Origin of the sequence: Streptomyces sp. NPDC002809, from assembly GCF_040295435.1 — a bacterium.
GTDB lineage: Bacteria > Actinomycetota > Actinomycetes > Streptomycetales > Streptomycetaceae > Streptomyces.
In genome coordinates this window covers 1-55,315 of the sequence record NZ_JBEOVJ010000054.1, presented here as the reverse complement: position 1 = coordinate 55,315, position 55,315 = coordinate 1, and the positions used below count along the sequence as shown (strand labels likewise).

Here is a 55,315-nt window from a genome sequence, read left to right as displayed (position 1 = left end):
ACAGGCAGCAGCGTGCCGGGGGCCGGCACTCAGCGCATCAAGAACCCTGCACGTTCATCCGTACGCGACTATGTGCGTTCACGTGTACGCCGACAACGAGGACCAGTTCACGTCGCTGGCGCTTGAACTCAGTCGGCAGGCGGCTGCGAACGTGACCGCGCTGAGGGAGAAGTTCGCGGGTCTGCCGGATGCCACTCGATACCTGACGTCCAGGCCGGTGCGGCAGGGGTTTCTCTGGGACAGCTTCGACGCTGGGATCGCAGCCGCCCTGGTTGGGGATCCGGACACGGCCCGCGATTACTTCGAACGAGTCCTTCGAGAGGACGCCCTGGTCCCGTGGGAGGTCGATGCCCAGGAGAAGGCGCGTGAACTTCACACGATCGCGGCAGATCGCGACGCCGTGACCGCCTGAGTCACGCGGGCCGTCGACTCATGCCGGCGAAGGCTGAGCCTGGATCCCGTGCCGTTTGCGATTAGCTGAGCGGACCCGCTCGTCGAGTGACAGAGCTGCAGTCAGGCAAGGAGGACTCGCTTCCGCAGCAGGCTGAAGCTGGCCCGGCCGTACATCTGGCGTTTGATCATTTTGATCCGGTTGACGTGGCCTTCGACGATGCCGGAGCTCCACGGCAGTGTCAGGCCGGCGGTGACAGCTGCGAGATCGCGTTCGACGCCGTTGACGAAGGTGTGGAGGGTGGGCAGGTCGTCGGCGCGAACCGCCTTGATCCATCGCGGGAGCTGGTCGCCCTGGAGTTGGGTGAGCATCTTCCCGAACGCGTGAACGTGCCCGGTGAGGGCATCGAGTTCGGGGCAGCCGGCGAGAACGGATTTGAGCTTCGTGTGCTCGCTCTCCGACAGGGTGTCGGGGTGAGTCAGGATCCAGACGGTGACCGTGCGTGGGGGACGGCGGACGGGCCGCAGGCGCGGTCGGGGATGTGCGGAACGGCTGGAGGTAGGCGCGGACGGCGCCGTTACGAGCGTCGGCTGGCTGACACTCCAGTCGGCGACCAGCCGGTGCTCATAAAGCTGACCGTGCGGCGTTTGTACTGCGACAACGCGCTATGCGGGCGTCGTACGTTCGTCGAGCAGGTCGCGGGGCTGACGTTCCGGTACGGAAGGCGGACGCCCGCTTCGCGCCGGGTCCTGGAGGCCGTGGCCGTCGCGCTCGCCGGCCGGGCGGGAGCCCGGCTGGCCGTGGTGCTGCACAGTGCGGTCAGTCGGACGACGCTGCTGCGGCTGCTGATGGCGCTTCCTGACCCCTCGTGGGAAGTGCCCAAGGTGCTCGGGGTCGATGATTTCGCCGCCCGCCGTGGGCAGCATTACGGGACCGTGCTCATCGACTGTGAGACCCGCAAACCGCTCGCTCTGCTGCCCGGGCGGGACGCCGGGACCCTGGCCACATGGCTGCGTGACCATCCTGGGATCGAGGTGATCTGCCGGTATCGTGCCGGCTCCTACGCTGAAGGTGCCCGCGTCGGGGCCCCACAGGCAGTCCAGGTCGCTGACCACTTTCACCTGTGGCAGAACCTCGGCACCGCGGTGGAGCAATGCGTGCGCCGGCACACAGGATGCCTGCGGTCACCCGGTTCCGACCCAGGTGACCAGCCGGACGTCGAACCGCCGCCGACAAAGGAGATGTCGCCGATCGAAGCCCGCATCCGGGAACGTCACGCCGTCGTCCACGCACTCCTCGACCAGGGCCATGGCATCCGGGAGATCGCCCGCGAGTTACACATGGGTGGGAATACGGTCCGCCGATGTGCCCGTGCGGCGCCCCCTGAGGAGTTGCTCGGCGGACGGCGGCAACCCCGGCCCAGCCAGCTGGACCCTTACAAGCCCTACCTGGACAGGCGCTGGGCAGAGGGCCACACCAATGCCGTTCACCTGCACGCAGAGCTCAAAGAGCTGGGCTACCGGGGCAACCACCAGATCATCAGTGACTATCTGCGGCCGCGGCGCCGACGCCGTATCCGCGTAGTCGGGCCCGCGCCGCCAGGACTCCGGCAAGTCACCGGGGGGATCATGCGTCACCCCGACCACCTCTCGGAAAGCGAGAGCAAACAGCTGACCGAAGTCCTCGCCCGTTACCCGGAACTCTCGGCGGCCCACCGTCTCGTCCGCAGCTTCGCCGCGATCCTCTCCACCCGCACCGGCCAGCATCTGAAGGACTGGGTTGTCAGCGCGCGAGCCGAGGACCTTCCCGGTGTTCACTCCTTTGCCGTCGGCCTGGAGAAGGACTGGGACGCCGTTGTCCAAGGCCTGACGAGCCACTGGAACTCGGGTCCCGTCGAAGGTCGCGTCAACCACATCAAGATGGACAAGCGCCAGATGTTCGGCCGCGCCAAGCTTCCGCTCCTGCGCAAACGGGTGCTTCTCACCGCCGCCCGCTGATGGCCTGCTCAGGCAGGACGAAGCCGTCGGAGTACGAACTCCGATGGCCAGCAGAGTGCTCGAACAACCACGTTGGTGACGACGAAGTACCCCGGACTCACCCATCCGTCCTCTTTGCTCACAAGCCCCGGACCGTCCTCGCGGTAGTAGCGACGCAACATACGGCGCAGCAACGGAGTCCCAGCTACCAACAGAACCGGTGCGGCAACGACTGCACTGACCGTCACGCCGAGCCGGATTGCATGGATCCTGGCGACGCTCTCTATCCGCATCTCTCCAGTCTGCCGATCAGGAGAGCCTCGTCCACCGCTCTCACGGAATGTGTGCCAGAACCGAGAACCGGTTCTGGTCCAACTTCTGTGGAGCTCTTACGCTCTGTAATCTGTCGGGACCGGATGGCCCTTCGTGGCTCGTTGACAGAGCCGTTTGGGATCATGCCCGTATGGACTTCGACCTCGCCCCACCGACCGGCGTTGGCCCGTTGCGAATCGGTATGACTCGACACGCGGCCAATACGGCGCTGGACTCGCTCCGCGATCTCTCTACGATTTCGGAGTCTGATCGGCCGGGGCAGCACATCTTCCGTCCCAGTGGGCTGATGATCAGCATCCACTGCGTGCGCGACATGCTTGAAGCCACCGAGCTGGGAAGGCCGTCGTCCCAGACGGACCGAGTCTTGTTCCAGGGTGTGGACATATTCGCGCTTCCGGCCCGAGAGGTTGTCCGGCGCGTCGCGGAGTTCACCTCGATCGAGGAAGATTCTGACGACGATGCTTCATTCATCGCCCCGGACTTGCTGTTGAGCTTCTGGCGTCCGTTCGCAGCCGACGAGGAGCCGGAGGAAGAGCAGGGCTATTACTTCAACTCGGTCCTGCTGGCTCGGCCTGGCTACTACGACACCCCTGCTCAGGCTGCGGAGCGGCTCCAGCAGAGCTCGTGACGGTTTCGTCAGGATGCCAGCAGGACTCGTTTCCGCAAGAGGCCGAAGCCGGCCCGGCCGTACATCTGGCGCTTGATCATTTTAATCCGGTTGACGTGTCCTTCGACGATGCCGGAGCTCCACGGCAGTGTCAGGCCGGCGGTGACAGCGGCGAGATCCCGTTCGAGGCCGTTCACGAAGGTGTGGAGGCTGGGCAGGTCGTCGGCGCGAACCTCCTTGATCCATTGCGGGAGCTGGTCGCCCTGGAGCTGGGTGAGCATATTCCCGAACGCGCGGACGTGCCCGGTGAGGGCATCGAGTTCAGGGCAGCCGGCGAGAACGGATGTGAGCTTCAGACGCTCGCTCTCCGGCAGGGTGTCGGGGTGAGTCAGGATCCAGCCGGTGACCGTGCGTGGGGACGGCGGACGGGCCGCAGGCGCGGTCGAGGATGTCCGGAACGGCTGGAGGTGGGCGCGGACGGCTCCGTAGCCGCCGGTGTAGCCGTGAGTCTTGATCTCTTCCCAGAGGGTCCAGGCGTTCGTGCAGCCCTCGGCCCATCGCCCGTGCAGGTAGGGCTTGAAGTCGTCGAGCTTGGTCCTGCGGTTCTGCCACTGTCCCTGGAACAGGTCTTCCGGCCTTGCGGCGTCGGCCAGCCGTTGGACGGTGCGGTAGGTCATGCCGAGCTGTCGCTGAATCGCGCGTCGGCTGTGGCCGGCGGCCAGCAGCGCGTGGACGGTGGCGTGCTTGGCGCGGGTGCGGTCGGCGAAACGGTGCCCGGTGGGCCATGGCGACCCACTCTCGGCCGGTTCCGGAGCCGGAGCCTTCTCCGGCGCCGGCTCGGAGAAGGTCGCACGGAGGCACGCGCGGTGATGGGAGACGCACCGCTCGGCCGCTTCGCCGAGGTTGCGCCAGAGGTGGAATCGGTCAGCGACCTGGACCGCGGTGGGTGCCCCGATCCTGGCACCCTCGGCAAAGTAAGGGGCGCGGTCGCGGCAGACGACCTCGATCCCCGGGTGATCGGCCAGCCAGGCCGCGACACTGCCTGCCTCGCGATCCGGCAGTAGGTCAACCGGCCTGCGGGTCTCGACGTCGACCAGCACGGTCCCGTAGACACGGCCCTTTCGCATCGCGTACTCGTCGACGCCGACCACACGCGGGTGCTGTGGCTGGGGTTCCGGGAGAGCACTGACCAGCCGCAGGACCGTGTTCCGGCTGACCCTCGCCCCGAAGACATCGGCCAGCCGGGCACCGGCGCGACCGGCCAAGGCGAGGCCGACCTCGGCCAGCACCGACCGCATCCGTTCGGTCCGCTGGCTGTACCGCCGGGTCAGGCCGGCAACCTGCTCGACGAACGTCCGCCGTCCGCAGGAGATGTCTTCGCACGTGAAGCGCCGGACACGAAGCCGCAGAACCACCCGCCGTCCTGCCACAGGGAGGTCAGCGGGAAACCGCAGGTAAGAGCCGTGCACCCGCCTCGACCAGCTTCCGCAGCCTGGGCACCGAGCCCCGGCCGTCCGGCATCTGGCACCAACTCGGATTACCTCGCCATCGTCCTCCACCGACTCCACCCTGATCCCCGGATCCGCCAGGAAGAGCAGCTCTTCCAGCCTGAGCAGTACCTCGCGCACAGTCAGAACCATCAGGCCGAACGCGATCGGCACCGGCAGTTTCTAGACGATCTCGCGAGACCTATCACCAAGGCCAACGATCACAGTGAGTAGGCAGACCACAGAAGTTGGACCAGAACCTGAGAAGCGACAGCACCCGCCTTCGCCGATGATCGGGGCGTCGAGCCGGGCGTGGGGTGCCGTCCGTGCTACTGGATGCTCCAGCGGTGCGGATGGTCGGGATTGGTCGGGCAGGCGAAGACGTTCAGCTCGCCGAATCGGCCCACGACGACTTCGGTGGGGGTGGCAGACCGATGGGCGGGCAGGTCTCGATCCTCAAGCGGTTTCCAGCTGCCGCTGCCTCCGTCCCATTCCGAGCTGTCGATGGTCAGCAGTAGGTGCATCGGCGTGCGGCAGGTCTGGCAGTCCATAGGGAACGGGTCGGTGGCGTGCCAGGAGGCGAAGCCGCCGATGCGCCAGCCGGGCGGGATGGACAGGTCGTACTGGTAGTAGACCGGATGGGCCTCGTTGGGCTGCTGCTCGGCCTGCTCTTCCTGGGCTTCCTCCCAGGCGTCGAGCCGGGCACACAGCTCCTCGGGCAGGAGGCCAGCGAACGGGTAGGAGATCACCTGCTCCGGGTGCAGGAGGCAGGGCTCGGGCACGAACCCAGCGGACCCGACGACCAAAGGCTGCGGGGTAACGGCCAACGCGTCCCCGACCTCCCACGACCGCCGCCAGCACAGATGCAGATTCAGGTCGTACCGGCTCGGGCCGTGCGCGTCGAAGGGGCACCAGAACACCTGGAGCAGGTCGCAGTCCTGCGGCCCCTGGGGCAGGTCCGGGACATCCCGCCGATACAACTGGGCCAGGCCGACCAGCGGCAGCGGATCCGTCTCCGACGCCTCGGGGAGCCGGTGCTCCAGGTGCAGCTCGGCCAGGAGTTCCCGTTCTTCCTCCGTAGGGCCCGGGTTCTGTTCCCGAGCCCACGCGGCAGCCAGGATCCGCCGGTAACGGTGGATGTCGGCCGGGCGCCGACCTCGCCCTCTGCCGTGGGCCTCATCGCACACCGGCCACGGCTCGTTCGCCGGCCACAGCATCGGGCCACCCACCGAGCTGTCAGAAATCTGCGGGCTGCCCAGTCGCGGGTGGAGCCGCGTCGTCGTACCCCGGTAAGCAGCCAGATCTGGGAAGAGCACCTCGACATCAAGCGGGCGCGGCGGCGTGGTCCTCGTCATGGAACGCGACCCTAGACACCCCGCGATCTTCGCGGTCGAGCACCCCGCCCGGCAGCAGTCTCTGCGGTGCTGAAGCTGCTGTCGAAACTCTTGGACTTTTCGATTCGCTCACCGGATCGACGGCCTCCCAAACCGGCGAACATTCGTTGTCCGTTCTCGCGGACAGAGTCAAGGATGCGAATCGCGCTGCTTTTCTCCAACGAGTTGACAGCCTTGACGCCCGGTCGGCCGGCCCGGCAGTTCGCCTCGTCCGGCATCCACTCTTTCTTTCCCTCTGGCGGGGTAGGAATCGTGGCGAACGCGCCTCCTCGTCCGGGATCCCCGCAAGGATCGTATGGGCGGTAAGGGACACCTTCACCGCCCGGCGGTTCTTCGGCCATGTCCATACGGTCCACCTGGCGCCCTTTACCTGCGCGTATGGATATCCGATGTCCTCGGCCAGGCGAACAGCGAGTACTCGGAGACAGCCGGAGACGGTCTCGCCATTCTCGTGCGCCTGACTCCCAACGGCGACGACGATGTGTGTCACCTGCAGATGGAGATCGGACCGATCGCCATGTGGGAGCCTCATGAGATGTTCAGTGCGCTGCACGCGGCTCTGGTTGCCTGACCGCACAAAACGTTTGGCCAGGCCACCGTCGCAAGCAGCTGTCCGCCCCAGCGGATTCCTTTCTCGCTTCGGATGCGGGCGGAGCTCCCCCCCAGCTCAGTCCTGCTGCTCCAAGGAATCGGCGAAGGCGCGGAGGGCATCGGCCAGCTCCTTCTTCGTGGGCAATTGGTCCACCTTCTTTTCCAGACCGTCGATGCGCTCCGCCAGTTCGTCGAGGCTTGCCGGAGTTGTGGGATTCGATGTGGGTCCGTCCGTGGGAGCAGGGGAATCGGACGGGTCCGGGATTCCGCCCGAGCCATCTGAGCTGCCACTGTCGGTGCCACCGGATCCGCTGACTGAACCGCTGTCAGCACCGCCGCTGTCGACACCCCCGCTGATGCCCCCGTTGTCGCTACCCCCTTCGTCGACGCCGCCCGAGACACCGACGCTTCCGGCATCGGACGACTCGGTGGGAACGGGCGTCGGGCCAGATGCTCCGTTGTCCTGGTCGGCCACGGCAATCGCCCCGCCCACACCAAGCACCACGGCGGCAACCGCACCGATCAGTGTCACTGTCACTCGGCGCGCCTGCATGTTCCGCATAAGTGTCATGCAACTGACATTAGCCACAGTTCGCAGTGGACGGATTCCTTCCAGGTATTCGACACAACAGAGTCTGCTCCCGCAGCGCCTGCTGGGTGTCCGCAGAACCCGAGAAGCTCACCGTGACCGAGTCGGCCCAGGTGGCGAGGTGGCCACACCTCTCCCCGAGCGCTCTCCCACGGCCCGCCTGGGCGTCCTGATCGCGGCGTACGAGTACGAGCTGGGCTCGCGCTTCCGCTGCCCTGCAAGGGAACCCAAGTGACCCGCTTCGGCATCGGTGTTCCTCCGGCGGCGCGCACGACCACGCCCGTCGAGTCCGTCCTCGCCACCTTGAGACTCCGCACCAAGGTCACCCGCGCCACCGGCGCGCCGCCCTGCCGCTGGCCTCGCGGTGGTCCTCAAGCTCGCCAAAGGCGTCCGGGAACGCCGGCGCGCGGTCACCGCACTCCACCTCGTCGCGCTCGTACGTGCCGGAACCGACTTCGAGAACACTCACCTCGGCAAGCATCTCGGGGAACCTGCCGCAGCATGACCACTTCAACCGGCTCGCAACTCTTGACGATCGCTCTTGCCGGCGCTTGCGATAAATGGTCACAGAGGTGGGACGAGCGTCACCGATCGCTCGGGCCGTGCAAGCCATGCAGGCCATGCTCAGCCGGCGAGGTGTCCCCCCGCGATGAAGGCCGCGAGCACGAGATAGATCGAGTTCACCATCACGAGCTTGAACTGGCCGAGACGTCCGTGGGTGACCATCGCGCCAACCATCAGAAGGATCCAACACAGGGCAGTCACCGGCACCATGACCGGTGCGATATCCAGGACTGCGGGCAGGATCAGGCCAACCGCGGCGAGCAGTTCAAGGATCCCGAGAGCCTTGACGAAGCCAACGCCGGCATTTCCGGTCCACTCGCCGCCATGCTGCGCGGCGAGCTTCTCCTTGGGAATGAACGTCTTGGTGATGCCGCCGAGCAGAGCGACGGCGGCAAGCAGCCCGGCAGTGATCCACAGTGCGGTGTCCATGAGGTACTCCTGATCTCGATGAAAGGGGGTTGATCGTTCGGTTCTGAGTCAGTCGCGCGTGGCACCTCAGGGCTGTCCCGTGATCCGTGGTAGATCGGCGCGCGGCGTCGGATGCGGTGCATCGCAAGGCGGAGGAGCGTCCGCATACTTGATGTGTTCGGGCGTTCCGGCAACGCGGCGAGGCGCCGTAGCTGTCGTCGTGCGCCCGCCAGGAAGTGCGGGACAGCCCTTAGCCCCGGGGAGTTACGGGAGGCGGTGAGCCGCCCAGCGGGGTGGAGTCCAAGTACCTGACCTCGTAGACGCGTTCGCTGAACTTCCAGCCGTCCGGGGTGCGCTGGTAGTGGTCGTGGTAGAGGGCGTAGTTCAGGTGGGAAGCGCCGTCGTGCATCCGCCCGAACTCCTGGATGTACGCGCGGCCGGTCGCGGTGTCACCGTCCAGACGTATGACGCCTGGGTGAACGTTCTGCACGAAGAACTCCCAAAGCCCTTGCCCCCACTCGACCCCGGCACGGATCTGGTCCCGGCCGATGAACTCCTTGTCGATGTGCGGCCACCGCATCACGCCTTGAGGTGTGAACAGCGATGCAACGCGTTCGAAGTCACGCATCATCACCGCGTCGGTGAGCTCGGCGCGCAGCGCCTCGATCTCGACTCGATCGGCGATCGACTGCATGGCGCTCATCGGTTTCCCCTGCCTAATCGATGTGTTCGTCAGGCAGGTGCTGCCTGTCCGGTAGTGGTGTACTCAGCATCGATCCAGGTCAGCAGGGGATCAATGTAGGGTTCGCGCAGGGATCCATAACATGGGAGTTATCCATGGAACTGCGCGACATCGAGATCTTCCTGACGTTGGCCGAGGAACTGCACTTCGGCCGCACCGCCGAACGGCTCCACGTTTCCCAGGCCCGCGTCAGCCAGGCCATCGGCAGACAGGAACGGCGACTCGGCGTATCCCTGTTCGATCGCACGAGTCGGCGCGTGAGCCTGACTCCGGTCGGCCGACGCCTCCGTGAAGACCTCCAGCAGGCCCTCGACCTCCTCCAAGCGGGCCTGGCCCGCGCCGAAGCGGCCTCCCTGGGCGCCGGCCAGACCCTGAGGCTGGGCGTCTTCGGTCACGCTGGACACGAACTACGCCCATTTGTCGACGCGTTCCTCGCTCGTCACCCCGGCTGCGACGTCCAGTTCGGCGAGATCAACGGCAGCGACCCGTTCACCGCGCTGCGCACCGGAATCAATGACGTGCATGTGCTGTGGCTGCCCGTTGCCGAACCGGACCTCACCGTCGGTCCCACCGTGCTCAGCGGAGGCCGGGTGCTGGCCATATCGACCAACCATCCGCTGGCCGATCGCGGCAGCGTGTCTCTGGAGGATCTCGCCGACAACCATGTCGTCGACCTGGGTCCCGAGGCCCCCGAGTACTGGGTGTCGGCCATGGTTCCCACGCGCACACCACTCGGCCGCCGCATCCCGCGCGGGCCCGCCGCACATACCTTCCACGAGATTCTCTCCCTGGTCACCGCCGGGCACTGTGTCCACCCGCTCGGCGAGATCGCCGCCCGCTACAACACCCCTCCCGGCATCGTGTTTCTGCCCATCCACGACGCCCCCACCATCCAATTCGCCCTGACATGGCGCTCCAACAACGACAGCCCAGTCATCCGTGCGCTGGCTCAAACCGCGGCCGACCTCGGCCCCATCTCCCTGTGAGCAGGAGGATCTTCCGGCTTCCCTGCCTCTGTGTCGTACCTCGCCGCCGTCGTGGCAAGGGTCGGCATGGTGAGCTAGCTGGTCTCCCACACGCCGGCGCCAGCCCTACGCTCCTGCACGCGCAAGTTGGGGATCGTCTCGTGGGTGAGGCGGCGGGTCATGAGGTTGATGGCGGTCTGCTGGATCACGGCGGCTGATCGGTGGGGGTGGGTTTCGTAGTCGCGGGCCAGGCGGCGGTGCTGCATGCTCCGAGCAGCGGGCCACCAGCACCAGGCGACACTCAGGGGCCGTTCCCGCGGGCACAGGAGCAGGGCGCCCCGCCATCATCGGGTACGGGCGCTGCGTTCCGATGACGAAGCCCGTCCAGTCACGCTGAGCATCGTGCTCCGTTGGGCTTGATGCACTCCAGGAGATCAGCGTTCGCGGCAGCATGATGATCTACTACGTAGATTGACGATGCGCCTGGCCGGTCTGCATGCCGGCTCCCGGCGGTGAGCGAATGAGGCGGCAATGAGTGAACTGACGAAGCCCGAGATCGATCTTCCGGAGGGTGAGGCTCCCACCGAGCTGACAATCCGCGACCTCGTCGTAGGGGACGGGCTCGAGGCGAAGCCAGGCAGGGTTGTCCAGGTTCACTACGTCGGGGTCACCTTCGAGTCCGGAAAGGAATTCGACACCTCCTGGGACCGGGGCCGGACGTTCAAGTTCGCCGTGGGCGGTGGCAAGGTCATCAAGGGCTGGGACCGCGGGGTCAGAGGGATGAAGGTCGGCGGCCGGCGCGAGATCATCGTTCCCCCGCGCCTCGGCTACGGCAACCAGTCACCCTCTCCGTTGATCCCGGCGGGCTCGACACTCGTCTTCGTGGTGGACCTGCTCACCGTCGCAGTCTGAGACCTTCCGCTCTCCAGCATCTCCGCCCGGAGCCAGGCCCGGGCAACATCTGCCGGCCGACCCCGACACCACACCCGTGCACCCTTCACCTGCAGCCACGGACACCGCACCGTCCTGCGAGCCGGCGCCCTGACCGCCGACGCTGTTGCCCTGAAGGCTCGCAAGGCCGCTCAGGCGGAAGACGAGCCGATCATCGGCACATCCCCGCTCCTCAGATGGGCGGTGAGACACCGGCGACCATCACGTCGCTGCACGAGTGGCGCCTGGCACGCCTTCCCCCGGACACCCGGTCGCTGCCGTCGGTGACCCGTACAACCAGCTGCTAGGACGCCGCCGCACCGACAGCAGCGACCGCCATGAGGGAGAATCCCACTGCCCCTGCCCCTGCCCCTGCCCCTGCCAGCGAGCCTTGACCGAGCAGGCCACCGACGCGGCGATCGACACCGCCTGCCCTCTGCCGTGCTTCCGTCGATCCGCAACGAGTTCAACGAGACCGCCGACCGGGCGATCAAGGACCATATGACCTACCGCGGCTTCCTCGCCATACTGCTGATGACCGAGCGCGGCGACCGGGCCAGGCGCCGTTCGGCACGACGGATCAAGGCCGAGGGCTTCCCCACGGGAGAGGTCCCTGCGGGCTTTCGACCTCGACGCCAACCCCAACATCGACGCCGCCAGCGTCCACGCCCTCGCCCTCGCCCTCGCCCTCGCCAGCTGTGAATGAATCAAGAAGAGTCAGCCACTCTGCCTGATCGGCGACTCTGCACCGGCAAGCCGCACATGCTCGTCGCCCTGGCCGCCAAGGACGCGATGAAGGGCTACCGCGTCCAATACACGCTCGCTGTCGGCGTACTTGCGAATGTGCTCAACGAAGTACAGATAGACGTGCTCAGTTGGAGGTCACCCATGACTGCGTTCACCACACGTGCGTCGACTGCCGACCATCCTGGAGCTCGGCTGACGTTGTCTCTGACATCCACGAGGAAGCTGCCGCCTGAGCTGGCCAGCAGGCCCGGTCGAAATTCCCGGCGCGGGCGTTGACCGTGCCCATAGAGTCCTGCCTTGATGAAGAGACGAGTGCAGTTCACCGAGCAGGTTGCGCGGTTCCGTGACTACATGCCGGCCGAAGATCGAGAAACGTTCCTGCGTCTGGTCGGCAGGATCGCAGCCGAGCCAGAGGGCGCTGACAGCCATCTCGCCTATATGACCGATACAGTGACCCGCTCGGTCTGGGAGGACCACGTCATGGTCCAGTACGTCGTAACGAGCTTCTACGTGGTCTTCATCGAACTCGACATCTACGACGCGTCGCGTGGCTTCAACGAGGTGTAGTCGGCCACGGGACGGCACCGATCAACGATCGGTGCCGTCCCGTGGGTCGAGTGCCGCCGGGCGAGGCACTGACCTCAGCACATCACCAGCTGGGCACTTTCGTCCGTACACAGTTGGGTACGTTCACGTGTGCGCGGACACTCGCCACGAAACTGGTGAACGAGCTGGTCGAGGCCGCCGACGAGTAGCAGCTCAACAAGACCATGGCCCGTTACGCGCGAGTGAACCTCCTCCGCATCGACGAGCTCGGCTACACGGAACTCGACCGCGGCCGCGCCGAACTCCTCTTCCAGGTGCTGACCGACCGCGAGGAGAACAACAGCATCGCGATCGCCTCCAACAAGTCCTTCGGCGACTGCACCAAGACCTTCACCAACCTTCGCCTCTGCGCGGCCATCGTCGACCGCCTCACCTTCAACGGCACCATCATCGAGACCGGCACCGACTCCTACCGCCTCGCCAGCACTCAAACCCGAGCTGAAGGGCCAGCCGGGGCCAGCCGGCGCACACTCTTACTCAACGGCCCTCAGCCCTCCGGCGCGGAGAGCCGTCACCGGTACGCACTTCCTGCGCTCGTGAGTTCCGGTCGTCCTGGGTGCTTTGCCTCTACCAGGCATTCCAGAGCACACCATGCCGGTGGCGGACCGGCGGTATGTCCACGCCATCAAGGTCGTGGCCAGCGCAGTGCAGCCCTCGGATCCGCTGGGCATCGAGTCGCCCCTGGAGCCGGGCGCGGCCCTCTGCCGAAGCTATCTCGACGGCAAACGAGCCCTTCCTGCAGTACAGCACCATCCATTGCCAAGAGGTGGTCCGGCGCAGCATCATCGCCGGGGCAGGACGACGGCCTTCACAGGCTGCTTGGGCCAGTTCAGCGTTCGCGTAGCGCAGGTCATACAGAAACATGGACTCCAACGCGCCCTCTCGGAGGCGGAGCTGACTGGGAGTCGTGCGGACAGTCCGGGACATCAGGAGCCTCCGTAAGGCCCTCTAGACTTTCCAGAGGCACCTACGGCGGGTGCGTAGTGGTCAGCACAACCCAGCTCCTTCGTCGGGCGGACGATCTACCAGGAGCACAGCAGTCGCGCGGAGATGTGGAAGCCGAAGGATTCTGCCCGCCCTACTGCCGGCTCAAGTCGCGCCAAGAGGTGAACATCCACGGCACTCAAGATCGTCAACTGCTGCCCGAAGTGCTGACCAATCGCTGCTACTTCATGGGGTTCTGGCTCAGTTTGTGTGATCCGAGCACCGTGAGTGACGGATGAACTCACTCTGGTGCGCCGGAAGTTGCCTCAGAACGAGTAGGGCACGAGTGGCTGGGCCGACACTTCGGTTCTGTGAATGAGATCTTGTTCCGGCTGCTCCTACCTGCAGTTCCTACTGATGTTCCGAGTGCGGGACGCAGGGTTGGACTCCAGTTGCGGGTCCGCCGGTTCGCCTGCTGGACCACCGAGTGCGGACGTCGCACGTTCGTCGAGCAGATACCCGGTCTGACCCGAAGGCACGACCAACGGACCGAGCGGCTTCGCTCGGCCCTGGCCGCGATCGGTCTCGCCCTCGCGGGCCAGGTCGGGGCTCGTCGAAGGGCATGTCAATCGCATCAAGATGCTCAAGAGTCAGATGTTCGGTCGCGCGGGCTTCGCCTCCTGCGGAAACGGGCTCTCATGTCCTGATCACCGAGCCATGCCGACGGAAGTCAATGGCAGCACCGTCTGCGAATGTGCAATCCTCCCTCCTCCCAGATGCCGAACGAGAAGACGGTGATGACCCGCGACGACGCTCTCAAACAGCTCAACCGCATCACGCGCGAGAGGGCATTCGGTTGGCACGTCGGGTCCGACCAGCTCATCCAGGCTGGGCTGGAGGCGCTGATTGCCGGGGTCGAGAGTCCCTCCCTTGCAATGCTGGCGGGTCTCCTCCGGAGCGAAGAGCCCGAGGCCCCGACGCTCTTCGACCAGGTGCTGGAGGAGTTGGGACTGCTCTTCCACCCGCCCGCTGACCGTCGGGCCGCGAAGTGGGCGTTGGCCTACTGGGTCGCCGGTCAGACAGCCGACGGATCCTTGGATCCCGCGGTCGGCACCCACCTCATCTGGGCAGACATCGCCTATGACCTCGGCTACCCCGACGAGCTGGAACCGCTCGTCCACTGCGCGCATAGCCTGGAAGTCTGGGAGGAATGTTGGGGGGTCTCCGTCGAGGAACTCAAGGGAGAAGCGGTTGAGGCGGCGAAGCAGTTCTTGAGTAAGGGGTCGGCAGGCGAGGCGGGGGGCACGACCAACTGTTCATTCTCGCCACCGGGATTGGTCGCCCGCTAGCTTGACCACTCACTCAGCGTGGCCGTACCACGGAAGCTGAGCCAGAACCACTTCATGTGAACGAAGCAACCGAAACCTTCGCCGAGCAGCCGCTGGTCAGCCTCACGGCTACGGAAGTTGGGCTCGCACGGAGGCTCCCGCCGCGCCGTCAGCGCAAGGTCGTTGCTGCGGCTCATTCTCCTCGCCGGCCGATGGCGGCAGGTTGGCCCCCGTGCATCCATCGGAGCTGCTGTGGTGGACGCTGCGACGGCCCTTCTGTCCATTGGAGTACGACGCCGCCCGGATGGTCTTCACCCGCGCCAACCAGTTACTCGGCACGAACTGGACTCTGCACGATCTGCGGCACAGCGCCGCCAAGAGGATGGTCCGCGATCCGAATCCTGACTCTCGCCGCCGTGCCGTGGGTCGTGATCGATGAACCCACGGAGCCGGGCTGCCGCACCGCCCTCAACCAAGATCGAGAACAAGTCCAATGAAGCGTGCGTCAAACGCCCTTCAGAACACGATCAAGTGCCGCCCGGCCCGCCGGTCCCCAGTTCGGCTTCCCGCCGGGAAGGCCACGATCTCCGTTCTGCCCCATGAGCATCAGGAAGAGACTCTTCATAGCGGCCAGCCCCCGGGCACGCCGGATCGCCGACTCGTCTGCATGCACGTACGCGTCGAAGAACCGTGAGGCCTTGTCCGCGGGTAGCAGCACCCATGCGGCCGCGAGGTCCCACGCCGGGTCACCGGCGAACATGTCGCCGAAGTCGATGATGCCCGAGAGCGTTCCGTCCGAGACGACCACGTTCGCGGGATGGAGGTCGCCGTGCACCCACACCGGCGGGCCTTCCCACCCGTGGGCCGCAACGGCGTCGTCCCAGACGGACCGGACGTCGGCAGCGATGTCGTCGGGGGCAACGGCCTGGAAGAAGTTCTCGAAGCTGTCCGCGCAGTCCCTGGGATGGGCGCCGCGGCCCGTAGCGGGCGGCGCCTCGGCGGGCGCCTCCACATGGAGTGCCTGAAGGAAGCCCGCCAGCGTGTCGGCCGCGTGGTCGCCGCGGCTGATCGAACCGTGGTCCAGCGGCTCGCCGGGAACCCACGTCATCACGGTCCAGTGCTTGGGAAAGCGCTCGGACGGCTCGCCAAACCGCACCGGGATGGGCACCGGGAGCGGCAGGCGCGGGGCCAGCACGGGTAGCCACCGCCGCTCGTTCAGCTGGAGTTCCGGGGTGGGGTCCATGCGCTGCATGCGCACGGCCAGCTCTCCCCCGAGGCGCCACATTTGGTTGCCCCAACCGCCCGCCACCTCGCTGATGGCCAGCCCTGCAAGGTCTGGATGTTGCTCCTGCAGCAGGTCGCGGACCAGGTCTGCGGTGATCTCGATCTCGGTGTCGGTCATGCGAAGCTACAGTACTGAGGCGGCGGGCGAAGCGGGCTCTTGCCCTCCGGGGCACCGCACTGCCCCTCCTCTGCCATCACCAAATCCGGTTTCGGAGAGCTGCAGATCAGAGGCTTTGGCACGGCACGGCACGGCACGGCCGCAGAATTCAGAGGAGCCTACGTCCGCTGCGTCTCTTGCGTCCGCGGCCCCCTCCTCTGCCCCGACCCGGCCCAGCGCGGGCGACTGGTGGAGATCCGGGAGATCCCATCGACCGCATCGCCGAATCTGAAGGTGCGGGCTGGCAGGGCGAGACCGAAAGGCTCCACGTCAGCCTGGCCGGCACGCATTCCAAGAGCGGCCCGACATCAGGCGGCCCGAGTCCGGTCCCGCATTCCGGCGATCGCATGGGAACCGGACCCGCTGTGTCGAGCAATCACAGTGTCAGGCTTTCCGGATCCGGTCCCGCACCTCCGGCCGCGCCTCGAACCCGGCCGCCTTGTACGTGGCTACGCCACCGACGTTGGAACTCGGCGTGCAAACACGCACGCTCGACGAGCCCATCTCCCGCAGCGCGGCCGCCCCGGCCACGGTGATCGCCCGGCCGTGGCCGCGACCACGGTGGTCCTCGTGTACGCCCATCGGCTCGACTAGCCCCGGCTTCCCCGGGCCGGCCGACCACACCGTCACCACCGCCGCCACGTCGCCCTGGTCGTCATAGGCGCCCAGGCAGCGGGCGTCTGCGTAGAACGGTGCGGCCGACATCGCGTGCCAGTACTCGCGCGTAGGCCTCGAGGTGTTGAACGCCGACCGCAGGACGTCGGCGAAATCCTGCGCCTGTTCCGGTCCTATCGCCCTGATCCGCGCGCCGGGGTCCCCCACCGGCTCCCCGAGGCCGCGGAAGAGCGGCGTCCACGGCTCGTCGACGCCCCATCCCTCCTTGGTCAACAGGTCGTGAAGCAACAGACCCGACGGCGCCTCGATCGACACCGCTCCTTCCGGCAGCACACCGCGCTCAGGCAGCGAGAGGTCCTCGACAAGCCGCCGCGCCAAGCCCTCATCCTGGAAAGCGTCCGGAGCGACCGTCATCCGCACCACCACCGGCGAGTCCAGCATCCCGACCGCGAGGATCCGTCCGTCCCTCCTCCAGGTCCGGACCACCGCAGCCGTCTCGGACGAGCCGAACCGGTAGTTCCAGCCGATGTCCCCCGAGTGCAATTGCATCGGCGCTCCGTCGTATTGCCATTCACGCAGCGCGGCCATGGCCTCGCGCACCCCGGCCCCGTCGACCGCCGGTGTTCCCAGCACAATCGTCATAGCCGGGATCAGACACCCCATCCCGTAGGGCCGCAACCGATTAACCGGCCCTGTAATGGCCCCGTAGCGGCGCGACTAATTGATCGTTTCAAAATGAGTTGAGCCCGCGATCCCACGCCTGGTGATCATGATCGGCAGGCTGTGAGGGCGTGCGCTGATCTTGTTCCATACGGCCTTTGGGAACACATGTCTCTGTTGCTGCCGCCCGTCGGCGAGCGTTGTCATCGACACCCCGGACGTCTGCGCGTGCCGGCCGGGCGGCGCTCGCGGGTGTGATGTACGTGCTGTGCGGACCGGTGCTGCCTGGCTGGACGCTCCGGCCGACACTTTGGGCTGCGCCGGAGTGTCGGCGTGGCGTCGGCTGCGGGACTGGACCGAGCCCGGTGGGTGGTCCGCCTGGACGCCGCCCTGCTGGCTGAGTTGCGGCGAGCAGACCCTGCTGGACTTGGACGGCCGTTCACTCGACGACGCTGTGCGACATCCCGTGAGTTCCTCTGAGCCCCGCCGAGTCCTTGCCCCCGCGGCCAGGGTGTTCTGTCTCCCTGGGGTGCTCTTCGCGCCGGCGACGTAACTTCAGGATTCTTGAAGTGTTCTCACTTCGTCCGATCAATCCGTGATCGGAATGAAGGCGAGGAGGCTCGGGTTGACGCCGGCAGTCGTACGCGACCTGCGCGAGTTCCGCGATCCGGTCTCGACGGAGGAGCTGGAGCAGTTCGAGACCGACGTGCTCGCCGGGTTCGTCCTCGCGCGGGCTTCAGCAGGGCTGGCGGACGGCACCATCCGCGGGGACGCCGGGCACCTGGACCAGATGCGGGCATGGTTCGGCCGGCCGCTGTGGGATATGGAGCCGGCCGACGCCGACGGGTGCTTCGGGAAGGTACTGCGGGGCTCGCCGAGCGGCACCCGGCTGGCCCGCGCGCAGGCGCTGACCACGTACTTCCTGTTCGTGGAACTGCGGCACAAGGTCGAGATCCACCGGATGACCGGGCGGGTAGTCGAGTGCCCGATCGACGAGAAGCCGAGCCCTGGTCATCGTGCTGTCCGGCTTCCGCGACGGTGAGTCGATCCGGTACTCCGAGCTTTCCCGGTCCTGCGCCTCCGTGGGCTTGCCGTCGTGCGGATCGCCGAAGTTCTCGACCGTCTCGGCCTGTTCACAGACGACCGGGCCCCCGCCGTCGACCGGTGGTTGGAGCGAAAGCTCGACGGGATGGCCCCAGGCATCCATCGCGCCGTCGAAGCCTGGATCCGTACTCTCCTCAACGGTGGCCCGCAGTCCGAGCCTTGCTCCCGGCACACGGCATGGGCCTACCTGGGCGAGATCCAGCCGGTGCTGCTGGAGTGGTCCAGCCGCTACGACCACCTGCGGGAGGTCACCCGGGAGGACATCATCGCAGTCCGGGACGCTGTCACCGGCAAACAGCGCGAGAGCCGGATCGTCGCGCTGCGGTCGCTGTTCCGGCACGCGAAGAAGAACGGCCAGCTCTTCCGCAACCCCACGATCCGCATCCGTGTCCCCCGACAGACCGGTAGCGTCCTCCAAACCCTCGTCCAGGCGGACATCGACGCGGCCATCGCCAACGCCGGCACCCCGGACCTCCGGGTCATCGTCGCCCTGGCCGCCGTCCACGCGGCACGGCCGAAGATGATCCGGACGGTTGAGCACCCCGATGAGAGCGGCAAGGCCGGCGGCACCGGCCGGGTCATCCGCGTAGCGGGTGGTCTCGAGGGGACCGACCTCAGGAAGGACGATGCCCTCCCGGGCCAGAACATGGACCAAAGCCAACAGCGCGGTGCGGGCATTGCCATCGGTGAAGGGGTGGAAGAACGCCACATCGAGGTAGGCGCGGGCCGCCAGCGGGATGTCCGAGTTGTTTGCCTCGCGCAGGCAGGAATCGAAATGCTGCCCGGCCGAAACCACCGTACGCTTCGCCGCTCCCACCGTCGGCCGGACCGCCATTCGCGCAGCGGCTGCCGCAACAGGCCTGGCGCTCGCCTGGTCGTGCTGCGCTGCGCTGGATCATCGCCGTGGCGGCCGCCGCGACCCGCCTGCCGGGCCGGACCGCAACCGTCGCCGAGGTGGAACACCTGCATGCCGCGGTGCGCCGCGCGGCCCGGATATGCGTCAGAAGTGTCTCGCAGAACACTTTGGTTTTGAGAGGCCTTCTGCGAACGGCGACCTGGGGAAACGTGATCGCTCCGCAGCGTCTCGCAGAACTCGCACAGATGGCCATTTGTGAGAATGACGGCCGCCGACGCCGACGTGTACCCGACTTCGTCGTGCTACCCGGGATCATGGGAGGGGGTGTTCTTCGCCCGCGTCGAGGAGCTCGGTCACGAGCCGACGGGCGTACGCGGCGTCGAGTCCGGCCGGGCGGAAGAGGATGCGGTACATCATGGGGGCGACCACGCGATCCATCGCCGTCTCGACGTCGGGAGTTTTCTCCTTGCGGCCGATCGCGCGGGCGAGTATGACGTCGACCTGTTCGGCCGCGTAGGCCGAGCACTGACCGGCGTTGCTGCCGTCCCGGTCGCCGAGCAGAGCGTCACGGATGTAGGCGCGGCCGGAGGGGGACGACATCTCGTCGAGGAACTGTTCGGCCCAGGCGGTCAGGTCGGACAGCAGGTCGCCGTGGTTCTCCGGCGCTGCGTCGGGCCGCAGGCGCTCCACCGCGACGTCCGACAGCAGCTCCTGAAGATCGCCCCAGCGGCGATAGATCGTCGAGGGGGTGACTCCGGCACGCTGGGCGACCAGCGGGACGGTCACCGCGTCGCGGCCCTGCTCCGACAGGATTTCGCGGACAGCGGTGTGCACCGAAGCCTGGACCCGTGCACTGCGCCCGCCGGGGCGCGCCGTCGGCTTACGACTCATGACTCCACCTTAAAGCACGGATATTGCGTTTAGGAGGAGCATGCCGGCTCGACGGCGGCGCCAGGGCCCTCTTGTCTGTCTCCTCGCTGCGGGTATCCGGTCCTGATCCCGACCGGAGCCGAACGCATGTGGGCCGGGCCGGACGGTTCCGGCCCGGCCCATACGCCGTTCTCAGGCGGTCGGCGCGAGCGGTCGGGCGGACTGCGTCCGCTCGTAGGCGTGGCCCACCCGCAGCAGCTGCCGCTCGCCGAAGGGCCGTCCGAGCAGCTGCATGCCGATCGGCATGCCCGCCGTGTCGTGGCCCACCGGGACGGACAGAGCGGGCACTCCGGTGATGTTGGCCGGGGAGGATAGACGCACGTAGGCGTCGGAGACGGCCTCGGTCGATCCGTCGTACCAGGTGACACTCTCCTGACCGGCCTTCACCGCGGTCATCGGGACCGCCGGGGCGGCGATCACGTCGACCTTCTCCAGAATGCGGGCCCATTCCTCCTGCATGAGCGTCCGGGAGCGCTGGGCACGCAGATAGTCGCCCGCGCCCATCAGCTCACCGGCCTCCAGGAGGATGCGGACGTCCGCCTGGTACAGCTCGGGGACCGTACGCAGCGTGCCCTCGTGGTAGGCGGTGGCCTCCGGCACCATCAGCCCCCACTGGGTGGCCTGGATGTACCGGGTCATCGGGATGTCGATCTCGACGAGATGGGCGCCGAGCGTCTCCAGCTGCGCGATGCCCTGGCGGACGGTGGTCTCTATCTCCGCGTCGACATGGTCGAAGTAGTAATTGCGCGGCACCCCGACGCGTACGCCCGCCAGGTCCGGCTCCCGTTCCGGCCGGTAGTCGACGGCGGGGGTGTCCAGCGAGGCGGGGTCGCGCGGGTCGTGCCCGGCGAGGACGGCCAGGACCAGGGCTGCGTCCTCGACGGTGCGGGTGACCGGGCCGACGTGGTCCAGTGACCAGGACAGCGACGTTACGCCGTGGCGTGGCACCAGTCCGTAGGTCGGCTTGAAGCCGACGACCCCGTTCAGCGCGGCGGGAACCCGGATCGACCCGCCGGTGTCGGTGCCGAGGGCGAAGGTCGCCGCCCCGGCCGCCACCGCGACGGCGGACCCGCCGCTGGAGCCTCCCGCGACCCGGTCGCGGTCCCAGGCGTTGCCGGTCTGCGGGGTGGTCAGGCCGTAGGCGAACTCGTGGGTGTGGGTCTTGCCGACCAGGACGGAGCCTGCGGCTCGCAGCCGGGCGGCGACCGTGCTGTCGGCGGCGGCGCGGTGGCCGGCCCGGACCCGGGAACTGGCACTGGTGGCCGATCCGGCTACGTCGATCAGGTCCTTGAGCCCGGCCGGGACGCCGTGGAGCGGTCCCCGGAACACACCGCGGGCCGCTTCCTGCTCGGCCTCCCGCGCCGCGCCGCGAGCCTGCTCAGCGGTGACCGCGACGTACGCCTCGACGTGCGGGTTCACCTGGTCGATGCGGTCGAGGACCGAGTCCACCAGCTCGACGGGGGACAGCCGACGGGCTCGGATCTGCTGCGCGGCGTCGGCCAGGGTCAGTTCATACGGCTGCATCGTGCTTCTCCTTTCCCGCGCGGTAGGCGCTGGCGGGCGGGGTGTCCCCGAAGTCCAGCTCGCGCAGGACCGCGACGACGGAGTGGATGTGGTTGGCGGTGGCGGCGACCGCGGGGTGGCGGTCATCGGGCAGGGGAAGTCCGGCACGGGCGGCCCAGCGGGCGGCCTCGGGCGGCGTGAGTTCAGCGGAGGGCACGTGGTTTCTCCTGATCAGGGGGCGTGGCAACGAAGCACCCGCGCTAAAAGCCAACGGTTTGCTTTAGTTCGACCGTAGGACCTACGGTCGAACTAAAGCAAATTCTTTGCGTTTACGGAAGGAGTCCCATGCCCGGCGTCATGTCCGGCGCGCCCGCGATCTCCGACGCACCCGCGCACGTCGCTCACCAAGCCACTCGCACCCGTACGAAGAGGCTCACGCGCACAGCTTCTTTCGCCCTCAACGTGTCGATACTCGCGGCCCTCCTGGCCGCGTCCAGCGCTCCGACCCCGCTCTACCCTCTCTACCAAGACCAGTGGGGCCTCTCCGCGCTTGCCGTCACCGTGGTCTTCAGCGCGTACGCCCTGGCCCTGTTGCTGGCCCTGCTCACCACCGGAGCGCTCTCCGACCACCTAGGGCGTCGCCCCGTCCTGGCAGGCGCCCTGCTCATGGCGGCTGCCTCCATGGTTCTTCTGGCCTCAGCGGACGGCGCGGGCTCCCTGACCATCGCCCGGGTCCTGCAAGGAGCGGCCACGGGCGCGGCCACCAGCGCCGCGGGCGCGGCGCTCCTCGACCTGGAAAACCCCCGGCGCCCGGGCCGGTCCGTCCTGGCCAACAGCGTCACTCCGGTCGCCGGCATGGCCACCGGCGTGCTCGTCTCCACCCTGCTCGTCCGTTTCGCCCCCGCCCCCACCGTCACCGTCTACGTACTGCTGGCGGCGTTGTTCCTCGCCCAAGCGATCGCGGTCACCTTCACCACGGAGACGGCCCACCGCCACGCGGGAGCGCTGCGGTCGCTGCGCCCGCGGGTCAGCGTCCCGCCCCCGGCCCGCTGGACCCTGCTGGCCGCGGGCGCCGCTATCGGCACCGTCTGGGCGCTGGGCGGCTTCTACTCCTCCCTCAGCCCGGCCCTCGTACACCTGGTGGCCCCCGACGCCCCGCAAGCAGCCCGCGGCATGGTCTTCTTCACCCTCAGCGCCACCGCCGCGCTCACCGTATGGGCGCTGCGGCGAAGGCCGCCCCGTGCCACGGCGATCGGCGGCTGCATATCCGTCCTGCCCGCCGCAGCCCTGACTCTGAGCGGTCTGCACGGCGCCGGGCTGCTCGCCGTCTACGGCGGCGCGGTGCTGGCCGGCATCGCCTTCGGCGCCGTTTCCCAGGGGGCGCTGCGTATGCTCCTCGCCTCGCTCGACGAGCGGGACCGCGCCGCGACACTGGCCGCCTACTACATCCTCAGCTACCTCTCCATGAGCCTGCCCGCCGTCGCTGCGGGCGCCGCTACCCAGCACTACGGGCTGGGGACCACCTCACACGCCTACGCCATCACCGCCGCTCTCCTCGCCCTGGCGGCCCTGGCGGCGCTCACCGCGTCACGACGCGGGGCGGCCCGCCCCGAAGCCGACCGCTCCCACTGAAGAGAACAAGGAAACGACACAATGCACACCTCCCCCGCCGCCACCCCCATTCCCTCCTGGATCGTGGGCGGCGTCACCGTCAACCGCGTCGACGAAGTCGCCCTGCCGCCCGCGACCGGACCCTGGCTGCTGCCCGACGCCACCCCTGAGGTGGTGACCGCCCAGAACTGGCTGCACCCCCACTTCGCCGACCGGGACGGGATTCTGCACATCGACAGCCACAGCTTCGCGTTCGTCGTGAACGGGCTGCGCGTTCTCGTCGACACCGGCATCGGCAACGGCAAGGAGCGGGCCAACCCGGCCTGGCACAACCTGCGGACCGACTTCCTGGAGCGCCTCACCGCCGCCGGTTTCCCCCCGGACTCCGTCGACCTGGTGATCCTCACTCACCTGCACGCCGATCACGTCGGCTGGAACACACGGCAGGTGAACGGCGAATGGGTCCCCACCTTCCCCAACGCCCGCTACCTCACCTCCCGCGCCGAGCGGGAGTTCTGGGCCACGTACGACATGGAGGAAGCACGCGAACAGATGTTCCGCGACTCCGTGATCCCGGTCGAACAGGCGGGCCTGCTGAGCACGGTCGACGTCCCGCACAAGGGGGCCGAGATCAGCCCCGGCCTGCGCTTGATCCCGACACCCGGCCACACCCCCGGCCACGTCGCGGTGGAACTGACCAGCCAGGGGGAGACGGCGCTGATCTCCGGCGACTGCGTCCACCACCCCGTCCAGCTCGCCCACCCCGCCATCGGTGCCTGCGTCGACATCGACCCGCGGCAGTCCGAGGCCACCCGCCGCAAGCTGCTCGGTTCCCTCGTCGGCACGGACGCCCTCCTCCTCGGCACCCACTTCGCACCGCCCACCGCCGGCCGCGTGGTCGCCCATGGGGACGCCTACCGGCTGGAGCCCGTCCCCGCTTCCTGATGCCGTTGCCACGCCGTCTCGGTCACCGCAGGCATGGCCCAGCCCCCTCAGACCCCACCAGGGCCGCTCCTCTCGAATTCGCCGCAAGGTCGAACACGCCAGGGACACGTACGCGAAAGGCGTCCACCAGCACGGCGCACGCAAAGATCAGCCCTCCCTCGTACGGGGGGGATGCCCGGCTCGAGTCGATGGGTTTCCCGCGCAGGAGTCGTATCGGGCGGGGGACGTCGACCTGGGCAACCGGCGCATCACCGTCGGCGGCCACGTCCGCCCGCTCGACGACCTCACCCGCCGGGCGGTCCTGGACTGGTTCGGCCACCGGCACAGCCGCTGGTCCAACGCGGCCAACCCCCGCCTGCTGATCATCCAGAAGACCGCCGTCGAATTCGGCCCGGCTGGCAAGTTCTGGACCGCCCGGGCCGCCCGCAACCTCACCGCCACTCTGGAACGGCTCCGCGTTGCCCGTCAGCTCGAAGAGGCCCTCCCCCACGGCGCCGACCCCCTCCACCTCGCACTCGTCTTCGGCATCGACGAGAAGACAGCCATCCGCCACGCGGACTCAGCACGAACGCTTCTGGGCGAAGAAGCCGAGCAGTCATCGCAGTGAAACCCGCTCGCCCTGCTTACCCCATGACGAGATCATGGCCCCATGCCGTCGACCGAACCAGCCGCCCGTGAGCTTCAGGACCGCGCCGTTCTCTGGAGCATGGGCGAGATCCGCGCAACCGACGTCGTTACCGCTGCCTGTGATGCACTCGTTGCCGGCCTCGACAGTCCTGCCCTACGGATCCTGGCCGCGTGCACGCGAGCGGAGGCGGACTACGATGTCCCCGACCTCCTTCCCCCGGCACTCGACGAACTGAGCCTCACCTTCCACCCAGCAGGCAGCCTTGCCGGACAGGAAGCCGCGGCGCGAGCACTTGCCGTCAGGATGCTGGCCGGCGAACTGACGCCACGCGAGCTGGCCTTCAGAATCCATCAGCGCTTCGGGCACGAGCTGCCTCTGGCCGAGCAACTCGCCAACCTGGACGACGACTACGACGTCCTCGAATACGGCGACAGAACACAGGCGCAGGTCGACGCTGATGTCACGACCGAAGCTCTTCGACTCACGCAGCACCCTCGTGTTCCAACCGAACCCACGGGTCCACCGACCTGAAGCAGACCGGTGCACCCGTGGGTTCAGGCTGATGGACCTTCGGTTTCCTTGAACCCACGGGGGTCACATGTCCGGACTCTCAAAGACATCGCCGGGGGATAAGAAGTCAAGAGGGACCGCGAGTCTTGATCACCACTGAGGCCGCTGGTTGGCTGGCCAACATGAATGATCTCGCACCCGTTGCATGGCCGCCTGCACCGATCAAGACCGAGAGGCTCGTGCTGCGTGAGCCCGAGGCCTGGGACCGTGCGGCGTTCATCGAACTGCACGCTTCGTGGGAGGTACACACCTATCTCGGCGGGCCCCGCCCGCGTGACGACCTTGAACACGAGATGCCCGAGCTGCCCGGGCGCCGGCCCGGGAGTTTCGTCGTCGATCTCGAAGGGGCGATGATCGGCCAGATCCTGCTCAGGAGAGCAACGGAGCACCTTTGCCCCACTGCCGTGGGGAAGATCGATCTCGGCTACCTGTTCCTGCCGCAGGCATGGGGATTCGGGTATGCCGCCGAGGCGTGCGCGGCAGCGCTGGACTGGCTCGAAGACGTCCTTCCGGGTGAGCCGGTGGTGCTCGCCACCCAGACCGCCAACGTCCGTTCGATGCGCCTCGCGGCAAAGCTGGGGTTCACCGAAGCAGAGCGGTTCCGGGCCTGGGACGCCGATCAGTGGCTCGGCCTGCGGGCCCCGCTCACGCCCAGTTGAGTTCGGGCTCGACAGCGTGGCTCTGTCGAAGTGCCGTTGCTCTCGTTGACGAAGCCGGTCGGGCTGGCGGGAGCATGCAGCCGCTGGAAGGAGTGGAGCAAGGGCCTGCTGTTCGTCGAACTCCTGCTGGGTCTTGAGACAGTGGCCGAGCTGGCCGAGGAAACGGTTCAGCAAGTCATTGCGCGGCGGCATGCCTGTCTCTGCACTCGGGTCGGCGTCGGTAGTGCACGTTCGCTCCCGGTGAGGCGGTGAGGCGAAGGCCCACAGGAGGTCGGCGTTGATGAGGCGGTTGTCTTGAGTAACCGGCGGCTGACGAAACGCTTCCTGCCGGAGGCCCGCGTGATGGGGGGCGGATCCGGCGTACGACTTCAGCGCCCGGGCGTCGGTGAACCATGCTCGGTCGTCGCCCAGCTCGGCGAGGACGCGGGCGCCGAGCATGGGCCCAAGGCCCGGGAAGCTGAGCAGGACCTCGCTGTCGGCGTGCTGGTGAAAGGCGGCTGCGGCAGCTTCCGCGAGATCGTCCGCAGCCTGGTAGGCGGTGTCCTGTTACTTGAGCAGAGCCAGCAGCTGGCGACCGAAGGCATCCTCGAAGCCGGGCAGCTGGCGGACGTGCTCGGCGCGGAAGATGGCCCGCAGCCGCTCGGCTTCCGCGTAGCAGCCGCTGAAGCTGCCACTGCGTTTGAGGGCGCCCCGCAACTGGGCAAGGGTGAGCTTCGCAGCCTTGGACGGAGTCGGTGCCAGAGAGTGAGAATGACGCGGGCGGCAGCTCTGGTCAGGCCGCCTTGTTTGCCCTGAAAGGCCAGCAGCGCAGCGGGGTAGTACTCGCGCAGGAGCGAGCGGACCTGGCTGGCGACCTGCTGCCGAGTCCAGACGGTGGGTGTGCATTTCGGTGCGCAGGATGTTCCCCAGGATCAGGGTGTCGCCGGGGAGAGGGGCCTGCCGCCGGTCTTCGAACGGGTGCACTGGTCGCGTACCGGGCAGGGCGGCAAGTTTCTTTGTCGAATTTGATGACGGTGGCATTGGTCCCACGCTGAGTCGCGGGGGCTCCACGAAGTGCTGGTGTCCCCGCGTGAGGCAGGTGGCCTGCCGCTTGTACCAGTCGATGGTGAACTCGGCGCGATCGAACCCGGAGACTGTACGTGCCTGGGGCGAGCTGTTCAGGACCGGAGTCGAGCGCCTGCGTTCTGGACGCGCAAGCCTCAAGACCTCGGCCAATGTCCATGCAGCCAGTCAGGGGGGCGCACCAACTTGACCATGCGCCAACCGGCCTGTTGTTCCGGATTCCGAAGTCGGCGGCCGACCGGATCATCCGCATCGGCCCTCTGCCGGCCTTGCCGCCCAGACGCCGGTTCGCGAGGGGCACTGCGCTGATCGCGAACGGGACGTTGGTGCCCACCCGCGATCAGGCGGGTGAGTGTCGCGAGGCCGCTCGTGATGGGTGCGGAGGGCGACGGCCACGGAAAATCGTCCCGGCCGTCTCGGGCCGACCCCGCTACCCCGCGGCAGTCCGGCTGCACGGCCCTTGTGTCCGCCCTCGACTCACCGGGGCCTCCGTGCGGGAGCGCATCCGGCCACTCACCGGGACATTCCGTCGAGCACGGCTCAATCCTGCGGGTACCCCGCCAAACATCGCGCGGCCGCGATCATCGTATCGAGTTAATGTCGCCGATTTCTCTTGGTCCCGGGCAGGGGACGGCCTCTAGGGTTCTCGTGGATCTGGACGGATTCCCGTCCCTACAAACCTTTTCCCTCCTCTTGCCCGGCGGCGTCCGCATACGCACGTCGCCGCCCCGACCAAGGAGAGCTTGCCTGATGACTGTTGAACCGAGTTCGGACGTACGACTGGAACTGCCCCGGCAGTCCAGTCTGGGCACGGCGGCGGCTCGCAACCTCGCCACCACGACCAAGTCCGCTCCGCAGATGCAGGAGATCACCTCTCGCTGGCTGCTGCGGATGCTTCCCTGGGTGGAGACCAAGGGCGGCGCCTACCGGGTAAACCGCCGCCTGACGTACACCGTCGGCGACGGGGTCGTGGAGTTCGTCCAGGACGGTGCCGGGGTCCGGGTGATCCCCCGTGAACTCGGCGAACTGGCCCTGCTGCGCGGCTTCGACGACGTGGAGGTGCTGACCGCCCTTGCCGATCGGTGCGTCCAACGGGACTTCCGGACGGGAGAGACACTGGTCGAGCGCGGGACGCCCGCGGATGAGCTCCACCTGATCGCTCACGGGCGCATCGGCCAGACGACCGTCGGCAGTTATGGCGACGAGGTCGTTCTCGACGTACTCGCCGACGGCGACCGGTTCGGGGAGAACGTACTGCTGGACGAGGACGCCAGGTGGGAGCAGACAGCCACTGCCGAGACCTCGGGCACCCTGCTCACCCTGTCGCGTGCCGACTTCGCAGCCGTACTGTCCACCGCTCCAAGTCTGCGGAGCCACATCGAAGAGTTCGCATCGCATTCCCGCCTCCGGCAGAACCATCGCGGCGAGGCGGAGATCGCGATGTCGGCCGGCCACGTCGGCGAGCACGAACTCCCCGGCGCGTTCGCCGACTACGAGCTCAATCCGCGCGAGTACGAACTCTCGGTCGCCCAGACCATCCTGCGTATCCACACCAGGGTCGCCGACCTCTACAACGGGCCGATGAACCAGACCGAGGAACAGCTCAGGCTCACCATCGAGGCGCTGCGCGAGCGCCAGGAGCACGAGCTGATCAACAACAGGGAGTTCGGCCTCCTGCACAACGCCGACTTCAAGCAGCGAATCCAGCCGCACTCCGGCCCGCCGACCCCGGACGACATGGACGAACTGCTCTGTCGCCGCCGAGGCTCCAAGTTCTTCCTCGCACACCCCCGGACGATCGCGGCGATCGGGCGCGAGTTCAACTCTCGCGGGCTCTACCCGGACCACGTCGATCTCGGCGGGCAGCAGGTGCCCGCGTGGCGCGGGGTTCCCATCCTCCCCTGCAACAAGATTCCCATCACCAAGGAGAAGACCAGCTCGATCCTCATCATGCGTACCGGTGAGGAGAACCAGGGCGTCATCGGTCTGCATCAGACCGGGCTTCCGGACGAGTACGAACCGGGTCTGTCCGTGCGCTTCATGGGCGTCGACGAGAAGGCGATCACGTCCTACCTCGTCAGCACCTACTACTCCGCCGCCATCCTCGTGCCGGACGCGGTCGGCGTGCTGGAGAACGTTCAGATCGCACGCTGGCCCAAGTAGCGGATCCGGCCCGCCGAGGCACGTGTGACGCCCGCGAATCCGTCCGGCCGGTCGCATGTGCCCGGAGGGCTTCGGGGCAGCCGACCGCCCACCCACCCACCGAGGAGCCATGGATGCCCGCGCCTGAGCTGACACCTCCGCAATCGAGTCTGCCGGAGGCCGCTTCCCATTTCGGGGCGCATGTACTGTCCGACGCCGTGAGCCGGGCTCGCGACATCAAAGCTGCCATCGGCGGCCCGCCCGGCGCGCTTCTTCCGCCCGCACCGCCCGTGGGATCCGCACCCGCGCCGGTTCCTCCCGACGTGTCGCCCGCCGAGGCGCCTGCCATGAGCAGCGGCCTGGAACGGATCCTGCGCGGCCCCAGCGGCCTGGGGACGGCGGGCCTCCGTCTTGTCCGGCGGGAGGAGGAGCCGCCGGCGTCTTCGGAGCTGTCCGTGGACGCGGCGGAGGGCCGACCGGTCCCGGGCCTGTACTACCACCCGATCGCCGAACCCGACCCGGTGCGGGTCGGGGAGGTCAGCCGAAGAATCAAGGCCTGGGCGCTGGACGAGGTGGCTCTATATCCCGAGGAGTGGGAGGACCAGTTCGACGGCTTCTCCGTGGGGCGGTACATGGTCGGCTGCCATCCGGACGCGCCCACCATCGAGCATCTGATGCTCGCCACACGGCTGATGGTGGCGGAGAACGCGGTGGACGACTGCTACTGCGAGGACCATGGCGGCTCGCCCGTCGGCCTCGGCGAACGACTGCTCCTGGCGCACACCGCCCTCGACCCCCTGTACACGACGCAGGAGTACCAGCCGCAGTGGTCGAAGTCCCTCCATGCGGACGCGCCGCGGCGCGCGTACCGCTCGGCCATGGAGTACTTCGTCCGGGCGGCCGGCCCTTCCCAGGCCGACCGGCTACGGCACGACATGGCGCGGCTGCACATGGGGTACCTCGCCGAAGCGGCCTGGGCCCAGACGGACCACGTCCCGGAGGTGTGGGAGTACCTGGCGATGCGCCAGTTCAACAACTTCCGCCCCTGCCCGACCATCACCGACACCGTCGGCGGTTACGAACTGCCCGCGGACCTGCATGCCCGGGCGGACATGCAGAAGGTCATCGCTCTCGCGGGAAACGCGACGACGATCGTGAACGACCTGTACTCGTACACCAAGGAACTCGACACTCCCGGCCAGCATCTGAACCTTCCCGTCGTCATCGCCGAACGTGAGGGCCTGTCCGACCGGGACGCCTATCTGAAGTCGGTCGAGGTCCACAACAACCTCATGCACGACTTCGAGACCGAAGCCGCGGCGCTTGCCGTCGCGTGCCCCGTGCCCAACGTGCAGCGCTTCCTCCGGGGCGTGGCCGCCTGGGTCGACGGCAACCACCACTGGCACCGGTCCAACACCTATCGCTACAGCCTGCCCGACTTCTGGTAAGAGAATGGACACATCTGTGACCCACACCGAACTCACCGCCACCACCGTGCGCATCCCCGGCCCGGCGACGCCCTATCAGGGGGACATCGCCCGCTACTGGGACGGGGAGGCCAGGCCCGTGAACCTGCGCCTCGGCGATGTCGACGGCCTCTACCACCACCACTACGGCATCGGTGAAGTCGACCACGCGGCGCTCGGCGACACCGCGGACAGCGCGAGCGAGAAGAGGCTGATCGCCGAACTCCACAGGCTGGAGTCGGCCCAGGCCGAGTTCCTGCTGGGGCACCTCGGCGACATCGGGCGGGACGACACCCTGGTGGACGCCGGCTGCGGCCGCGGCGGTTCGATGGTGATGGCGCACCAACGCTTCGGGTGCAAGGTCGAAGGTGTCACGCTGTCGGCCAAACAGGCCGAATTCGCCAATGGTCGCGCCCGTGACCTACGCATCCAGGACCACGTCCGCGCCCGTGTCTGCAACATGCTCGCCACGCCCTTCGAGACCGGGTCGGCCGCGGCCTCGTGGAACAACGAGTCGAGTATGTACGTCGACCTGGATGACCTCTTCGCCGAACACTCTCGTGTCCTCTCGGTCGGTGGCCGCTATGTGACCATCACCGGCTGCTGGAATCCGCGGTACGGCCAGCCCTCGAAGTGGGTCTCGCAGATCAACGCGCACTTCGAGTGCAACATCCACTCGCGCCGCGAGTACCTGCGGGCCATGGCCGACAACCGCCTCGTGCCCCAGGCCGTCATCGACCTCACCCCCGACACACTGCCCTACTGGGAGCTGCGGGCGACGTCTTCGCTGGTGACGGGCATCGAGGACGCCTTCATCAACTCCTACAGGGACGGTTCCTTCCAGTACCTTCTCATCGCCGCCGACCGGGTCTGACCGGCAGTCGACACGGGTCCTCTTCATGGGGCACGGCCACTTTCACGACCGCCATGGCCGTGCCCCCTGCCGCTCGGGCGACTCCTCGTCCCTTCCGGCTGAGTGCGACCGCGGGGACGGTGCGTGCCGGAACGAGGGGCGCCGAGGCGGAATTGGTCCGTCGGGGGCGGAAGCGGGAGACGGCGGCCTGTTCCGTGCCCCGGACCAGGCTGAAGCCGATGGCCCGGCGCACGATCCGCAGCCGTGGCCTGGGGTTGTGTGACCTTGCCGAGCGGTCCGTCGGCGGTGCTCGGCAGGGATGCTGAGGACCGCGTCGGCCATGGCACACACCGCCTCGACCTTCGTCCGTACCGGCTCCGCGTCACACGCGGCGTACGAGGTGCGCCGAGCCCGGCCGGCCTCGCTTCGCCATGACGGCAGCGGGGCCGGGCGTCGGCGCCAGCCGGGCCGACCGGAAAGGACGGTCAGCCGGAAAGTACGGTCAGCCGGACTCCGCGGGTCCGGTCGGAGGACGGGCCCGTCTCCATCTCGAACTCCCCAGGCTCCACGGCCCGCTCCAGATCGCGCGTGACCGAGGCCAGGGTCCCTGCCTCCACTGCGAAGGAGACCTCGGCCCGTTCCCCGGGCTCGAGAACGACCCGGGCGAAGCCACGCAGCTCCCGCACCCGCGGCCACGAGGTACCACCTGTCACCCGGCGCACGTAGAGCTGCACCGTCTCCCGCACCGGCCGGCCGCCGGTGTTGCGGATGTCGACCGTGCACACCAGTGGCTGCGATGTGGCATGCGTCGTGTTCGCTGCGTCTGCGGTGAGTTCCGCTGCCGGGACAGACGTCCGGGACAGACGGGGGGTGCCGTACTCGACCGTCGTGTAGCTCAGCCCGTGGCCGAATGCGTGGCGGGCGGTCGCGGGCTGGTCGACATAGCCGCGGTAGCCGTGGTCCTTGCCGTTGTAGTGCACGGGCAGCTGAGCGGCGGAGCGGGGCACCGAGACGGGCAGCCGCCCCACAGGGTCCGCCGTGCCGAAGAGCACGTCCGCGACCGCACGCCCGCCCCAGGGGCCTGGATACCAGGCGCTCAGCACCGCGGCGGCCCGGCCGGCGAGGTCCGTCAGCGCGTGCGGACGGCCCTGGACCAGCACCACTACGACAGGGGTCCCTGTCGCGATCATGGCGTCGAGCAGCGCCGACTGACCTTCCGGAAGGGAGAGTTCCGCCAGGTCCACGCCCTCGCCGCAGGTCATCTCGACAGGGTTGCCCGAGGTGACGACCGCTGCCCCGTTGGCGTCGAAGCGGGTTCCCGACTCGCGGGCGCTCGATCCGCCGAGCACCACGACCGCGACATCGGCCCCGGCAGTGAGCGCGACAGCGTCGGGCAGGCCCGACAGGTCGCCGCCCACGAGACCGGTCCCCCGGGCGTGCACGATCTCCGTGCCCCGGGGTGCCGCCGCCTTGAGTCCGTCGAGGACGCTGATGCCCGTGCCCGGCCGCTGGGGCGCGGTGTAGTCGCCGATCTGCTGCGGCACGGAGTCGGCGTTCGGGCCGATGACCGCGATCCGCCGTGCGTGTTCGCCGAGCGGGAGTGTCCCGCCGTCGTGCGTGAGCAGCGTGACCGATTCCCGGGCGATGCGCTCGCTCAGCCGCTCGGGCCCCGGCGCGGGGGTGCGCTCCCCCGTGTACGGATTCTCGAACAGGCCGAGCCGGAACTTCAGCGCGAGCACCCGGCCGACCGCGATGTCCAGAGCGCCCTCGTCCACAAGGCCCCGCCGCACGGCCTCCTCCAGGCGGGGGAAACTGTCGTCCCACAGACTCAGGTCCGTCCCCGCTTCCAACGCCATGGCACCCGCCGCCACCGGGTCGCCTGCGAGCCGCACCAGGCGGTCGAGCGCCAGCCCGTCCGCCATCACGAGACCGGTGAATCCCCACCGTTCACGCAGGATGCCGGTGAGCAGTTCCCGGTTGGCTGCGCACGGGATGCCGTCGAACTCGTTGTACGCGGCCATGACGCCTGCCGCCCCGGCTCTGACTCCCGCCAGGGCGGCCTCCAGATGAATCTCGTGCAGTTCGCGGGCGCCCAGTTCGGTGGCGGCGCTGTTGCGGCCGCCGACCGTGGCGCCCTGGCCGGCGAAATGTTTGAGGACGACGGCCGCTCTGTCCGGCCCGATGAATTCTCCGGGCGGCCCCTGGACACCGCGCACCAGGGCCTCCGTGAACCGCGCCGCGAGGTAGGGGTCCTCGCCGAAGCACTCCTCCGCGCGGCCCCAGCGCGGATCGCGCACCAGGTCGAGTGCGGACACCAGCGCGACGTGGCCGCCGCGTGACCGCAGCTGCGCGGCGGCGAGTGCGACGGCCTCCTCGTACAGGTCCGGGTTCCAGGTGGCACCGACCGCCAGGTTGACGGGCAGCAGTGTGCCGTCCAGTGCCTGGAGGCCGTGCGGCATCTCCTCGACCAGCAGCACGGGGATCCCGAGCCGGGTGGTCTCCACGACGTGCCGCTGCACGGCGTCGGAGACACGCGCACCGTCCGCGGCGCCGATGCCCGTGGCCGCGGTCACGCCGGACCAGGGGTCGGCCCGCTGGAGCCCGTAGAGCGCGCCCATCCCGTCGAAGGCGGCGACCTCGGCGCGGAAGGCTTCGGTCAGGCCGTGGCCCGAGGCGTTGCGTTGGTACGTGTCCCAGCCGTACATCCGCTGATTGACCTGCCCGACCTTCTCCGTGAGGGTCATCCTTACAAGGAGGTCGCGCACCCTGGCGGCCACGGGCGCCTCGGGATCGCGGAAGAGCGGCTGGGACATCGGGTGGCTCGCTTTCATGGGCGATGGAGCATGTGGGGCGGGCGGAGCCGGTCAGCGGAGTTCGAGGACGCGCACCCCGTACGGGGCGATCACCACATCCACCACAGGGTCGCCTCCCGTGAGCTCGCGCAGTTCACCGTCCGCCGACGGTCGGACGGTGAGTTCCTCGGCCGACTGGCTCACCAGCCAGACGAAGCGGGTGCCGTCCTCGCGGACCAGCGTGTCGGCGGCGACGTACGGCGAGCCCGCTGTCACCGGCCGTGCGGCCCCGGCAAGTTCGGCGAGCGCCGCGTACAGCCGATGCGTCTGCTCCGGGTTGGCCCGGGCCGTCCGGGCGGCCATGTGCTCCAACGGGTAGGTGGCCAGAACCGTGCGGCCCTCGCCCGTCTCGTGGCACAGCAGGGCCGGGCGGCCGTGTGCGTCGGTGGCGACGACGCGCGCCCCGGTCGGGACGACCGGCAGGTAGGCGCGGCTGTCCTCGTTCCCGGCGACGGGGAAGGTCAGGGTCTCGCCCGCGGCTATGGAGCCGAAGTCCTCCGTGAACGTCATCTCGAGCACGTCGTCCTCGACCGGCTCCGCGACACCGTAGGAGAGCTGGAGCTCCACGCCGAACAGTCCGTCCAGATCGTGGAACCACGGGCCACGTGTCGCCGGGTGTTCGCCCGAACAGAACGACAGGTAGACCGTGGCGCCCTCGCGGGCCCGGCGCTCCAGCGCCCGCCGGGTACGAGTGGTCAGCTGCCGCGTCGAGGGGAGCAGGTACAGCGCTGCGTCGTCGGGCAGCCCGTCGGCCTCCCGGGCGAACGCCACGGGCAGGTCCGCGCCGCGCGCGGCCACGTACGCCTGGTGGAGGGAGGTGAAGATCAACGGGCGGTCCGCGGGCCGGCTGTACGGGTAGCCGCGCTCCAGGAAGGCGGGGACGACCAGGGCGGCGTCGGCGTCCGTGCGGCGGCAGCGGGTGAAGTCGACCTGTTTCAGGACCTCGGCGAAGCCGGCCAGTTCCCGCAGCGGTTCCTTCGGCAGGCCGGTGCGGTCGGTGATGCCGAAGTGCATCTCGAAGGGGTGGTGGTCGTACGGTGACCGGTCCCACAGGTCGTCGTAGTCAGTGTTGTTCCACGCGATCCAGCCGGTGGCTCCGCCGAGCAGCGAATTGTGCAGGGTCTGCCGGTAGAACACTCCTGCGTTGGCCGCGGAGACCGTGTCGGTCGACAGCCCGAACTCCTCCAGCACCACGGGCTGGCCGGTCACCGCCGCGAGTTCGCACTCGAACGCGGCACGGTAGTGCTGGCGCGGCCGGTCCGTGTCGGAGCGGTAGACGTGCGGCCCTACGAAGTCCACGTACTCGGCGGTGTCCCGCAGCGAGAAGCCGTTGTCCCGGCCCGTGACCTCGATGCCCCAGGCGCCGTCGCCCAGCGAGACCGGCTGGGTGCCGCCCGCCGCGCGCACCGCGTCGCACATGAACTGCGCCCAGGCGGTGACGACATCGCTGGAGGGCGGGTCGACCTGGTAGATCCGGCCGTAGCCCGGCATCTCGTTGGTGATCAGCCAGCCGGTGACCGCGGGGTGGTCCTTGAAGCGGCGGGTCATCTGGGAGACGAACCATGCCTGACGCCCGACGAGCCACACGTCCTCGTACAGGTCGCGGTTCCCTCGCCAGGCCGGGTCCCAGTTCTCGCCCGACATGTGGCCGACGATGAAGGTGGGGACCGTCCCCATCCCCGCCTCCGTGTGGGCGTCCAGGAAGTCGCGGAAGCGCTCGCACAGCTCCTCGTCGATCCGTCCGGGCTCCGGGTGGAAGTCGGGCCAGTAGAAGAAGGACCGGGTCATGTTCAGTCCGTGGTCGCGCAGGACGGCCAGTTCCTCGCGGACGGTCTTCGGGTCGTAGTTCCGCCACATCAGCGGACCGCCGGTGCGGGACCAGAAGTTGGCGCCGAGCCAGGGAAGAACGGCGGAGTCGTGGGTGAGCTGGGCGCTGTGGCGTCGCATGGTCGGGTCCTGACCTCTTCGATGTGCGGGGGTGGATCGGTGCGGCGGGCGCACGGCGGTGTGGGCCGGGCCGAAGCCGCAGGACGGAGCGGGGGCCGTGAGGGGTGGGCCGCGGGCCATGTGCGGTGGGGAACTCATGCCTCAGAACCCGGCGGGAAGCGGGCCGGTCGATTCCCGGACGACCAGGCTCGGGCGTCCGTCGAGGACCGGTGGCGGCACGTCCTCGCCGCAGCGGAGGAGCAGCGCGCGGGCGGCGGCCGCACCGACCCGTTGCACCTGCTGGTCCACGGTGGTCAGACGGGGGTGGAGCCAGCGGCCGAGCGGCAGGTTGTCGTAACCGACCACCGACACGTCCTCGGGCACCCGGAGCCCGCGGCGCTGGGCCGTGCCGATGCCGCAGACCGCCATGGAGTCGTTGGGGAAGACCAGCGCGGTCGGCCGGTCGGGCAGGTCGAGCAGTTCCTCGGTCACGGCGACGGCCGCCTGTTCGGTGAAGTCGGTGTGCCGGACGGCCACGGGACTCAGCCCGGCCATGGCGAGCGCCTCCTCGAAGGCGGCGCGGCGCAGCCGGGTGTGCACCAGTTCGGCCGGGCCTGCGACGTACGCGAGGCGTCGGTGGCCGAGTTCCAGCAGGTGGGAGACAGCCTCACGGACACCGGCGTCCTGCTGACCGAGACCGACGCCGGGCACCGGTGACTCGGAGTCGGGCGCACCCAGCAGGACGGCGGGCAGGCCGAGTTCGCGCAGCAGGTGCGGGCGCGGGTCTTCGGCGCGCGCGTCGGTCAGTACGGCTCCGTCGATGCGGCCCTCCGCGACCAGCCGTTCGTACAGCGCGCTCTCCTGGTCGATGTCGGCGACCAGATGAAGCAGGAGGCCATAGCCCCGGGGGGCGAGTTCGCCCTCGAGGCCGGTGATCAGTTCGCTGAAGTGCGGGTCGGCTCCGAGCACGTCCGTGGGGCGCCTGACGACGAGGGCGATCGTGCGGGTCCGGGAGCGGCGCAGGGCCGATGCGGACGCGCTGGGCGACCAGCCCAGTTCGGCGGCCGCGTCCAGGACCCGGCGGCGGGTGGCCTCTGAGATCCGGCCGGTGCCGTTGACGGCCTGGGAGACCGCGGCGGTGGAGACTCCGGCCGCGGCGGCCACGGCCTTGATCGTGGGACGGCCGGCGCCTGGGGCCGGTGGCGTGCCCGCCGTGCCGTCCGATTCCTGGGTACGCCCCTTGAGACGTTCCTTCACATCTTCACCGCCCCGCTGACGAGTGCCTGTTGCATGCGCTTCTGGAGCACGGTGTACACCGCCCAGACGGGGACCAGTGTCAGTACCGTGCCCGCGGTCAGGATGCCGTAGTCGGTGCCGGTCAGGGACTTGAGGGTGGGCAGCGCCACCTGCACGGTGCGCTGTTCGGGGTCGGGCCCGATGATGACGAGGGAGTACAGGTACTCGTTCCAGAACGTCAGGAAGTTCAGCAGGAGGATCGTCGCGATCCCGGGCATGCACATCGGGGTGTAGATGTGCCGCAGGACGGCGAAGGTGGAGGCGCCGTCCATGCGGGCCGCCTCCTCCATCTCACGCGGGATCGTCCGCATGAACTGGACGAGGATCACGACGGACAGCGGCATCGCCGTGGCCGGCAGGAACAAGATCATGAAGGTGCGGGTGTGGAAGAGTCCGGTCGCTGCGGCAAGCAGGAACGTGGGGAAGAGCGCGGCGAACGTGGGGACCAGGAACCCCAGCGAGAACACCCGCTCCACGAGGGCGCCGACGCGTCCCTCGGTACGGGCGATGGCGAAGGCCGCCGGGATGGCGAGTGCCAGGGTGAGCGCCAGCGCCACCACGGTGACGAGCACCGAGTTGACGATGGCCGGCCCGAGGTCCGCGGAGGAGAACGCCTCTCCGAAGTTGTGCGGGGAGAACGAGGTGGGCGGGGAGAACGGGCTGCCGAAGATCTGGTCGTTCGTCTTGAACGCCGAGACCAGCAGGTAGTAGAGCGGCACCACCAGGAGCGCCGCGTACAGCCACGCGAGGATGTGGGCCGGCAGCCAGGACCTTCCGAACTTCATGGAACCGCTCCGATCAGTAGTTCTGGCGGAAGACGCGACGGATGGTCAGCAGCCCGGCCAGACCGACCAGGAACAGCACCACGCCGACGGTCTGGCTGTAGCCGAGGTCGGCCGCGATGAACGCCTTCTGGTAGACGAGGAAGGACAACGTTGTCGATGAGCTTCCGGGGCCGCCCTGCGTGAGCAGCAGTACGTTCTGGGCGGAGCCGAACAGCGTCCACAGGAACTGAAGCATGGTCACGACCCCGACGAAGTCGCGGATGACGGGGAAGTGGATGCGCCACATGGCGCGCCAGTGGCCGGCGCCGTCGAGCTGGGCGGCCTCGCTTATCTCGTCCGGCACGCTGCCGAGGCGGGCGGCGAAGAGCACGGCCGTGAAGCCGATGCCGCTCCACACGTCGAGGACGATGAGGCAGTACAGGGCGGTGGAAGGGGAGGCGAGCCAGGCATCGGTGAGCGAGCCCAGACCTGCCTTGTCGAGTGCTCCGTTGAGCAGTCCGTCCGGCGAGAGGACCGCGTAGAAGACCATCGCCTTGGCCGGAGTGGAGATCAGCCCCGGGATGAAGAGCAGGTAGCGAAGGACACGGTGGCCCGGCGGCTTCTGCGCGACGTAGTACCCGAGCATGTACGCGCACACGATCATCACGGGCAGGGCGACGACCAACTGGGTGGCGGTGTTCCCGACGGAGTCCCAGAAGACCGGGTCGTCCAGGACCGTCCGGACATTGTCGAGACCTGCGAAGGAGACCGGTTGGAGCATCCCCGGCCAGTGCAGGGCGGCGATGACGAAGATGGCGACCAGAGGGCCGACCATGAAGACGAGGTACCAGACCAGTGCCGGGACGGCGAGGACGATCCCGGCCTGCTTTCGGCGGGCGGGCCGGGCGGGAGGGGGCGAGGGCGGGGCCGGCCGGCGGACCGAGGCGCCGCCCGGGGCGGACGAGAGCAACGTCATGAAGGGACTCGCAGAGGGCTCGGGCGCGCGGATCAGGCCGTGCGGTAGGCGGATTCGAGGGCGGAACGCACGGCGGCCGCGCTCGTCCCCCGGGTGAAGGCGGTGCTGGTCGCCGTGATCAGTGGCTGAGTGGCCGTCGGGGGGACGTAGAGGTCGGGCAGGAGTACCTGGCCGACTCCGTCGCCGAGCTGCTGGGCCTTGGCCACCAGCGGGAAGTCCTTGCTCACGGTGTCGGTGACGAGTGCCATGTCCCGGCCGCTCTCGGTGATGAAGCGCGAGACCGTCTCGGGGCGGTACATGAAGCGCAGGAACTTCTCGACCGACGACAGCTTCTTGACGCCGTTGGGGCTGATCCAGAATCCGATGAGGGTGTGCGAGCGCAGGATGGTGGGCTTGCTGTGCGAGGCGCCGGGGGCAAGTGGCCAGCCACCGATCTCCGTGTGTCCGGCCGCCTTCGGTGCGACCTTCGCCAACGCCGAGGACATCGCGGACTGGATGGCCGCCGCCTCGGTGTTGTACTGCGTGGTCATGATGTCCGAGGTCAGCCCCTGCGCCTTGTCGGCGAAAACGCCGGCGTCGCGCAGCTGGACGAAGTAGTCGATGCCCTCGCGGGCTCCCCTGCTGCCGCTGAAGTCGCCGCTCGTGTAGACCTTCCGCGCCTCGTCGGGCGTGAGGAAGGTCTGGATGATCTGAGCCAGCAGCTTCTGCCCGGTCCAGTCGTTGCCGCCGACGGTGACCGGGGCGATTCCCTTGGCGCGGAGTCTGCGCGCGGCCCCGATCAGCTGGTCACCGGTGGTGGGTACGGAGTCGACGCCGGCCCGCCCGAGCAAGGCGGTGTTGAACGCGACGGGCCAGTTGGCGGCGAAGTACGGGAAGGCGCGGAGCCTCCCCTTGGCGTCGGTCCACTCCTCGATGGCGGCGGGCAGGACGCGCTCACGGAGCCCCCAGTCGTCGAGATAGCCCTTCACATCGACGGTGGCCCCGACATCGGTCCAGGCCAGGGTCTTGTCGTAGAGGTTGACCATGACCACGTCCGGCTCCTTGCGGGCCAGTCGGGAGGTCTCGTACACCTGGGGAAGGTCGTCCCCGTTGACGAGGTTCTTGATCCGGATGTCCGGATTCTCCTCGTGGAACGTCCTGACGACGGCCTTGTAGGTGGGAGAACCGGGCGCGGTGGTGCCGAGCTGGGTGTGCACGAGCAGGGTGCCGGGGTCGGAATCGGCCGAGGCGAGTGTGGAGCAGCCGGACAGAGCGGTAGCCGCAGCAAGGCCGGAGCCTGCTGCGAGGAAACCGCGCCGGCTCAGGGATGAGCGCACAGCGGGATGTCTCCAACCAGGACGTTAACCATGTGGTTAATCGATGTACCAGTGGGCTGCGAGAAACCTAGAGCCACTTACCGGAACGGTCAACCCCCGGTTGCACATGGCGAAAATACGGACATTTCTGTCGAGTTGAGGCCGTCCCGTCGTTCCCTGAGACGCCCCGGGACACCCCGTGCCCACCACCACCTCCTGCCTCCTGGCCTCCCGCCGTCTCGGCGCGTCCGGGTGCAGACCGGAGCGGCGTCCACCCGGAGGTGATGACGGTGATCGTGGCGGCGGCATCCCGGGCTGGTCCCTGGTCCCAGATCCCGGCTCCCGGCTCCCGGCTCCCGGCTCCCGGCTCCCGGCCAGAGTGTCCTCCGGTTACGCCCGCAGCCGCCGCAGCGGGCGGCCGCCCCGAAGGCCCGATCCACGCCTGGCGCTGGCGAGTTGGCGAGGTGGCACATCTCCACACCGATCCAGCCGGATACGAAGAGAGGCACGACCGCGGCACTGAGGTAGTTCACGGGGCCACGGTCGGTCGATCCCCACCGCAGGTCGACCGACCGGGGCCGCTCCCGCCTGAAGGCATCCCCTTGACGAGTCGCAGGTCGCGGTCCTGCCGAGCGGCGGTGGCTGTGCGGAAGTCGTGCGGGGCAAGGCCCGTGGAATGTCGGTGCCATGCCGACTGCCCGTGCGGTTCCCGCGGAAGACCGCGTTGACGATCTCTCGCAGGCCATGGACCCGAGCTGCCGTTCCGGACCGGGTCGCCCGGCTCGACAGGCGATGAAGCCCGGTCCGGTCAGAGCCAAACGAGGTCGGAGACATCACTGCCGTAGGGCCGACGAACGTTCACGCCTCGTCCGACGACCGCCCAATCCAGCGCAGTCACGGCGTTGTCCCGCGCCAGCAACTACGCGGATCGGATGCCCGCTAAGGGGTCTCGAGCTCGAAGTCCGCAGCCGGGCTGTAGATCACGACCAGGTGGCCGTCAGGGAACACGCACCACCTGCCGAGCGTCGCGTCGAGCGCGACGCTTCCTCCCTGCTCCAGGCATCCCGCCTCGGTAACGGCCAGGTTCGGATCCGGCGCGGCCGTAGCAGTGGCCGCACCGAAGGCGCTCGCGCCCGCGAGCGTTGCTGTGGCGGCTGCGAGGCCCAGTACTCTGCGCATGCGCGTGGCATATTCCTTTCGCCGAATCCCCGAATCCCTGATCCCCCGTGTCTGACCCTCCGGCTCCACCAGAAGGCCTCGTCCACTTCAGAGTGGGTGGCTGTCAGGAGTTCCGCGAATGGTGACGGACATGGGCGCTGCGCCTTCGGAGCCGGCTCGGAACCCCGGGTCCAGCGCCCATTCCTCGCACCCAGTGGTGCTTCACTCACCCCATTTGCCTGGTGATACACGTCGTAGGCTCTGTATTGGTGATTCACCCAGGCCCAGGCAGGTCGGCCACAGTCGTTTTCATCCGCTGCCCGGAACTGTTGACTGCCACGGTGAACAACGGCACGTTCGAACTCTCCGGCCTCACCGTTGTCGTGGAATTGGAAGGTAACTGCTTCCCTTTGGATGCCGAGAGCATCGGGCAGGGTGTCGAGCTGCCTCGACGTCAGACTGAGCGCGGACCGACCCAGGCGAAACATCGGGACACGGGTTGCCCTCCAGCCGACTGAGCATGAAGTCGATCTTCTGGATACGGAACATGGCCAAGCCCACCGACCCCGGGACCTCCCAGCCCGTTCGAGGTTCAACAGCCGTGCGGCCAGGCGGCGCCGGGCCGGCAACCATTCGAAAGACGGGCTGCTCGCGCGCACTCCCACATGCTGCCCCTGGAATGCCGCGAGCCACTTGCCGCCCCGACACTCCGGCACGAGTTCCCAGTCCGACTCCGGCCCAGGAACGTCGACCGCCGCCATGCGTCCTCCCGGCCCCGCTGCTGAACTGTGACGCCTGGCTGTGGAAGCTCGGCTCCTGGCATCACGGATCACCAAATCGGTGAACCTATTTGCGGTCAGAGCATTAGCCGAGCTTTCGCAGTACCTCGGCAATGGTGGCCCGGTACGTGCGCAGCGCCTGCAGTCCGGCGGCGTAGTGGTCACGGTGCCGTGTGATGTCCGCGGCCTGCTTCCGCGCCCGTGCAGCATGCCAGAGTTCGGCCGTGTGGTGGCGGCGCTTGCAGGTGATGTCGGCTACGGCGGTGGCACGCTCTCGCTGCGTATGCCGGGTGTTGCCGTCGCTGCCCCGCTGCCAGACGGGGTCCGTGTAGGCCGCGACGGGGTCTGGATAGCGCGTGAACCCTTGTTCTGCCACACAGCGGGACCACGCGTCCCAAGCCGCGCGGAGGCGGGGGTCGCGCTTGACCGCCTCGCCGATCTCGATCGCCCGTGTATTTGCGTAGAGCCAGTCCCGCTTTGGATCGATGCCACGCATCAGCCGACGACTCGCGTCGGCATTGCAGGCGGGGAAGTCCGCATACTCGGCATTGGTCATCCGGCGGCCCATCGGCCGGAAGGCCCGGGACTTCGCCGGGTCCCAGCCATAGCCCCAACGGCGGGCGGTGGCGAGATCCAGGGCGCCGTAGTCGGTGCTGACCGCGGTGGCGACGATGGGGTCGCTGGGGTAACGGGCGTCGAGCGGGAAGTCCGAGTGGCCGCGCTCCCCCATGCACTGCCTGACCAGCAACGCCGAGGCCCGCTGCGACCGTTGGTAGTCCTGCGGCGTGTAGTCGTAGCGGTCGGCCGGCAAGGGGCCGAGGTCCGACACCGTACGGATGACCTCCGGGCGTCCTGAACCGGAGACACATATCGCGACCAGCACTGCCACGACACCCAGTCGCCACCCCCGCCTCATCATGCGAAGGGATGCTAGCGAACAGCGTGAAGTGGTCGGCGGTGGCCCCCGCAAATCCACACCCGCACGGCTTTGTTCACGGCGAACGTTCTGCCTCAGGTTCTGCGGAGCACCCACAATCCGTAGCTGTGGAACACCAGTTGGGTCTCGAAGAGTGCTTCCCCCTGTGGCGCGTCGCCGGGGCGCGGCCGGGGCGCGGCCGCTTCCTCGGTGATCCACCAACTGGCACCCGACTGCCGTGGTGCCGGCCGACTGCCGCGATCGGGCCGAGTGACCAACGGGGCAGCCCTGTGCCCGACGGTCCCCGCCGGCTGCGGTTCAAGCGGGTTCGGGGTCGTGTGCGGCGGCGACGGTGGTCGTCCAGCCCTGGTCGAGCAGGAGGCACGCCTGGTCGATGGCGGCGGCAGGGTCGGGGCGGGTGCCGGCGAAGGCGAGGGTCTCCAGGGTGAATCGGGCGTAGGCGGCGCAGAGGAGGTCGTCGTGCGGTCGGCCGGTCTGGTCGGCCAGGGCCAGGGCCAGGGCATTCTCGTGACGCAGCGCCATCGCACGGGCGTACTCACGCAGGGCCGGGGTCTGCTGGACGAGCTGCTGGAGTTCGGCGAAGCGTGGGTCGTGGGTGTGAGGCGAGGTGACGAACCCGGTGAGGTGCGCCCGCAGGGCTCCGGGGATCGTCTGCCCCGGGGGCCGATCGGTGACCGCGCGGATCAGGGCGTCCTCGTTGTCGGCGTCCTCGTCGAAGACCAGGGCCTCTTTGCCTTGGGGGAAGTAGTTGAACAGGGTCGAAACCGAGACGTCGGCGACTTCGGCGATCTCACGGACGCCCACCCGCTCGTAGCCGCGTTCCAGGAACAGCCGCAGCGCCGTGTCGGCCAGCGCCTGTCGGGTGGCGGCCTTCTTGCGCGCGCGCCGCCCGCCCGATGCTGCTCTGTCGATCGTCTCGTCCATGCCGCGAACCATACTCCGAATATTCGAACTGGACCATATTTGGAACTGTTGTATGTTTGTATCTGTTGGAACTATGACAGCAGTGCTGGACACCGCCGCGGCACCGAACCGTGCATCGGCACTCGAGAAGGGCGGGCCCCATGAACTCCGTAGCACCCACTCAGGCCAGGATCAGCATCATCGGTGCCGGACCGGGCGGGCTGACCTGCGCCCGCATCCTGCAGCGGCGCGGCATAGCGGTCACCGTCTTCGACAGCGAGGCGGGCCCCGACGCCCGCAACCAGGGCGGCACCCTGGACCTGCATGCCGACAACGGCCAGATCGCCCTGCGCGAGGCCGGCCTCCTGGAGGACTTCTCCAAGCTGGCCCGCCCCGAGGGGCAGGAAATGCGTCTGCTGGACCCGAGCGGCACCATCACCTCCCACCAGGTGCCCGAGGCCGACGAGCTCTTCAAGCCTGAGATCGACCGCGGTCAGCTGCGAGACCTGCTGCTGAACTCCCTGCAGTCGGGAACCGTCCAGTGGGGCCGCGCCCTGGACAGGGTCAGCGGTCCTGCCGACGGTCCCCGACGGCTGCACTTCACCGGTGGCACCACCGTCGAGACCGATCTGGTCATCGGGGCCGACGGGGCCTTCTCACGGGTGCGCCCCGCCGTGTCCCCCGCCGCCCCCCAGTATTCCGGGGTGAGCTTCCTGGAGGCATGGTTCAACGACGTCGAGAACAGCCACCCCGACATCGCCGAACTGGTCGGTCAAGGCGGCGCCCACGCAGCCGACGGCGAACGCGGCATGTTCGCCCAGCGCAACGGTGGAAACCACATCCGCGTCTACCTCATCCAGCGTGTCCCGGTCGACTGGATCGGCCGGAGCAGCCTGACGGCCGGCGACACAGACGCCATCCGCGGCCTGCTCCTGGACCGGTACGCCCACTGGTCGCCCCGCCTGCGCCGGCTCATCACCGACAATGACGGTCCCTACGTCCACCGCCCGATCCTGGCTCTGCCGGTCCCGCACACCTGGGCGCACAACCCGACTGTGACCCTGCTCGGCGACGCCGCTCATCTCATGCCCCCGCTGGGCGTCGGCGTCAACCTCGCCATGCTCGATGCCAGCGAACTCGCCCTGGCTCTCGCCGACTCCCCGACCGTCGACGACGCCATCCGCATGTACGAGCAGACCATGCTCCCCCGCTCCACCGAGACAGCCGGAATCCTCGAAGGCGGCGCCGAACACCTTCTGTCCACCGAACTCCCCGACACCGGCGACCACGAAGACGTCTGCGCCGCCCAGTCCTGAGCCCGCACAGAACCCCCAGCCAGCGGTTCGAGTAGCGGCTCCGGGTCTTCCTCGCCTCGGTCGTCGTACCCCCGCTCGGTTGAGTGGCTGGGTCAACTACTGCAGCCACTCCGTGTACCAGGTGCGAAAGCAGGCGCTCGCCGGGACGAAGCCACCCCAATCCGGGTCGAGCCGCCAGACCTCGCCCTTTCGTGGGCCGTTCAAGACCAGCCTGATGTAGATGCCGCAGCCCTCTTCGGCCAGCATGAGCGTGCCCCCGGTCAGCTCACCGGTCGATGCGCCGATTCGGCCGGGCAGGGGTTCGGTGAGGGGGAACGGCTCGGCGAGTCGCCCAGGCCGTCGGTCTTCTTCCCACTCGTCGTCCACAGCCCAGTCCTCGCCTGCCTCCGGGCGAGGGACGGTCAACGGCATCAAACCGTGGCCGGGCCCAGCAGGCCCGTTTCCCACCTCCGCGACAAACGACCGGTACTCCTCCGACAGATTGATGCCGTGGGCTTCCTCGAACGCGCTGATCTCCGCCTCCGGCAGAACTGGAGCCAGCTCGTACCGGTGTGTGCCCGCCCCGAAACGTGACTGCTCCGGGTCCCGTGCCGCCATGTCCCGTATACGAGCGCGTACACCGCCCTCGTCCCAGTTCTCCATCCGCCGACCGTAACAATGACGTCTGTGCCCGGTCCGCCGCACCTTCGCGCTACGCGGCTACCGGTGGCGCTCGCGCCGCGTCCCGTCCTGCCCAGGTCCCTGACCAGCGCGCTCAAGGTCCGGTGTAACGGACCAGATCGTCTGAGCGGGTGTCCCATCTCATTAGATCTTGACGAGAGGGCCGCCGGCCTGGGGGTGACGGGTTGGGTCTCGACTCAGAGTGTGGAGGCCCGGGCTTCGGAACGGGCTGAGCGCGGCGCCGGGTTCGTGTCTCATCGGTCATGGCGAGACCGGTAGTTCCTGAGCTGGGCATCGTCAGGGTGGTGAGACGCCCTGCTCCAGGATTCACACAGTCGACCATTTCCATAAACTATGAATATAAAAACGCTATGCTTGGGGTATGAGTCGTCAAGACACCACTCCTGGCGCGTCCGCCGCCATCGGGTCAGCCCTCTACAGCTTGGCCACCAGGGCCGCGAGACGCCTGCCCCGGGACATGAGCCTGACGTCCGCCGCCACCTTGGCCACCCTGGACCGGACCGGCCCGCGGCGCATCACCGATCTCGCCGCGGTCGAGGGTGTCACCCAGCCCGCGATGACCACCCTGGTCCGCGTGATGGAGGAGTCCGGCCTGGTGGAGCGGCGGGGCGACGCGTCCGACAAGCGGGTCACGCTGGTTTGCCTCACCGAGGCCGGCGCCTCCTATGTCCGGACGCGGCACCAGGCGGGCGTCCACGCCTTCGAGCGGTTGATCGGCGATCTCACCGGCGACGAAGTCGAGGTGCTGGTGGCGGCCCTCCCGGCGCTGAAGCATCTGGCAGAGCTCGAAAGCCAGGACCGCGAAGGACCGAAGCAGTGACCGGGCAGCCGGTCGGCGGGGCTGCGGTGAAGGCGTTCCCGGTGGCGCGTTCCGAGGCACGGCTGCTGGTCCCCGCCCTGATGTTCATCGCTCTGGTCGTGGCCGCGGTCGCCAGCCTCGGGACGCCGCTCATCACCAGCGTGGCGACCTCGTTCCACGTCTCGCTCGGCAGCGCGCAGTGGACGCTGACCGTCGCGCTGCTCAGCGGCGCCGTCGCCACGCCGGTCCTGGGCCGACTCGGAGCCGGCCCGCACCGGCGCGCCGTCGCCACGCCGGTCCTGGGCCGACTCGGAGCCGGCCCGCACCGGCGGGCCACGATCCTCGCCACGCTGGCGGTCGTCGTCGTCGGCAGCGCGCTCACCGTGCTGCCGCTGCCGTTCGCGTGGCTGCTGGCCGGCAGGGCGGCCCAGGGCGTCGGGCTCGGGCTGACGCCGCTGATGATGGGCGTGGCCCGGGACCACCTCCCCGAGGAGCGCAGCACGGCCGTGATCGCCCTGATCTCGGTGGTCTCGATCATCGGGGCCGGCGTCGGCTACCCGCTGGCCGCACTGCTCGCCGAGCTCGGCGGGGTACGGGCCGCCTACGGCCTCGGCCTGGTCGTCACCGCCGCCGCCCTCCTGACCGCGTGGCGCTCCATGCCCGAAGCCCCCGAAGGCCGCTCCGCCCACGTGGACGTGGCAAGCGCGGTCGTCCTGGCCGCTGCCCTGCTCCTGTTGCTGTTCCTCGCCGGCGAACGGAATCTGTGGAGCCGGCACCTCGCCGTGGCGGCGGGCCTCGCCGTCGTCGCAGTGGTGCTGCTCTGCATCTGGGCCGTCGTCGAGCTGCGCAGCACGACGCCTCTGGTCGATGTGCGGGCGGTGCGGCACCCGGCGGTCGCCGGGGCGAACCTCGCCATGTTCCTCGGCGGGATCGGCATGTACCTCCTGCTCACGCTCATCACCCGGTACGCACAGACGCCGCACGGCGCCGGCTACGGCTTCGGGCTGACGACCTTCGTCGCCGGGCTGGTCCTCATCCCGTTCTCGGTGCTGGGGTTCGTCGCCGGCAGGCTCACGCCGCGGGTCCGGACGCGGATCGCCGACCCCCTGCTCCTGGCCGGCAGCGCCGTCGTGGTCGGCGGCGGGTTCGCGCTGTTCGCGGCGGCCCGGTCAAACCTGGCCGAACTGTTCGTGGCGATGGGCGTGCTCGGCTTCGGCGTCGGCGGCTTCTCGGCCGCGATGCCCGGCGTCATCCTGGCCGTCACCCCCAAGAGCGAGACGTCGAGCGCCATGAGCTTCAACTACGTCGTCCGCAGCCTCGCGTACTCCCTGGGCAGCGCCATCGGCGGCCTGCTCCTCGCCGCGGGCACAGGCCCCGGCCGCCTCTTCCCCGACGACAGCGCCTACACGACCGCGGCGCTGCTCGGCATCGGCGCCATGGCGATCACGACGCTGACAAGCCTCGCTCTCGCCTGCCGACGCTCGCCCGGTACCAACCCGTAAGTCACATCACTCATCCCATCACTGGAGGTTCCATGCCCAAGGGCTACTGGGTCAGCGTCTACCGCACCATTTCGGACCCTGAGAAGCTGGCTGCTTACAACAAGCTGGCCGGTCCGGCCGTTCGGCTCGGGGGCGGTCGGCTCCTCGTCCGTGGCGGTCGGGTCGTGGCGGCTGACGCCGGAATCGCAGAGCGTACCGTCCTGATCGAGTTCGACAGCTTCGAGCAGGCCGTCGCGGCGCGTGAGAGTGCGGCCTATCAGGAGGCGCTGGTCGCCCTCTCGGACGGCGTCGAGCGCGACTTCCGTATCGTCGAAGGCATCGACTGACCGCGTCGATGAGGGCCAGCTCGGTGGAGAGGTGGGTGCCGGGCGGCGGCATTGCGCGGACCAGGGATGACGGGTTCCGGCCGGTCAAAGTCGCGAGCAGTCGCAGTGCGTCTGGGGTCCAATGGTCGACTCGGCTGTCGACGCGGCAGTGTTGGCGGGATGGGCCGGGCAGGCGCGAGCGGCAGCCAATGGTGAGGTGGTTGGCGTCGGCGAGGCGGTTCAGGTGGGAGCCGATGGTCTCGTGGTGGACGGGCGACGGCGTCGGTGGCAGGGGCCGCGGCCGGCCTGTCGGTCACGCCACGTGCTTCGTGCCGCGTCTGCGGCGCCGGCGCGCGCGTGGAATGTTCTGCTGTTCAGCGCTCTCGTCCGGGTCGACCCGTTCCAGCGAGGATTTGGTGATCTTCTCGCGCCGTTGAGGAGAGTGTCAGGGGGCGGCCTCGCGGACAAGGCGAGACAAGCTGCCTTCATTCCGCCGGTGCGGTCGTGGTCAGGAACTCAGGTCCAGGAAGGTCCCCGGTAGGTGGGCTCGCAGCCGCAGGGGCTCCTCCGAAGTCACCACGAGGGACACCAGGAGCCGCACTGTTCCTCGTTCTTGTGACGGAGCGGGCTGGTGGGAACAGGGGCACGCAGGCCAGGCCCCATGCTGAGCCCTGAAGGCGGACCGCTCATGATGACTTCATGGAGAACGCGGCAGAGAAGATCAAGGTCTGGTTCCGGTTCGTCCCGCGCGAGGGCTGGTTCCCGCAGGACACCGAAGGGCTGTGGGCGACGAGGCTTGGAGAGGACACGGCCCGCGTGGAGAATGCCCCGTTTCTTCAGAACGGTGTGGCCGAGGGCGACATCGTGCGGTACGAAACGGGGCTCGACGGGCTCCACTGGGCCGCCGAGCAGGTCAGTTCCTCAGGTAATTGCACGATCCGGGTAGTGCCCGTTCCGTCCGGTCCGCTGGGCCGCAGCGCACGGGCCGTACACCAGCGCCTATCGGCATTCGGCCTGGGCGGTGAAGTCTTCAGCGCGGAGTTCCCCATGGTGGCCTTCACTGCACCGGCCGGCGCCGACTTCGCCGGGATCAAGAAGCTGCTGGGCCAAGGGGAAGAAGAAGGATGGTGGCACCACGAAATCGGCTGCGGCACGGAGGAGTGGTGGAGCGCCTAACGAGCTCGTGCACGGTTAGCGGTGAGACGTCGACGGCGTCGGTGGGGCCTCGGTACTCACGTCTGCCAAGCCAGGATCCGGTCTGCGGTCTGTTGCTGGGACAGGAGGCTGGCGATGGCTTGGACGGTGTCGTCCATGTGCTCGCGGCGGCCGAGGTGACGGGTCAGTGCCCGCCAGTTCTTCAGGTGGGCGATTCCGTGCTCGACCCGATGCGTCGGGAGGAGTATGCCTTGCGCCGGCGCTCGTGCATCTCTTCGTACCAGTCCGGGGCATTCTTCTTGAACTTGATGTGCGGAGGCGTCACGACGCGTCCGCCGGTCTGTGCACCGAGCCCCTGGTAGCCGGCGTCGGCGAGGATCTCGACTGCTGGACCGTCGGCCAGGAGCTTGACCAGCCCTAACTCGCGGGCGTGGGTGATGTCCGCGCAGCTTCCGGGTCTGGTCGGGCTGCAGAACAGCAGCCGCCCGTCCCTGTAGGTGAACACCATCGCTTTCACGGCGTTCTGCTTGTTCTTGCCGGAGATGAACTTGTCCCGGTCCTTGCGGCCGACGGCCGGGCGGCGGACACGGATCTCGGTGCCGTCGATGATGCCGGTGTTCCGGCCTGGCCGAGATGGTCAATGACCTCGGCCAGGGTGCGCAGCCGCACGTCGGTGCTGATGGTGCATCCTCGCTCGGCGAGCAGGAGCCGCACCTCGCCGATGGCGCGGGTGACGGTCGAGCGGTCTACGCCGAACCAGCAGGCCAGCACGTCATGAGTCACTCCGTGGCGAAGGTGCACGAGCGTGGCCAGGAGCCGGTCGACGAAGACCATGCGGTGCTTCGCACCGGCGCCCACGGCACGCTTCCGCGGCCGGGACGCAAGCCCGGCCTGGTGCCGCTCACGCCACAACGGTCCTACCTCGGCCACGAGTTCAGCGATCACAGCGGCCGACAGACCCGTGATCCTCCGGTCGCTGATGATCGCTGCGCGCGCTACGTTCCCCACCGCACAGCCATGATCGACGATCCAGGGCTCGACGTCTCACCGCTAACCGTGCACGAGTTCGCAAGGGCTGTCCCGTAACTGGGCGGTGCCTCCGCACCGATCCTGGGTCGAACCGTGTCAGTGGCCAGTGACAGGATCCAGGGGTGCTGATCGAGGGATACGACGACGGCCCGCTGGTTGCGGGTGAATCACTGCTGGCTCGCCCGGGCTTCTGGTCGAACTACCTCCTGGCGGTGTGCAGCGATGGGTCACGCACTGCGCGTCCTGTTCCGGAGTGGTTCGGCGATGACGGGGCCGATACCGACGCCTTGTCCGAGATCCTCTTCGATGCCGAACGCTGGCCGGTGTTCCGCGTACCCGCGACAGACGGTCCCGGAGCTGTGGTGATCTACCGCAACCTGGTCGGCGATTACGGCATCGACTACCTCTTCACCCATCCAGGCCGGAGCTACGCCCAGCAGGTCGCCAGTTGGGAAGGAGACCTGTCAGGGACCGGGCTGACGTGGCACGAACTGGTCCGCATCGCCGATACCCCGTCCCCTGCGGCCGAAGGTGTCGAGGACACGGCCGCCCGTCTCCTGCTAGTTCTTCCCCTCCTTACCGACCCGGACGTGCCGGAGGAAGCGCAGGCGAGGCTCAGCGCCGCCCTGACTTCGGCCGGAGCACCGCAAGACACCGCCTCCAGCACAGCGGAGCACCTGCTTACCCGCTTGACGAGAAGATCGCGACACGATCCTGCATGGGGCTCGCCGCTGAGCGGCAGTTAAACGACGGGCCATAGCCGCTGGTCACCCAATGGGACGATCTTGGTATGGCTGGTGTGATTGCGGCGTCGGAGCCTTCCTGGATAGCCCCGTTCGCCGGGCTGACTCCGCGTTCCTTCGGCAAGCTGGTGACCGTGCTGCGGCGCGAGGGCGCGGATGGGGTCTGCAAGGGCCGGCCGTGGAGCCTTTCGCTGGCGGACCGGGCGCTGCTGGTTGCGGCGTACTGGCGGACGAACTTGGCGATACGGCAGATCGCGCCGCTGTTCGGTGTCTCGAAGTCTGCAGCAGTCCCATGTCTGGTGGCTCTGGCTCGTTTTCCGTGAGCCGGTCATGGTGGGTCATGCGGCGCGTAACTCAAAGGCTGTGGTTCTGGTGCGCTTGTGCGGCGAGAAGGTCTCGCGCCGCGGAGGTGACCCGTTCGCGAATGTGCTGCTGGTCCGGAAGCTGATCGTTCTGCAGGTGGAGTTCTATCACCAGATCAGCGATGGGTTGCAACGCGTCGGGGTAGTCGAGTTCGGCTGCAGACTCCTGAAAGATCAGCTTGGCTCCGTGTACGGGATCGAGTCGGCACGCAACGATCTGGCCGGCCCACCACTGGGCCGCGGCCCATCGCGCCTTCGCAAGATCGTCCGAAGCCAGCGGCAGCAGACCCAACTCTTCCAACACAAGGTTGAACAGCTCTCGGGCCTGGGGGTAGTACTCACCAGGCGCGAGGCCGACCAGCAGGGGAAGTGAGGGGGCCTCGATGTCGGCCATCAGAGCGTCCAGGCCCAACTGGACCAGATAGGCGTCCGAGGGGCGCTGCCAGGGGGCCCTGGCCAAGTCTGCAGCGGCCATGCGGATCAGGCTGATTGCTACTACTGCGTCCACGCTGTCGCCCTCTCATCGTCTCTCCGCAGAGTGACGTCCTATCACTGAGAGCCGGGGCTATTTGTCAGGTGCCAGCAATACGCGCTTGCGTAGCAGGCTGAAACCGGCTCGGCCGAACATCTGGCGCTTGAGCGTCTTGATCGGATTGACGAGCAGCAGGCCTTCCAGGGGAGGCGATGCCTCTCCCGCGACGCCGTGCTGTCAACCGCACCAAGATTGCTCTGGTCATTTTCAGGCAACTTTCCGGAGCCTGATCGGAGCTTCGGCAGTCACTGAGCCTTTTCCGTCTTGATCAGGTGGCGAGTTCGAGGGCGACGACGGCTCGGACGGCGGCACTGTCCGCACCGACCACGACGACGGGCATCAGGGCGTACTGACACGATCACACCCTGTTCGTTCCCATCGATCCGGACGCCCTCGACCACCATGTTTTGGGTCATCACGTCCGTCGCAGATCAGATGGTGCTTGCTGCCGGTCGACCGGCGACGGACCGGTGTCGGCGCCCCCTTTCGGGCTCTCCTGCCGTATGTGTGGGTGTCCTGACCTGCCCTGATACGTGAAGCACGCCGTCTCCTGTGACCCTTGAGGTGCTGAGGCTCAAGTTGGATCAAGCAGGGAAACGGCGTGTCTGTCTTCAGGATATGAAAGCGGACGCTGGCCCCCCATTCAAGGTGATCACGACTGCAGCCAACATCAGCGACGTCACCCAGACCCGCGCCCTGGTCGACGGGATCCCACCCGTCGCGGGCCGCCCCGGCCGTTCCCGCCGACAACCGAAAGCCATGCTGGGTGACAACGGCCACGACTCCAACGCCCACCGCGAGGAGACGCGTCACCGGCAGATCCTGCCCGTCATCTCCCGCAAGGGATCACCGGACATCAAGGGCCTGGGCAAGTTCCGCTACGTCGTCGAGCAAACCTTCGCCCTGCTCCACCACCTCAAACGTCTCGCCGTCCGACGGGAACGCCGCACCGAACTCCACGACGCCTTCGTCTCCCTCGCCTGCAGCCTCTGCTGGAGACGCCTCAAGAAGGCCCGATCATGATCGTTTACGAGCTCTTACGAGAACACCTTCCAAACAACATCGACTACCCTGGCCCGAGCCACATCGACGTGTTCAAGATCCGGGGTCAAGGCCCGCACTGCGCCGGCGCATCACACGACAGCGGAAATTCACTCACCCTCACTTTGTTTGTCGAGCGATTCACACTGAGAGATTGACTGAACAGCGAATTTTCCATCAACAGCAACGCTACCGTGGGTGACCCGGGAGTATCGCTTCAGACTGTCAGGCGTCCGAATCCACCCAATCCCGTCTCTGTCGGCGAAAGTCATCCCCGGGCCGAATCTAACGTCCCCCCCGTCCACCCCTTCCGGCAGCCGGAAAAATTTCTTCCATTCGATAATCAATTGACTACACGGAGGAACTGCTCCAAAATTAACGGACCCCCGCATAGAGTCCCGAGATATGGAGATCGAGACGTTTGTTACCGGATCTGGGGAACGATTGGCGATACGCAGCTGACCGTCGAACTCCGACCTGCCAGCAGTCAACCAATAGGTCACACGGCTGGCCTGTTCACGACTCTGCTTATCTGCATCTTCCATTGATTGCTTTAATTGCTCTTGCGCCACTCTCGCCCCGTAGTACGTCGCCACTCCATTAAATGCTAGGGAGGCGATGCCAGTGGTCACTGTCACTGCGGCCCCAATTAACCCCCATGTCGAGGCCTGCCGCCACCAAGCACCGGGAACTGAGCTGCGCGTTCGATCTGCTCTGCGCCCCACTGGCAGCGTCGTTCGCCAGCGCCCTGCTCTTATGGTAGTCACGCGCCGTGACGCTCTTCCCTGCCTCTGCTGCCGATCACCGCTCACACGCCCTCTCCCCACGACTGAACTCACCAATCCAGTCTCGCACTCACTCACGGAGAATGTCGGTGGTTTGTCTGGCATCACGTCTGATGCCGAAGCGGGCCCTCGATCGAGACCCGTGTCGAACACTTCGTCCAGTCGCCGCACCACGATCCGGCCATACCGCTCCGTCACCCACAACGCCGGATGCCGCCCCGGAGTGAAGCCGGGGAGCTGAGGCAGTTCAAGTCCTTCGAGCGGGCTGTCGTCGGGATGACGGAAGGCCGCTCCGCGGGCGCCCCTGACGAGCCGTCTGTTAAGGGTTCTCGCCATCGAGGCCGAGCCGGGAAGTTGAAGATCCTCCGTATGGGGACTCGCCCATGATCAGTGCCATGCGCCGATCGAGCGGAACCAGCACGCCGCCGACGGTCGCCGTTCCGATCGGAAGTCCCGGCTCTTACAACGGCTAACACAATGAGGTGATCTGTCGGTGGGTGATGAGGCAGCAGGCGAGTTTGAGGAAGGCTTCGTGGATGTCTGCTCGTCGTT

48 protein-coding genes and 6 pseudogenes are annotated in these 55,315 nt (G+C 68.0%); 27 read left to right on the top strand and 27 right to left on the bottom strand.

What is annotated here, in order from left to right; genetic code table 11:
- A partial coding sequence (locus ABT025_RS27025; RefSeq protein ID WP_350999599.1) for a hypothetical protein occupies window positions 1-412 on the top strand: 412 nt, incomplete at its 5' end.
- Between the two features lie 101 nt (window positions 413-513).
- Here the strand turns inward: ABT025_RS27025 and ABT025_RS27020 are convergent.
- A complete protein-coding gene (locus ABT025_RS27020) occupies window positions 514-855 on the bottom strand; it encodes a transposase (RefSeq protein ID WP_350999627.1) in 342 nt (113 codons plus the stop codon).
- A gap of 75 nt (window positions 856-930) precedes the next feature.
- On the opposite strand from ABT025_RS27020, the gene ABT025_RS27015 reads away from it, so the two are divergent.
- Both ABT025_RS27015 and ABT025_RS27010 read left to right on the top strand, forming a co-directional pair.
- Window positions 931-2,388, top strand: coding sequence for an ISL3 family transposase (locus ABT025_RS27015; RefSeq protein ID WP_350999624.1), 1,458 nt, complete (start codon window positions 931-933; stop codon window positions 2,386-2,388).
- A gap of 442 nt (window positions 2,389-2,830) precedes the next feature.
- The gene (locus tag ABT025_RS27010) at window positions 2,831-3,328 is read left to right on the top strand and encodes a hypothetical protein (protein WP_350999597.1); all 498 of its coding nucleotides are present in this window, start codon (window positions 2,831-2,833) and stop codon (window positions 3,326-3,328) included.
- 8 nt (window positions 3,329-3,336) lie between these two features.
- Here the strand turns inward: ABT025_RS27010 and ABT025_RS27005 are convergent, their stop codons facing one another.
- The 6 genes from ABT025_RS27005 to ABT025_RS26980 all read right to left on the bottom strand — a co-directional run bounded on the left by ABT025_RS27005 (window position 3,337) and on the right by ABT025_RS26980 (window position 9,043).
- Window positions 3,337-4,935: an ISL3 family transposase gene (locus tag ABT025_RS27005; RefSeq protein ID WP_502972034.1), complete on the bottom strand. Its 1,599-nt coding sequence runs from the start codon at window positions 4,933-4,935 to the stop codon at window positions 3,337-3,339.
- Between the two features lie 188 nt (window positions 4,936-5,123).
- Window positions 5,124-6,149, bottom strand: coding sequence for a DUF1963 domain-containing protein (locus ABT025_RS27000; protein ID WP_350999594.1), 1,026 nt, complete (start codon window positions 6,147-6,149; stop codon window positions 5,124-5,126).
- A gap of 706 nt (window positions 6,150-6,855) precedes the next feature.
- Window positions 6,856-7,317 carry a hypothetical protein gene (locus ABT025_RS26995; protein ID WP_350999591.1) on the bottom strand — a complete coding sequence of 154 codons (462 nt, stop codon included), beginning with the start codon at window positions 7,315-7,317 and terminating at the stop codon, window positions 6,856-6,858.
- 373 nt (window positions 7,318-7,690) lie between these two features.
- Window positions 7,691-7,837 (bottom strand): hypothetical protein, encoded by a 147-nt coding sequence (locus ABT025_RS39555; RefSeq protein WP_502972032.1) that lies wholly within the window; start codon window positions 7,835-7,837, stop codon window positions 7,691-7,693.
- 155 nt (window positions 7,838-7,992) lie between these two features.
- Entirely contained in the window at window positions 7,993-8,361 is a 369-nt protein-coding gene (locus ABT025_RS26985; protein WP_350999588.1) for a DoxX family protein, read from the bottom strand.
- A 229-nt stretch (window positions 8,362-8,590) separates the two neighbouring features.
- Window positions 8,591-9,043: a nuclear transport factor 2 family protein gene (locus ABT025_RS26980; protein ID WP_350999585.1), complete on the bottom strand. Its 453-nt coding sequence runs from the start codon at window positions 9,041-9,043 to the stop codon at window positions 8,591-8,593.
- A gap of 134 nt (window positions 9,044-9,177) precedes the next feature.
- Between ABT025_RS26980 and ABT025_RS26975 the strand changes: the two genes are divergently transcribed.
- The 6 genes and pseudogenes from ABT025_RS26975 to ABT025_RS26950 all read left to right on the top strand — a co-directional run bounded on the left by ABT025_RS26975 (window position 9,178) and on the right by ABT025_RS26950 (window position 14,603).
- On the top strand, window positions 9,178-10,068 hold the full coding sequence (locus ABT025_RS26975; protein WP_350999582.1) for a LysR family transcriptional regulator: 891 nt from the start codon (window positions 9,178-9,180) through the stop codon (window positions 10,066-10,068).
- 510 nt (window positions 10,069-10,578) lie between these two features.
- On the top strand, window positions 10,579-10,959 hold the full coding sequence (locus ABT025_RS26970) for an FKBP-type peptidyl-prolyl cis-trans isomerase (protein WP_350999580.1): 381 nt from the start codon (window positions 10,579-10,581) through the stop codon (window positions 10,957-10,959).
- A 409-nt stretch (window positions 10,960-11,368) separates the two neighbouring features.
- Window positions 11,369-11,841: pseudogene (locus ABT025_RS26965) on the top strand (ATP-binding protein); the annotation flags it as partial.
- Window positions 11,842-12,024: 183 nt separating this feature from the next.
- Window positions 12,025-12,291: a hypothetical protein gene (locus tag ABT025_RS26960; protein ID WP_350999619.1), complete on the top strand. Its 267-nt coding sequence runs from the start codon at window positions 12,025-12,027 to the stop codon at window positions 12,289-12,291.
- A 137-nt stretch (window positions 12,292-12,428) separates the two neighbouring features.
- Window positions 12,429-12,788 (top strand): annotated as a pseudogene (locus ABT025_RS26955) (ATP-binding protein); the annotation flags it as partial.
- Window positions 12,789-14,030: 1,242 nt separating this feature from the next.
- Window positions 14,031-14,603, top strand: a complete 573-nt coding sequence (locus ABT025_RS26950; RefSeq protein ID WP_350999577.1) for a hypothetical protein — start codon at window positions 14,031-14,033, stop codon at window positions 14,601-14,603.
- A 484-nt stretch (window positions 14,604-15,087) separates the two neighbouring features.
- Here the strand turns inward: ABT025_RS26950 and ABT025_RS26945 are convergent, their stop codons facing one another.
- Together ABT025_RS26945 and ABT025_RS26940 are read right to left on the bottom strand one after the other, a co-directional pair.
- The gene (locus ABT025_RS26945) at window positions 15,088-15,984 is read right to left on the bottom strand and encodes an aminoglycoside phosphotransferase family protein (RefSeq protein ID WP_350999575.1); all 897 of its coding nucleotides are present in this window, start codon (window positions 15,982-15,984) and stop codon (window positions 15,088-15,090) included.
- 423 nt (window positions 15,985-16,407) lie between these two features.
- Window positions 16,408-17,280 (bottom strand): GNAT family N-acetyltransferase, encoded by an 873-nt coding sequence (locus tag ABT025_RS26940; protein ID WP_350999572.1) that lies wholly within the window; start codon window positions 17,278-17,280, stop codon window positions 16,408-16,410.
- A 643-nt stretch (window positions 17,281-17,923) separates the two neighbouring features.
- Here ABT025_RS26940 and ABT025_RS26930 point away from each other — a divergent pair.
- Window positions 17,924-18,340, top strand: coding sequence for a hypothetical protein (locus ABT025_RS26930; RefSeq protein WP_350999630.1), 417 nt, complete (start codon window positions 17,924-17,926; stop codon window positions 18,338-18,340).
- 762 nt (window positions 18,341-19,102) lie between these two features.
- On the opposite strand, the pseudogene ABT025_RS26925 reads toward ABT025_RS26930, so the two are convergent.
- The 4 genes and pseudogenes from ABT025_RS26925 to ABT025_RS26910 all read right to left on the bottom strand — a co-directional run.
- Window positions 19,103-19,237 (bottom strand): annotated as a pseudogene (locus ABT025_RS26925) (hypothetical protein); the annotation flags it as partial.
- Between the two features lie 333 nt (window positions 19,238-19,570).
- Complete coding sequence (locus tag ABT025_RS26920; protein ID WP_350999570.1) at window positions 19,571-20,149, bottom strand: TetR/AcrR family transcriptional regulator; 579 nt, start codon at window positions 20,147-20,149, stop codon at window positions 19,571-19,573.
- A gap of 171 nt (window positions 20,150-20,320) precedes the next feature.
- A complete protein-coding gene (locus ABT025_RS26915) occupies window positions 20,321-21,712 on the bottom strand; it encodes an amidase (protein WP_350999568.1) in 1,392 nt (463 codons plus the stop codon).
- Complete coding sequence (locus tag ABT025_RS26910; RefSeq protein ID WP_350999565.1) at window positions 21,699-21,908, bottom strand: hypothetical protein; 210 nt, start codon at window positions 21,906-21,908, stop codon at window positions 21,699-21,701. Before ABT025_RS26910 ends, ABT025_RS26915 begins: the two co-directional genes overlap by 14 nt.
- A 128-nt stretch (window positions 21,909-22,036) precedes the next feature.
- Here ABT025_RS26910 and ABT025_RS26905 point away from each other — a divergent pair, with 128 nt between their 5' ends.
- From ABT025_RS26905 to ABT025_RS26885, 5 genes are all read left to right on the top strand, one after another.
- Window positions 22,037-23,323 (top strand): MFS transporter, encoded by a 1,287-nt coding sequence (locus ABT025_RS26905; protein ID WP_350999562.1) that lies wholly within the window; start codon window positions 22,037-22,039, stop codon window positions 23,321-23,323.
- A 21-nt stretch (window positions 23,324-23,344) separates the two neighbouring features.
- A complete protein-coding gene (locus ABT025_RS26900; RefSeq protein WP_350999559.1) occupies window positions 23,345-24,247 on the top strand; it encodes an MBL fold metallo-hydrolase in 903 nt (300 codons plus the stop codon).
- The gene (locus tag ABT025_RS26895; protein WP_350999556.1) at window positions 24,207-24,854 is read left to right on the top strand and encodes a hypothetical protein; all 648 of its coding nucleotides are present in this window, start codon (window positions 24,207-24,209) and stop codon (window positions 24,852-24,854) included. Before ABT025_RS26900 ends, ABT025_RS26895 begins: the two co-directional genes overlap by 41 nt.
- A 42-nt stretch (window positions 24,855-24,896) precedes the next feature.
- Window positions 24,897-25,406, top strand: coding sequence for a hypothetical protein (locus ABT025_RS26890; RefSeq protein ID WP_350999553.1), 510 nt, complete (start codon window positions 24,897-24,899; stop codon window positions 25,404-25,406).
- A gap of 161 nt (window positions 25,407-25,567) precedes the next feature.
- The gene (locus tag ABT025_RS26885) at window positions 25,568-26,104 is read left to right on the top strand and encodes a GNAT family N-acetyltransferase (protein ID WP_350999616.1); all 537 of its coding nucleotides are present in this window, start codon (window positions 25,568-25,570) and stop codon (window positions 26,102-26,104) included.
- Between the two features lie 75 nt (window positions 26,105-26,179).
- Here ABT025_RS26885 and ABT025_RS26880 read toward each other — a convergent pair.
- Window positions 26,180-27,031, bottom strand: a pseudogene (locus ABT025_RS26880) (transposase); the annotation flags it as partial.
- A 312-nt stretch (window positions 27,032-27,343) separates the two neighbouring features.
- Between ABT025_RS26880 and ABT025_RS26875 the strand changes: the two are divergent.
- The 4 genes and pseudogenes from ABT025_RS26875 to ABT025_RS26860 form a co-directional block, all read left to right on the top strand.
- Window positions 27,344-27,507, top strand: a pseudogene (locus ABT025_RS26875) (IS5/IS1182 family transposase); the annotation flags it as partial.
- Between the two features lie 409 nt (window positions 27,508-27,916).
- Window positions 27,917-29,329 (top strand): family 2B encapsulin nanocompartment shell protein, encoded by a 1,413-nt coding sequence (locus ABT025_RS26870; RefSeq protein ID WP_350999551.1) that lies wholly within the window; start codon window positions 27,917-27,919, stop codon window positions 29,327-29,329.
- Between the two features lie 113 nt (window positions 29,330-29,442).
- Window positions 29,443-30,756 (top strand): family 2 encapsulin nanocompartment cargo protein terpene cyclase, encoded by a 1,314-nt coding sequence (locus tag ABT025_RS26865; RefSeq protein ID WP_350999548.1) that lies wholly within the window; start codon window positions 29,443-29,445, stop codon window positions 30,754-30,756.
- 16 nt (window positions 30,757-30,772) lie between these two features.
- The gene (locus ABT025_RS26860; RefSeq protein ID WP_502972033.1) at window positions 30,773-31,648 is read left to right on the top strand and encodes a geranyl diphosphate 2-C-methyltransferase; all 876 of its coding nucleotides are present in this window, start codon (window positions 30,773-30,775) and stop codon (window positions 31,646-31,648) included.
- 464 nt (window positions 31,649-32,112) lie between these two features.
- Here the strand turns inward: ABT025_RS26860 and ABT025_RS26855 are convergent, their stop codons facing one another.
- The 9 genes from ABT025_RS26855 to ABT025_RS26815 all read right to left on the bottom strand — a co-directional run bounded on the left by ABT025_RS26855 (window position 32,113) and on the right by ABT025_RS26815 (window position 44,534).
- Window positions 32,113-34,440 (bottom strand): glycoside hydrolase family 3 N-terminal domain-containing protein, encoded by a 2,328-nt coding sequence (locus tag ABT025_RS26855; protein WP_350999613.1) that lies wholly within the window; start codon window positions 34,438-34,440, stop codon window positions 32,113-32,115.
- A 51-nt stretch (window positions 34,441-34,491) separates the two neighbouring features.
- Entirely contained in the window at window positions 34,492-36,426 is a 1,935-nt protein-coding gene (locus tag ABT025_RS26850; protein WP_350999542.1) for a glycoside hydrolase 5 family protein, read from the bottom strand.
- 141 nt (window positions 36,427-36,567) lie between these two features.
- Window positions 36,568-37,569 carry a LacI family DNA-binding transcriptional regulator gene (locus tag ABT025_RS26845; protein ID WP_350999611.1) on the bottom strand — a complete coding sequence of 334 codons (1,002 nt, stop codon included), beginning with the start codon at window positions 37,567-37,569 and terminating at the stop codon, window positions 36,568-36,570.
- 89 nt (window positions 37,570-37,658) lie between these two features.
- On the bottom strand, window positions 37,659-38,486 hold the full coding sequence (locus ABT025_RS26840) for a carbohydrate ABC transporter permease (RefSeq protein WP_350999534.1): 828 nt from the start codon (window positions 38,484-38,486) through the stop codon (window positions 37,659-37,661).
- Window positions 38,487-38,499: 13 nt separating this feature from the next.
- On the bottom strand, window positions 38,500-39,441 hold the full coding sequence (locus ABT025_RS26835; protein ID WP_350999532.1) for a carbohydrate ABC transporter permease: 942 nt from the start codon (window positions 39,439-39,441) through the stop codon (window positions 38,500-38,502).
- Between the two features lie 32 nt (window positions 39,442-39,473).
- Complete coding sequence (locus ABT025_RS26830) at window positions 39,474-40,757, bottom strand: ABC transporter substrate-binding protein (protein WP_350999529.1); 1,284 nt, start codon at window positions 40,755-40,757, stop codon at window positions 39,474-39,476.
- A 918-nt stretch (window positions 40,758-41,675) separates the two neighbouring features.
- A complete protein-coding gene (locus ABT025_RS26825; protein ID WP_350999527.1) occupies window positions 41,676-41,915 on the bottom strand; it encodes a hypothetical protein in 240 nt (79 codons plus the stop codon).
- Window positions 41,916-42,758: 843 nt separating this feature from the next.
- A complete protein-coding gene (locus ABT025_RS26820; protein ID WP_350999524.1) occupies window positions 42,759-43,592 on the bottom strand; it encodes a hypothetical protein in 834 nt (277 codons plus the stop codon).
- A 315-nt stretch (window positions 43,593-43,907) separates the two neighbouring features.
- Entirely contained in the window at window positions 43,908-44,534 is a 627-nt protein-coding gene (locus tag ABT025_RS26815) for a TetR/AcrR family transcriptional regulator (protein ID WP_350999521.1), read from the bottom strand.
- A gap of 140 nt (window positions 44,535-44,674) precedes the next feature.
- Between ABT025_RS26815 and ABT025_RS26810 the strand changes: the two genes are divergently transcribed.
- Window positions 44,675-45,829 (top strand): FAD-dependent oxidoreductase, encoded by a 1,155-nt coding sequence (locus ABT025_RS26810; protein ID WP_350999518.1) that lies wholly within the window; start codon window positions 44,675-44,677, stop codon window positions 45,827-45,829.
- Window positions 45,830-45,925: 96 nt separating this feature from the next.
- Here ABT025_RS26810 and ABT025_RS26805 read toward each other — a convergent pair whose 3' ends face one another.
- Complete coding sequence (locus tag ABT025_RS26805; protein WP_350999515.1) at window positions 45,926-46,426, bottom strand: SMI1/KNR4 family protein; 501 nt, start codon at window positions 46,424-46,426, stop codon at window positions 45,926-45,928.
- 541 nt (window positions 46,427-46,967) lie between these two features.
- Between ABT025_RS26805 and ABT025_RS26800 the strand changes: the two genes are divergently transcribed.
- The 4 genes from ABT025_RS26800 (at window position 46,968) to ABT025_RS26785 (ending at window position 50,292) form a co-directional block, all read left to right on the top strand.
- The gene (locus tag ABT025_RS26800; RefSeq protein WP_350999608.1) at window positions 46,968-47,330 is read left to right on the top strand and encodes a MarR family winged helix-turn-helix transcriptional regulator; all 363 of its coding nucleotides are present in this window, start codon (window positions 46,968-46,970) and stop codon (window positions 47,328-47,330) included.
- Complete coding sequence (locus tag ABT025_RS26795) at window positions 47,327-48,811, top strand: MFS transporter (protein WP_350999512.1); 1,485 nt, start codon at window positions 47,327-47,329, stop codon at window positions 48,809-48,811. The genes ABT025_RS26800 and ABT025_RS26795 overlap by 4 nt, the downstream gene beginning before the upstream one ends.
- A gap of 32 nt (window positions 48,812-48,843) precedes the next feature.
- Window positions 48,844-49,137: a DUF1330 domain-containing protein gene (locus tag ABT025_RS26790; RefSeq protein WP_350999510.1), complete on the top strand. Its 294-nt coding sequence runs from the start codon at window positions 48,844-48,846 to the stop codon at window positions 49,135-49,137.
- A gap of 678 nt (window positions 49,138-49,815) precedes the next feature.
- Window positions 49,816-50,292, top strand: a complete 477-nt coding sequence (locus tag ABT025_RS26785) for a DUF4265 domain-containing protein (protein WP_350999507.1) — start codon at window positions 49,816-49,818, stop codon at window positions 50,290-50,292.
- A 181-nt stretch (window positions 50,293-50,473) separates the two neighbouring features.
- On the opposite strand, the gene ABT025_RS26780 is transcribed toward ABT025_RS26785, so the two are convergent.
- Together ABT025_RS26780 and ABT025_RS26775 are read right to left on the bottom strand one after the other, a co-directional pair.
- The gene (locus ABT025_RS26780; protein WP_350999605.1) at window positions 50,474-50,863 is read right to left on the bottom strand and encodes a transposase family protein; all 390 of its coding nucleotides are present in this window, start codon (window positions 50,861-50,863) and stop codon (window positions 50,474-50,476) included.
- Entirely contained in the window at window positions 50,785-51,105 is a 321-nt protein-coding gene (locus ABT025_RS26775) for a helix-turn-helix domain-containing protein (protein ID WP_350999602.1), read from the bottom strand. The genes ABT025_RS26780 and ABT025_RS26775 overlap by 79 nt, the downstream gene beginning before the upstream one ends.
- Window positions 51,106-51,422: 317 nt before the next feature.
- Between ABT025_RS26775 and ABT025_RS26770 the strand changes: the two genes are divergently transcribed.
- On the top strand, window positions 51,423-52,046 hold the full coding sequence (locus ABT025_RS26770) for a hypothetical protein (protein WP_350999504.1): 624 nt from the start codon (window positions 51,423-51,425) through the stop codon (window positions 52,044-52,046).
- A 44-nt stretch (window positions 52,047-52,090) separates the two neighbouring features.
- Window positions 52,091-52,330 (top strand): annotated as a pseudogene (locus ABT025_RS26765) (helix-turn-helix domain-containing protein); the annotation flags it as partial.
- Window positions 52,331-52,397: 67 nt separating this feature from the next.
- Here the strand turns inward: ABT025_RS26765 and ABT025_RS26760 are convergent.
- Window positions 52,398-52,880: a hypothetical protein gene (locus ABT025_RS26760; RefSeq protein WP_350999501.1), complete on the bottom strand. Its 483-nt coding sequence runs from the start codon at window positions 52,878-52,880 to the stop codon at window positions 52,398-52,400.
- Between the two features lie 675 nt (window positions 52,881-53,555).
- Here ABT025_RS26760 and ABT025_RS26755 point away from each other — a divergent pair.
- The gene (locus ABT025_RS26755; RefSeq protein ID WP_350999498.1) at window positions 53,556-53,960 is read left to right on the top strand and encodes a transposase; all 405 of its coding nucleotides are present in this window, start codon (window positions 53,556-53,558) and stop codon (window positions 53,958-53,960) included.
- Window positions 53,961-55,315 lie beyond the last annotated feature (1,355 nt).

Bases quoted from the DNA above. Each gene is read 5' to 3' on its own strand.
- ABT025_RS27015 (WP_350999624.1), top strand. From the start codon at position 931: ATGTGCGGAACGGCTGGAGGTAGGCGCGGACGGCGCCGTTACGAGCGT.
- ABT025_RS27010 (WP_350999597.1), top strand. From the start codon at position 2,831: ATGGACTTCGACCTCGCCCCACCGACCGGCGTTGGCCCGTTGCGAATC.
- ABT025_RS27000 (WP_350999594.1), bottom strand. From the start codon at position 6,149: ATGACGAGGACCACGCCGCCGCGCCCGCTTGATGTCGAGGTGCTCTTC.
- ABT025_RS26985 (WP_350999588.1), bottom strand. From the start codon at position 8,361: ATGGACACCGCACTGTGGATCACTGCCGGGCTGCTTGCCGCCGTCGCT.
- ABT025_RS26980 (WP_350999585.1), bottom strand. From the start codon at position 9,043: ATGAGCGCCATGCAGTCGATCGCCGATCGAGTCGAGATCGAGGCGCTG.
- ABT025_RS26975 (WP_350999582.1), top strand. From the start codon at position 9,178: ATGGAACTGCGCGACATCGAGATCTTCCTGACGTTGGCCGAGGAACTG.
- ABT025_RS26970 (WP_350999580.1), top strand. From the start codon at position 10,579: ATGAGTGAACTGACGAAGCCCGAGATCGATCTTCCGGAGGGTGAGGCT.
- ABT025_RS26960 (WP_350999619.1), top strand. From the start codon at position 12,025: ATGAAGAGACGAGTGCAGTTCACCGAGCAGGTTGCGCGGTTCCGTGAC.
- ABT025_RS26950 (WP_350999577.1), top strand. From the start codon at position 14,031: ATGCCGAACGAGAAGACGGTGATGACCCGCGACGACGCTCTCAAACAG.
- ABT025_RS26945 (WP_350999575.1), bottom strand. From the start codon at position 15,984: ATGACCGACACCGAGATCGAGATCACCGCAGACCTGGTCCGCGACCTG.
- ABT025_RS26940 (WP_350999572.1), bottom strand. From the start codon at position 17,280: ATGACGATTGTGCTGGGAACACCGGCGGTCGACGGGGCCGGGGTGCGC.
- ABT025_RS26920 (WP_350999570.1), bottom strand. From the start codon at position 20,149: ATGAGTCGTAAGCCGACGGCGCGCCCCGGCGGGCGCAGTGCACGGGTC.
- ABT025_RS26915 (WP_350999568.1), bottom strand. From the start codon at position 21,712: ATGCAGCCGTATGAACTGACCCTGGCCGACGCCGCGCAGCAGATCCGA.
- ABT025_RS26905 (WP_350999562.1), top strand. From the start codon at position 22,037: ATGCCCGGCGTCATGTCCGGCGCGCCCGCGATCTCCGACGCACCCGCG.
- ABT025_RS26900 (WP_350999559.1), top strand. From the start codon at position 23,345: ATGCACACCTCCCCCGCCGCCACCCCCATTCCCTCCTGGATCGTGGGC.
- ABT025_RS26895 (WP_350999556.1), top strand. From the start codon at position 24,207: ATGGGGACGCCTACCGGCTGGAGCCCGTCCCCGCTTCCTGATGCCGTT.
- ABT025_RS26890 (WP_350999553.1), top strand. From the start codon at position 24,897: ATGCCGTCGACCGAACCAGCCGCCCGTGAGCTTCAGGACCGCGCCGTT.
- ABT025_RS26885 (WP_350999616.1), top strand. From the start codon at position 25,568: ATGAATGATCTCGCACCCGTTGCATGGCCGCCTGCACCGATCAAGACC.
- ABT025_RS26870 (WP_350999551.1), top strand. From the start codon at position 27,917: ATGACTGTTGAACCGAGTTCGGACGTACGACTGGAACTGCCCCGGCAG.
- ABT025_RS26865 (WP_350999548.1), top strand. From the start codon at position 29,443: ATGCCCGCGCCTGAGCTGACACCTCCGCAATCGAGTCTGCCGGAGGCC.
- ABT025_RS26855 (WP_350999613.1), bottom strand. From the start codon at position 34,440: ATGTCCCAGCCGCTCTTCCGCGATCCCGAGGCGCCCGTGGCCGCCAGG.
- ABT025_RS26850 (WP_350999542.1), bottom strand. From the start codon at position 36,426: ATGCGACGCCACAGCGCCCAGCTCACCCACGACTCCGCCGTTCTTCCC.
- ABT025_RS26840 (WP_350999534.1), bottom strand. From the start codon at position 38,486: ATGAAGTTCGGAAGGTCCTGGCTGCCGGCCCACATCCTCGCGTGGCTG.
- ABT025_RS26835 (WP_350999532.1), bottom strand. From the start codon at position 39,441: ATGACGTTGCTCTCGTCCGCCCCGGGCGGCGCCTCGGTCCGCCGGCCG.
- ABT025_RS26825 (WP_350999527.1), bottom strand. From the start codon at position 41,915: ATGCGCAGAGTACTGGGCCTCGCAGCCGCCACAGCAACGCTCGCGGGC.
- ABT025_RS26820 (WP_350999524.1), bottom strand. From the start codon at position 43,592: ATGATGAGGCGGGGGTGGCGACTGGGTGTCGTGGCAGTGCTGGTCGCG.
- ABT025_RS26815 (WP_350999521.1), bottom strand. From the start codon at position 44,534: ATGGACGAGACGATCGACAGAGCAGCATCGGGCGGGCGGCGCGCGCGC.
- ABT025_RS26810 (WP_350999518.1), top strand. From the start codon at position 44,675: ATGAACTCCGTAGCACCCACTCAGGCCAGGATCAGCATCATCGGTGCC.
- ABT025_RS26805 (WP_350999515.1), bottom strand. From the start codon at position 46,426: ATGGCGGCACGGGACCCGGAGCAGTCACGTTTCGGGGCGGGCACACAC.
- ABT025_RS26800 (WP_350999608.1), top strand. From the start codon at position 46,968: ATGAGCCTGACGTCCGCCGCCACCTTGGCCACCCTGGACCGGACCGGC.
- ABT025_RS26790 (WP_350999510.1), top strand. From the start codon at position 48,844: ATGCCCAAGGGCTACTGGGTCAGCGTCTACCGCACCATTTCGGACCCT.
- ABT025_RS26785 (WP_350999507.1), top strand. From the start codon at position 49,816: ATGGAGAACGCGGCAGAGAAGATCAAGGTCTGGTTCCGGTTCGTCCCG.
- ABT025_RS26775 (WP_350999602.1), bottom strand. From the start codon at position 51,105: ATGGTCTTCGTCGACCGGCTCCTGGCCACGCTCGTGCACCTTCGCCAC.
- ABT025_RS26760 (WP_350999501.1), bottom strand. From the start codon at position 52,880: ATGGCCGCTGCAGACTTGGCCAGGGCCCCCTGGCAGCGCCCCTCGGAC.
- ABT025_RS26755 (WP_350999498.1), top strand. From the start codon at position 53,556: ATGAAAGCGGACGCTGGCCCCCCATTCAAGGTGATCACGACTGCAGCC.